Annotated in this window: 44 protein-coding genes and 1 pseudogene (1 of these 45 only partly in view); 30 read left to right on the top strand and 15 right to left on the bottom strand. The window is 40.0% G+C overall.

Annotation, left to right across the window (positions count from 1 at the left end; genetic code table 11):
* The 4 genes from ESV85_RS12010 to ESV85_RS11995 all read right to left on the bottom strand — a co-directional run.
* A protein-coding gene (locus ESV85_RS12010; protein WP_146917904.1) for a CusA/CzcA family heavy metal efflux RND transporter crosses the window boundary here: on the bottom strand, window positions 1–3,350 show its 5' portion. 976 nt of this gene lie to the left of the window's left edge; 3,350 of the gene's 4,326 nt are visible here — the first part of the coding sequence; its start codon is at window positions 3,348–3,350; its stop codon lies off the left edge, out of view.
* Between the two features lie 87 nt (window positions 3,351–3,437).
* Window positions 3,438–4,805, bottom strand: coding sequence for an ATP-binding protein (locus ESV85_RS12005; protein ID WP_146917902.1), 1,368 nt, complete (start codon window positions 4,803–4,805; stop codon window positions 3,438–3,440).
* Entirely contained in the window at window positions 4,802–5,470 is a 669-nt protein-coding gene (locus tag ESV85_RS12000; protein WP_146917900.1) for a response regulator transcription factor, read from the bottom strand. The genes ESV85_RS12005 and ESV85_RS12000 overlap by 4 nt, the downstream gene beginning before the upstream one ends.
* A gap of 327 nt (window positions 5,471–5,797) precedes the next feature.
* On the bottom strand, window positions 5,798–7,051 hold the full coding sequence (locus tag ESV85_RS11995) for a PepSY-associated TM helix domain-containing protein (protein WP_146917898.1): 1,254 nt from the start codon (window positions 7,049–7,051) through the stop codon (window positions 5,798–5,800).
* Between the two features lie 364 nt (window positions 7,052–7,415).
* Between ESV85_RS11995 and ESV85_RS11990 the strand changes: the two genes are divergently transcribed.
* From ESV85_RS11990 to ESV85_RS11955, 8 genes are all read left to right on the top strand, one after another.
* Window positions 7,416–8,036, top strand: a complete 621-nt coding sequence (locus tag ESV85_RS11990) for an RNA polymerase sigma factor (RefSeq protein ID WP_146917897.1) — start codon at window positions 7,416–7,418, stop codon at window positions 8,034–8,036.
* A 204-nt stretch (window positions 8,037–8,240) separates the two neighbouring features.
* Complete coding sequence (locus ESV85_RS11985) at window positions 8,241–9,155, top strand: FecR family protein (protein WP_146917895.1); 915 nt, start codon at window positions 8,241–8,243, stop codon at window positions 9,153–9,155.
* Window positions 9,156–9,358: 203 nt separating this feature from the next.
* Window positions 9,359–12,826 (top strand): SusC/RagA family TonB-linked outer membrane protein, encoded by a 3,468-nt coding sequence (locus tag ESV85_RS11980; protein WP_146917893.1) that lies wholly within the window; start codon window positions 9,359–9,361, stop codon window positions 12,824–12,826.
* A gap of 29 nt (window positions 12,827–12,855) precedes the next feature.
* Window positions 12,856–14,316: a SusD/RagB family nutrient-binding outer membrane lipoprotein gene (locus ESV85_RS11975; RefSeq protein ID WP_146917892.1), complete on the top strand. Its 1,461-nt coding sequence runs from the start codon at window positions 12,856–12,858 to the stop codon at window positions 14,314–14,316.
* Window positions 14,317–14,352: 36 nt separating this feature from the next.
* Window positions 14,353–14,796, top strand: coding sequence for a hypothetical protein (locus ESV85_RS11970; RefSeq protein WP_146917890.1), 444 nt, complete (start codon window positions 14,353–14,355; stop codon window positions 14,794–14,796).
* Window positions 14,797–14,858: 62 nt separating this feature from the next.
* On the top strand, window positions 14,859–16,028 hold the full coding sequence (locus tag ESV85_RS11965; protein WP_146917888.1) for a pyridoxal phosphate-dependent aminotransferase: 1,170 nt from the start codon (window positions 14,859–14,861) through the stop codon (window positions 16,026–16,028).
* A 15-nt stretch (window positions 16,029–16,043) separates the two neighbouring features.
* Window positions 16,044–17,180: an AEC family transporter gene (locus ESV85_RS11960; protein ID WP_146917886.1), complete on the top strand. Its 1,137-nt coding sequence runs from the start codon at window positions 16,044–16,046 to the stop codon at window positions 17,178–17,180.
* 173 nt (window positions 17,181–17,353) lie between these two features.
* The gene (locus tag ESV85_RS11955; protein ID WP_146917884.1) at window positions 17,354–18,127 is read left to right on the top strand and encodes a DUF6503 family protein; all 774 of its coding nucleotides are present in this window, start codon (window positions 17,354–17,356) and stop codon (window positions 18,125–18,127) included.
* A gap of 21 nt (window positions 18,128–18,148) precedes the next feature.
* Here ESV85_RS11955 and ESV85_RS11950 read toward each other — a convergent pair whose 3' ends face one another.
* Both ESV85_RS11950 and ESV85_RS11945 read right to left on the bottom strand, forming a co-directional pair.
* Window positions 18,149–19,135 carry an alpha-E domain-containing protein gene (locus ESV85_RS11950; protein WP_146917882.1) on the bottom strand — a complete coding sequence of 329 codons (987 nt, stop codon included), beginning with the start codon at window positions 19,133–19,135 and terminating at the stop codon, window positions 18,149–18,151.
* Between the two features lie 14 nt (window positions 19,136–19,149).
* Window positions 19,150–20,574: a circularly permuted type 2 ATP-grasp protein gene (locus ESV85_RS11945; RefSeq protein ID WP_146917880.1), complete on the bottom strand. Its 1,425-nt coding sequence runs from the start codon at window positions 20,572–20,574 to the stop codon at window positions 19,150–19,152.
* Window positions 20,575–20,836: 262 nt separating this feature from the next.
* Here ESV85_RS11945 and ESV85_RS11940 point away from each other — a divergent pair, with 262 nt between their 5' ends.
* Window positions 20,837–21,742, top strand: a complete 906-nt coding sequence (locus ESV85_RS11940; RefSeq protein WP_146917878.1) for a YitT family protein — start codon at window positions 20,837–20,839, stop codon at window positions 21,740–21,742.
* Between the two features lie 226 nt (window positions 21,743–21,968).
* Here ESV85_RS11940 and ESV85_RS11935 read toward each other — a convergent pair whose 3' ends face one another.
* The 3 genes from ESV85_RS11935 to ESV85_RS11925 all read right to left on the bottom strand — a co-directional run bounded on the left by ESV85_RS11935 (window position 21,969) and on the right by ESV85_RS11925 (window position 25,893).
* The gene (locus ESV85_RS11935; RefSeq protein ID WP_146917877.1) at window positions 21,969–22,907 is read right to left on the bottom strand and encodes a hypothetical protein; all 939 of its coding nucleotides are present in this window, start codon (window positions 22,905–22,907) and stop codon (window positions 21,969–21,971) included.
* A gap of 197 nt (window positions 22,908–23,104) precedes the next feature.
* Window positions 23,105–25,165, bottom strand: a complete 2,061-nt coding sequence (gene metG, locus ESV85_RS11930; protein WP_146917875.1) for a methionine--tRNA ligase — start codon at window positions 25,163–25,165, stop codon at window positions 23,105–23,107.
* A 95-nt stretch (window positions 25,166–25,260) separates the two neighbouring features.
* Entirely contained in the window at window positions 25,261–25,893 is a 633-nt protein-coding gene (locus ESV85_RS11925; RefSeq protein WP_146917873.1) for a TetR/AcrR family transcriptional regulator, read from the bottom strand.
* Between the two features lie 279 nt (window positions 25,894–26,172).
* On the opposite strand from ESV85_RS11925, the gene ESV85_RS11920 reads away from it, so the two are divergent.
* The 8 genes from ESV85_RS11920 to ESV85_RS11885 all read left to right on the top strand — a co-directional run bounded on the left by ESV85_RS11920 (window position 26,173) and on the right by ESV85_RS11885 (window position 34,107).
* Window positions 26,173–26,496, top strand: a complete 324-nt coding sequence (locus ESV85_RS11920; protein WP_146917871.1) for a type II toxin-antitoxin system RelE/ParE family toxin — start codon at window positions 26,173–26,175, stop codon at window positions 26,494–26,496.
* 4 nt (window positions 26,497–26,500) lie between these two features.
* Entirely contained in the window at window positions 26,501–26,800 is a 300-nt protein-coding gene (locus tag ESV85_RS11915; RefSeq protein WP_146917869.1) for a helix-turn-helix domain-containing protein, read from the top strand.
* Window positions 26,801–27,174: 374 nt separating this feature from the next.
* Entirely contained in the window at window positions 27,175–28,140 is a 966-nt protein-coding gene (locus ESV85_RS11910) for a hypothetical protein (protein WP_146917867.1), read from the top strand.
* Between the two features lie 166 nt (window positions 28,141–28,306).
* Window positions 28,307–30,760 (top strand): NAD-dependent DNA ligase LigA, encoded by a 2,454-nt coding sequence (ligA, locus tag ESV85_RS11905; RefSeq protein ID WP_146917865.1) that lies wholly within the window; start codon window positions 28,307–28,309, stop codon window positions 30,758–30,760.
* 146 nt (window positions 30,761–30,906) lie between these two features.
* Complete coding sequence (dapA, locus tag ESV85_RS11900; protein WP_146917864.1) at window positions 30,907–31,770, top strand: 4-hydroxy-tetrahydrodipicolinate synthase; 864 nt, start codon at window positions 30,907–30,909, stop codon at window positions 31,768–31,770.
* Window positions 31,771–31,772: 2 nt separating this feature from the next.
* Window positions 31,773–33,083, top strand: coding sequence for an exodeoxyribonuclease VII large subunit (gene xseA, locus ESV85_RS11895; RefSeq protein WP_146917862.1), 1,311 nt, complete (start codon window positions 31,773–31,775; stop codon window positions 33,081–33,083).
* Window positions 33,080–33,268, top strand: a complete 189-nt coding sequence (gene xseB / locus ESV85_RS11890) for an exodeoxyribonuclease VII small subunit (RefSeq protein WP_146917860.1) — start codon at window positions 33,080–33,082, stop codon at window positions 33,266–33,268. The genes xseA and xseB overlap by 4 nt, the downstream gene beginning before the upstream one ends.
* Window positions 33,269–33,405: 137 nt before the next feature.
* A complete protein-coding gene (locus ESV85_RS11885) occupies window positions 33,406–34,107 on the top strand; it encodes an outer membrane beta-barrel protein (RefSeq protein WP_146917858.1) in 702 nt (233 codons plus the stop codon).
* Between the two features lie 63 nt (window positions 34,108–34,170).
* Here ESV85_RS11885 and ESV85_RS11880 read toward each other — a convergent pair whose 3' ends face one another.
* From ESV85_RS11880 to ESV85_RS11860, 5 genes are all read right to left on the bottom strand, one after another.
* Entirely contained in the window at window positions 34,171–34,671 is a 501-nt protein-coding gene (locus tag ESV85_RS11880) for a UpxY family transcription antiterminator (RefSeq protein WP_146917857.1), read from the bottom strand.
* A gap of 136 nt (window positions 34,672–34,807) precedes the next feature.
* Window positions 34,808–38,212 (bottom strand): efflux RND transporter permease subunit, encoded by a 3,405-nt coding sequence (locus ESV85_RS11875; protein ID WP_146917855.1) that lies wholly within the window; start codon window positions 38,210–38,212, stop codon window positions 34,808–34,810.
* A 4-nt stretch (window positions 38,213–38,216) separates the two neighbouring features.
* Entirely contained in the window at window positions 38,217–39,350 is a 1,134-nt protein-coding gene (locus ESV85_RS11870; protein WP_146917853.1) for an efflux RND transporter periplasmic adaptor subunit, read from the bottom strand.
* Window positions 39,351–39,505: 155 nt separating this feature from the next.
* Window positions 39,506–40,888 (bottom strand): TolC family protein, encoded by a 1,383-nt coding sequence (locus ESV85_RS11865; RefSeq protein ID WP_146917851.1) that lies wholly within the window; start codon window positions 40,886–40,888, stop codon window positions 39,506–39,508.
* A 63-nt stretch (window positions 40,889–40,951) separates the two neighbouring features.
* Window positions 40,952–41,551 (bottom strand): TetR/AcrR family transcriptional regulator, encoded by a 600-nt coding sequence (locus ESV85_RS11860; protein WP_146917849.1) that lies wholly within the window; start codon window positions 41,549–41,551, stop codon window positions 40,952–40,954.
* Window positions 41,552–42,175: 624 nt separating this feature from the next.
* On the opposite strand from ESV85_RS11860, the gene purL reads away from it, so the two are divergent.
* The 8 genes and pseudogenes from purL (at window position 42,176) to ESV85_RS11820 (ending at window position 51,179) form a co-directional block, all read left to right on the top strand.
* A complete protein-coding gene (gene purL, locus ESV85_RS11855) occupies window positions 42,176–45,859 on the top strand; it encodes a phosphoribosylformylglycinamidine synthase (protein ID WP_146917847.1) in 3,684 nt (1,227 codons plus the stop codon).
* 175 nt (window positions 45,860–46,034) lie between these two features.
* Window positions 46,035–46,226 (top strand): annotated as a pseudogene (locus ESV85_RS11850) (DUF1501 domain-containing protein); the annotation flags it as partial.
* 211 nt (window positions 46,227–46,437) lie between these two features.
* On the top strand, window positions 46,438–47,169 hold the full coding sequence (locus ESV85_RS11845; RefSeq protein ID WP_146917845.1) for a phospholipase D family protein: 732 nt from the start codon (window positions 46,438–46,440) through the stop codon (window positions 47,167–47,169).
* Window positions 47,170–47,390: 221 nt separating this feature from the next.
* The gene (locus ESV85_RS11840) at window positions 47,391–48,815 is read left to right on the top strand and encodes a hypothetical protein (RefSeq protein WP_146917843.1); all 1,425 of its coding nucleotides are present in this window, start codon (window positions 47,391–47,393) and stop codon (window positions 48,813–48,815) included.
* Window positions 48,805–49,143, top strand: coding sequence for an STAS-like domain-containing protein (locus ESV85_RS11835; RefSeq protein ID WP_146917841.1), 339 nt, complete (start codon window positions 48,805–48,807; stop codon window positions 49,141–49,143). The genes ESV85_RS11840 and ESV85_RS11835 overlap by 11 nt, the downstream gene beginning before the upstream one ends.
* A gap of 2 nt (window positions 49,144–49,145) precedes the next feature.
* Complete coding sequence (locus ESV85_RS11830) at window positions 49,146–49,685, top strand: hypothetical protein (protein WP_146917839.1); 540 nt, start codon at window positions 49,146–49,148, stop codon at window positions 49,683–49,685.
* A gap of 189 nt (window positions 49,686–49,874) precedes the next feature.
* Window positions 49,875–50,423, top strand: coding sequence for a hypothetical protein (locus ESV85_RS11825; protein WP_146917837.1), 549 nt, complete (start codon window positions 49,875–49,877; stop codon window positions 50,421–50,423).
* Window positions 50,424–50,546: 123 nt separating this feature from the next.
* On the top strand, window positions 50,547–51,179 hold the full coding sequence (locus tag ESV85_RS11820) for a hypothetical protein (RefSeq protein WP_146917835.1): 633 nt from the start codon (window positions 50,547–50,549) through the stop codon (window positions 51,177–51,179).
* Window positions 51,180–51,317: 138 nt separating this feature from the next.
* Here ESV85_RS11820 and ESV85_RS22655 read toward each other — a convergent pair whose 3' ends face one another.
* Window positions 51,318–51,440, bottom strand: a complete 123-nt coding sequence (locus ESV85_RS22655; protein ID WP_262713337.1) for a hypothetical protein — start codon at window positions 51,438–51,440, stop codon at window positions 51,318–51,320.
* A gap of 404 nt (window positions 51,441–51,844) precedes the next feature.
* Here ESV85_RS22655 and ESV85_RS11815 point away from each other — a divergent pair, with 404 nt between their 5' ends.
* The 5 genes from ESV85_RS11815 to ESV85_RS11795 all read left to right on the top strand — a co-directional run bounded on the left by ESV85_RS11815 (window position 51,845) and on the right by ESV85_RS11795 (window position 57,571).
* On the top strand, window positions 51,845–53,689 hold the full coding sequence (locus ESV85_RS11815) for a tetratricopeptide repeat-containing sensor histidine kinase (RefSeq protein ID WP_191321994.1): 1,845 nt from the start codon (window positions 51,845–51,847) through the stop codon (window positions 53,687–53,689).
* Between the two features lie 88 nt (window positions 53,690–53,777).
* On the top strand, window positions 53,778–54,404 hold the full coding sequence (locus ESV85_RS11810; protein ID WP_146917831.1) for a response regulator: 627 nt from the start codon (window positions 53,778–53,780) through the stop codon (window positions 54,402–54,404).
* 78 nt (window positions 54,405–54,482) lie between these two features.
* Window positions 54,483–55,013 carry a hypothetical protein gene (locus ESV85_RS11805; protein ID WP_146917829.1) on the top strand — a complete coding sequence of 177 codons (531 nt, stop codon included), beginning with the start codon at window positions 54,483–54,485 and terminating at the stop codon, window positions 55,011–55,013.
* A gap of 72 nt (window positions 55,014–55,085) precedes the next feature.
* Window positions 55,086–56,885: a hypothetical protein gene (locus tag ESV85_RS11800; RefSeq protein WP_146917828.1), complete on the top strand. Its 1,800-nt coding sequence runs from the start codon at window positions 55,086–55,088 to the stop codon at window positions 56,883–56,885.
* 353 nt (window positions 56,886–57,238) lie between these two features.
* The gene (locus tag ESV85_RS11795) at window positions 57,239–57,571 is read left to right on the top strand and encodes a DUF3291 domain-containing protein (protein WP_146917826.1); all 333 of its coding nucleotides are present in this window, start codon (window positions 57,239–57,241) and stop codon (window positions 57,569–57,571) included.
* Window positions 57,572–57,671 lie beyond the last annotated feature (100 nt).

The following is a 57,671-nucleotide window of genomic DNA, read 5'->3' as shown; positions in this document are numbered from 1 at the left end:
TCATTTTTATCTTCTGAATAATAAACGTTGGTCTTATCCAGATTCCAGCCTTGACCAATCTTGGTATTAGCCATCTCTAAAGATTTGTCTGCTGCTTTAAGATTGAGATTTCGTTCCATTCCTATTTCTACTGCCTGCTCCAATGTTAATGGAGTTTCTTGTGCTTTTGCAGCAAAAGAAATCATGGAAATAAGCACCAAGGAAGTCAAGACTTTCTTGGAAGAGGAAGAAGATCCTCCTGATTTGGTTTTGAATAATACGTACAAAACAGGAAGTACAATCAGTGTCAGGAAAGTAGCAGAAATCAATCCTCCAACTACCACCGTTGCTAATGGACGCTGAACCTCTGCACCTGCCGAATTAGAGATTGCCATTGGCAAAAAGCCAAGTGCCGCCGCTGCCGCAGTAAGCAGCACCGGTCTTAAGCGCTCTTTTGCCCCTTTAATTACTAAGTCCTTGATATTGGTATAATGTGATTCCATGGATTTGAAATGTTCGATTAGTACGATTCCATTCAGCACTGCAATACCGAAAAGGGCAATGAATCCAACGCCGGCAGAAATACTGAAAGGCATGTCTCTCGCCCATAGTAGGAGAATTCCCCCTATTGCCGAAAGTGGAATCGCTGAATAGATCATCAGTGCATCTTTGGTAGATGAGAATGCAAAATAGAGCAGAATAAAAATCAGGAATAGGGCAACTGGAACGGCAATCATAAGTCTATTTCTAGCTTGTTGAAGGTTTTCAAACTGTCCACCATAATCCACTCTATAACCTGCCGGCAAATCAATTTGATTGTTCACAATAGCCTGAATATCATCCACTACAGACTGAAGATCTCTATTACGCACATTCACCCCGATTACTACTCTTCTCTGGGTATTATCCCGTGAAATTTTCGCTGGTCCTTTCGTATAGCTGATTGTTGCCAATTCCGAAAGCGGCACTGAACCTCCATTTGGAAGCTGAATAGATGCTTGCTCCAGATTTTTGATATCCTTGCGGAAAGGCTCTGCAAATCTCACCACAAGATCAAATTGCTTTTCACCTTCGAAAACAGTTCCTGCAGTCATTCCTGCAAACCCCATGGTAACTATCTGATTCAGGTCAGAAATATTCAATCCAAACTTTGCGATTTTGCCTCTATTGTATTCAATTTTCATTTGAGGCAACCCATCCACTTTTTCTAAAATAATATCTGCGGCACCTTCTACACCTTGGATGGCAGCTTCAATTTCCTGAGCAGTACTAAGCAACACATCTAAATCCTCACCGAATACCTTGATCGCCAAATCGGCTCTAACTCCGGTAATCAGTTCGTTGAACCTCATTTCAATCGGCTGGGTAAATTCAAATGCCATCCCTGGAATAATGGAAAGTGCCTCCTTGAATTTCTCTGCTAACTCATCCTTGGTTTCCACTGTAGTCCATTCAGATCTAGGTATTAAGGTCACGATCACATCACTTTCCTCCATGGACATAGGATCAGTAGGAATCTCAGCGGCACCTATTCGGGTCACAATCTGATTCACCTCAGGGAATTGCTTCAATATTTTCTCAATCTCTGTGATAGTTTCTACTGTGTTGGTCAGCGTGGTTCCAGTTTTCAAAAAAGGTTGAATCACAAAATCCCCTTCATCCAGTGTAGGCACAAATTCAGAACCCATGGTAGTGAAAATCAAGATCGTACCGACTAATAACCCAAAAGCTGTAATCAACACAACTTTGGTATGATCTAATGCCCAGGTGATCGCAGGCTCATAAACCTTGGTGATTCCTTTGATGATTCGTGTGGAAATGTTCTTAGGGCCTGGAGGTGTAGTCTTTAGGAAAAGAGCTGACACTACCGGCACATAAGTCAAACCCAGGATCATTGCGCCAACCAAAGCAAAGGAGAATACTTCTGCCATTGGGCGGAACATCTTGCCTTCCACTCCTGTAAGTGATAAAATCGGAATAAATACGATGATGATGATAATCTGTCCAAAAATCGCTGAATGCATCATTTTGGAAGCTCCTCTGAAAGAGATCTCATCTTTCTTTTCTTGTATTTGATCCTTAGTAAGTCCGACAAGCTGACTATCTGCTTTGGTAAATTGGAAGGCAATGTATTCCACTATAATCACCGCTCCATCGATGATAATCCCGAAGTCAATTGCTCCAAGACTCATCAGGTTGGCATCCACACCAAAGATGTACATCATGGAAAGTGCAAAAAGTAAAGCCAATGGAATTACAGAAGCTACCACCAATCCAGACCTGAAATTTCCAAGAAGTAAAACGACTACAAAAACCACGATCAAACAACCTAAAATCAGGTTTTCTGCAATGGTAAAAGTTGTTTTACCGATCAATTCAGAGCGATCCAGAAATCCGTTGATGACCACACCTTCAGGAAGCGAAGTTTTCATTTCTTCTAAGCGAGTTTTCACCCGATCAATAGTCCCTTTGGAATCTGCACCTTTCAGCATCATCACTTGACCCAAGACTTTTTCGCCTTCGCCATTTGCTGTGACTGCTCCGAATCTATTTGCATGACCAAAGCCAACTTCAGCTATATCCCGAATATAAATAGGAGCGCCGTTTCTTACATCTACAACAATATTTCCTATGTCTTCTAAGCTGGCAACTAGCCCTTCACCCCGAATGAAGAAACTTTCATTCGTTTTTTCAATGTATCCGCCACCAGCGATAGAGTTGTTCATTTCCATTGCCTTAAACACATCAGCAATATCGATTTGCATGCCCTTCAATCGCTCAGGATTGATAGCTACTTCATATTGCTTCAGGAAACCGCCCCAAGTATTCACCTCCACTACACCTTCGATTCCAGAAAGTTGACGTCTCACCACCCAATCTTGGATTGTTCGAAGATCAGTAGTAGTGTATTCACTTTCATAGCCAGGCTCTACATCAATCACATATTGATAAATCTCTCCAAGACCTGTGGAAATAGGCCCCATCGTAGGCGTTCCAAAACCAGCTGGAATACTTTTTTCGGCCATTTTGATCCGCTCTGCGATCAGCTGCCGAGGGAGGTAGGTCCCCATTTTGTCTTCGAAGACGATGGTAACTACCGAAAGTCCGAACTTAGAAATGGAACGAATTTCGACTATACCTGGAAGATTTGCCATCTCCAATTCTACCGGATAGGTCAGGTATTTTTCTACATCTTCAGTAGCGAGATTTCGTGAGGTAGTGATCACCTGCACTTGATTTGTCGTCACATCTGGAACTGCGCCTATTGGGAGGTTACTTAGGGAGTAAACCCCAAAACCTATCCAGGCTGCTATAAAAATGAATATAATGAGCTTATGCCCTATACTCCATTGGATAATTTTATCTAACATGCGGGAGGTAATAATTGAATTACAAAATTGGACTATTACCTTCTTAATGCACTAAAAACTCCCTTAAGATTGCCTTAAACTTAATTACTAAAAAATCAATCGGAACGAACTTCCTTCACCTTTTTCACTTTCTACCTCCACTTGTATGTCGGATTCTAGAGCGAGTTTTTTCACTATCGCCAGCCCTAATCCTGTCCCTTGCACAGGATCTCCAGTTTCATCAATTTCCCTATAAAATGGATCAAAAATCTTAGCTAATGATTCGCTGGCCATCCCCTTCCCTTCGTCTCTAACAAGTATAAATGGAGCTCCTTCATGATTTCCTACCTGCATAATAATTTTAGTAGATGACGCGGAGTATTTGATGGCGTTTTGAAGGAGATTATTCAAAATCATCTGAAGTGATTTCTCATTTACAAGTCTAAAAATCGGTTTAGAAAGGTTTGTTTCAAATTCGATTTCTCTGCCGGACTCCTTTGCTGACAGCTGCGCAAAATTCTTAACAAAGGAGAGAAGTTCAACTTCATCTTTGCTCATTTTACCTTTGCCAACTCTAGCCAGTGAGAGTAATTGATCTATCATTTCTGACATCCGGTCTATACTTCCCAGAGCCATTTTTACTTTTTCCACATATTCCTCAGAAGTTCTAGGCTTACGAATCAAGACTTCAAGTGTTCCCCTCATCACTGCCAATGGAGTTCTCAACTCATGCGATGCATCCGAAGTAAATTGCTTCTCTCGAGTCAGTGCCTGCTCCAATCTAGAAAGCAACTCATTTATCGAGCGTGTAAGCTGGGCAATTTCATCATTCGGCTCGGCTACTGGGACACGTTCATTTAAATTACTCTGGGAGATAAGATTAGTCTTCTGAATAATCTTCTGGATGGGCTGAATACTTTTCCCCGCCAGAAAACGCATAGATAAAAACAAGGAAATAAGTATCCCTGGATAAAGTAAGAGTAAAATATTTCTAAGGTTTGTGAGCAATTCTCTGGCATCCTCAAAGGATTTTGCCACCAACATATATCCCTCTCTCTTGCCAGAATGATTCAGCGGAATCTGCATCTGACGAACTTCCCTGCTCCCAGCTTTCAAGGTCCAAGTTTCATGTTTTTCCCCTCTGTCTGGAGAGAAACTCAAGTGGTTTTCACCAAGATTAGGCGACTTATCCATCGAATTGCCTTGCATATCAACTATCTCTATGAAAATTGGATTAAGCTGTATCTGACTATGCTCCATCTCCTGCCATTCGTCCATGTGCGCAAAACGAATCTCGCCCTCTACCAAAAATATCTGTCCTACATGCTTATTCGTCTCAAGTGTCAACTCACGGTCTATAGTTTGGATTACAGTGAAATCCACCACCAAATAGATAATAGCAAATACGACGAGGACGATCAAAGCCGTGACCAAAGTCAGTCGGCGCGCTATACGTTCCTTGTATGAAATACTCATAAATCCTTAGCTATATAGCCGATACCACGAACCGTATGGATGTAGTCTTCATTGGTGGTGAAGTGTAGCTTTTTTCTGAGCGAATTCATAAACACATCAATGACACCGGTATTATAATCAAAGTGAATATCCCACACCTCCTCGATAATCTGCGTGCGTCGGCAAACTTGATTTTTGTTTTTCATCAGGTATTCCAGCAAAGCAAACTCCTTTTGAGTCAGCTGAATTTCCTCTTCTTTCAGAAAAACCTGATGTCTATTTGTGAAGAGGGTAATGGGACCTAGGGTGTATTTCTCCTCAGAATTAACCTTCGATCTCAATTGCACACGGATTCGCTCTAATAACTCTTCAAAATGAAAAGGTTTCTTGATGTAATCATTTGCGCCGGATTGCAGTCCGATGATCGTTTCGTCAACGGTGTCTTTTGCGGTGAGAAAAATAACAGGGGTATCTGAAAACCGCTTTCGGAATTCCCGACAGACTTCCAACCCACTTTTTAATGGCAACATCCAATCAAGCAACAAAAGATCATAATCGCCACTTAGTGCCAACTGAAGTCCTTTTTCGCCGTTTTCAGCGACATTCACGATATAGGATTCCTCTTCCAAGCCTTGTTTTAAAAAGCTGGAAATACCCGGTTCATCTTCTACGACTAGAATTCGCATGATTATTTTTTTACCCCAGAGATCACGCAAAGTTCGCAACTAGGAAATCTAGTGATTAGTGAACAATGAATTATCCTTAGAAATGTTCTTTCATTCTCTTTAGTGAGAATTTCAATGCAAAAGTTAGCAATTCAATCTCAGTCAAGTAATTCTATTGCTTAAGATTGTCTTAAAGTTTTGGAGATCTAGTCAAAAGTCCCACTAGGGACAAGTTTGACATTAATCACATCACCAGTTCTCTAGTCCAGTTTCCGAAAAAGCAGGGCAACATTAAATCGCGCCCTCTGCGAAACCTCAGTGCTCTCCTGTGGTAAAAACAAAAAGATGTTACGCCATTTCAGCTACACGCTGTTCGGCTGGCTTTTTCTTAGTCGGTTTCTTTTTTCTCTTATTCCACCAGATCAAAGTCCCCGTAATCGGCAATGAAGTCGCGATCAAGCAAGCTACAAACCATAGAAACTTAGAGAATGGCCCAAAAATATCTCCTACATGTAGTGACTTCACTGATCTGCCTATTTGCTGACGGAAAGGTAAATCTGAAAACAAATTAGCCTCAGTCACTGATAAATCCGCAGCCGATAAGGTCAATTGATCAGAACCAGCTCTAGCGAAAAAACCCGTTCTGTATTTACTCACGCTAATGAGATCAGAAGATTTGGATGGAAGAGAAACTCTGATATTTCCACCATAAGGAAGCTCAGCGTTCGTTTTGGCGAAAATATCCTCCAAAGAAAGAACAGCAAGGTTTCCCTCTTCTATAGGAGCAGCAAGTTCTGGCTTGGCTTCAGCTGTTGGCTTAGCAGCAACTTCACTTTTCGGAGCAGGCGCTTGATAGGTATCCCAAGTCTTTTGCCATCCTTCTCTGTACCACCCGTAAGACCAAAAAGGGCCAGTGGCAGACATGATAAAAAGGAAAATAAGGGCGTAGAATGCCAAACTATTATGCAGATCGTGGTTCACTCGCTTCCAATTTCCTGACCATTTGATTTTCAAACCTTGCTTCCAATTCTTCACTTTATTTGGAACCCAGATCACTATACCTGTAATCACTCCCAGAAGAAACAATAGCGTAGCAACTCCATTGATAAACCTGCCAAGGTCACGGTTACTCATGCTCTCCAGAATAGGCGTTTCTATTCTATCCAGAAGTAGCCACCTGTGAAGGCTAAACATATAACCCATAAACTCCACTGTAGAGGTTTTGTCAGAGCTATTTCCCAAAATCTCAGCAGAATACGGGTTGACATAAAAAGTACTTCCTCTCCCCTCCTCTCCATCCCTAATTAAGGTAAACTGCACACTTCGATCAGACTCCTCGTTCCACATTAGGCCTACCACATTCGAATCAGAGCTTTTCTCCAAAGAACTTTTCAGCTCATCTGCTGACATACGCTCTCCCGTTTCTTCCACGAAGTAAAGTTCGGAATCCATTATCTCACGGATCTCAGTATTGTAGACATAAATCGTCCCACTGAAACAAACCGCTATAACCACCAAACCAGAAATCAATCCTGCATACAAGTGTATTTGGTCAAAAATATTTCGAATGCTTTTCCAAGTAGTAGATTTCTTTGGCTGCATAAAGTGGTCAGGTTAAAGAGAATGAGAATAATTACGGGGCAAAAATAAGGAAGTATTTTATTATTTAGATTTAATCTAAGAAAGAATTAAAAAAAATTAGAGAACAACTATTTGATTCAAACGGAGATCAAAAGAGCATGCTTTATGACTAGCTATTTGTCAACAAACTCTTTAAACTCTGAATTTAATGCAATCGATTTTTAGCCCTCTTTTCAGATTTTTGAAACAAATTTTCTAACTTTCTATTTCATTTAAACCCACTTTTTGATAGTTTAACAAAAATTATTCTATCTGATAGAATATTTAAAACCAACTTTTACTGATTTTACAATTTTAGCATACCAATTATTAAGTAAAAGACCCCATGCCCGAAAAAGTGTTAAACGAACAGGAAATCATAGAAAGAATCAAGAATGGTGATGAGGCAGCATTTATTGATGTTTATGACCTTTTCTGGAAGCGCCTGTTCAATTTCGGCTATAAAAAACTTGGTAAAAAGGAGATCGTGGAAGGAATCGTGCAGGAAGTATTTATTGATTTTTGGACTAAACGCGCAAAACTCGATATCCACACATCTCTTTCCTCTTACCTCTTTACCTCGGTAAACTACCGTATCATTAACCAGTACAAGTCACAGACCATACGAGATAAATATTCAGATCAGGAAAAATCCAAAGGCGAACAAAAAAGCTCATCGACAGATGAAAAGGTTCTCTTTAATGACCTGAAATCAAACATCAAAAAAGTAGTACAGGATTTTCCTCCACAGCGGAAAAAAGTCTATCAACTCCGATTCAAAAAAGGGCTGAGCTATATTGAAATTGCTGAAAATCTTGAAATATCAGTTAGCACAGTGGAAAAACACCTGATGCGGGCGCTAAAGGATATACGGATCAGCCTACGAGAACTCACTCTATCAGTACTTACTTATATAGGTTCAGAGTCTCTTTTTGAATCACTTAGTACCATACCCTACCTCAATTAGGGAGCTATACCTCCCCAAGCTTATTCTGAAGCACCAAGTTCCCATCATTGATGCATTTCATTTTTGCACTTATTCTACTTTTAGGGTTCATAAATAGACTTTTTTAGTAAAAAATATATCCAAATTAAAAAAGTTGGTTTTTTTTCTATTCAGTATGGAGGATAATTCTGTTTGAGTTGACATGTATAGTATAAGACAGAAGTCATGACAGAAGAAAGTTCCAATTTATTTCAAAATGATAATGCTGAATTCGAAGAAATTTTCGAAACAGACATTGTAGGTCAAATGAATAAAGAAGATCAGCAGGCCCTGAAGAAAAAAATACTTGGGAATATTAAGACTGGTATTCAAAAGCATGAGAAAAAGAGAAGTAACAGAAGAAGGATTCTCAGCTACACAAAAATCGCAGCTTCAATACTTGTAATACTTGCGATAAACGGGGCGCTTTGGACCACACTTAAACTAGAAAAACATACTTATCAAACGGGCTCCAATGAAACGCTGAAAATAGAATTGCCTGATGGCTCTACAGCCTTACTGAACTCCAACTCATCGTTGTCTTATACCTATAATTTGGCTTTTGGCTTTGAAAGAAAAGTAGAACTGATCGGAGAAGCATACTTTGAAATAGCTAAAGACGCAGAATCCAAACGATTTGTAATCAATGAAGGAGATGTGATGGAAGTGGAGGTTTTTGGAACTGAATTTAATCTCAAAAACCAACACCCAATACACAAACTAACACTAATAGAAGGAAGCGTAAAGCTCGGCTACCAAAGCGAACAAGGAAATACAAATCGTATGGTAGTACCTGGAGAAACCATAAAACTAAATGTAGAAAATCATCAACTAGAAGCCAAAACAGTGGCTGATCCTATAAAACTTCTTGCTTGGCAAGACAGAAAACTTCGAATGCAAAATGAGAGTCTCGAAGAAGTCCTAAGCATAGTCACAGAACTGTATGATTTGGAATTAGTAGATCAGACACCACCAACAAACTATCATCTTATCTCAGGAAGCTTACCACTAACAGACAATCCAAATGAGGTGATCGAAAACATCGAAGTACTATTCGATACCAAGATCCATCTAGAACAGAATCCAATACGAGTACAATAGATTACCGCTTGCCTTTCGGCCGGATCGCAAGCAAGAATATTAATGAAAGTAAGATTAGTTCGAGTAAAAGCTATGGTAAAGACCAGCAGCTAAAAAATTACACTAGTGAGATCTAGGTATTTACCATACCCAGATCTATGAATGATTAGCAATTGGCCCAAAATAAACGCGAGTTATCATTCTAACCACTAACCTGTTAATCTATGCTCATCAAATTTACCCGTTATCTATTGGCAGTCGGGGTGACTGGAGTGCTAGCGCTCCCACTCTCCGCAGAAGGCCAAAATCTCACACAATTTGCCAAAGGCCCAACCCTTACGCAGAAGTTGGATACTAAAAATCTTGCATCTACACTTAAAGAACTAGAGGACTTATATGCCATATCTATAGCATATCCTTCTTCTTTGGTAGATGCTGAAACAAAAATCCCCGCAGCTATTAACTCCAAACTGACTGCCGAGGAGAATCTTCAACGGATTCTAAAAGGAAGTCAGATTCACTTTAGAAAAGGCGCCGGAGACTTTTACATGCTGGAGCAGTCTTCTGCAGCACCTGAAGCTCCTTCCACCTTACCCAATTTCTCTTATCAAATCCCCTCGTCTCAAAAAATAGAAAGAGTAATCTCTGGCGTGATCGTAGACGAAGAACAAATACCCATTCCAGGCGCAAGTATCCTGATCAAGGGAACCATGAATGGAGTGGTAACTGATATAGATGGAAAATTCTCCTTAACCCTACCTGATGAAAGCTCCGACGCAATCTTGACGGTCTCTTTTATAGGATTTACCACTCAAGAGATCAAAGTTGGAAGCACCTCAATGTTCACCATCGAATTAGCTTCGTCTGATTTGGCGTTGAATGAGGTAGTGGTAACTGCTTTTGGACTAGAGCGAGACAAAAAAGCGCTGGGCTATTCCACACAAAGTGTAGATGGGAAATCCCTTACAGAATCCCGACCTACTAACGTGGCGAATAGCCTTTCAGGGCGAGTAGCTGGCGTTCAGGTAACAGGAAACTCCATGCCTGGCAGTGGCGCCCATATCGTAATCCGAGGATCATCTTCAGTAGCTGGAAACAACGAACCTCTAGTGGTAGTAGATGGTGTTCCACTGGAGCAAACCTCTAGTAGACAGTATGGAAACGGCTTATCTGAGATAAGTCCTGACAACATCAAAGAAATGACCATTCTAAAAGGTGCCACAGCAGCAGCATTATATGGCTCTCGGGCGGCAAATGGGGTCATTATGGTCACTACCAAAAATGGATCTGGATCCAAAGGCTTAGGCATTGAATTCAACAGCAATATGACATTTGATAATCCACTTGTAAAGCCAAATTTCCAGAATACATATGGCGGTGGAACTGGCTACAGAACTTGGTATGTGGACGGAAGAAATGGATTTGATGCAGACGGGATTCGTGGAACTGCCGGTGTGGATGAAAGTTGGGGCGCTCCTATGGACGGTAGAATGGTGCCACTTTGGTATTCCGCACCAGAGAAAGTCGCTCTTCTTCCTCAGCCCAACAACTACGATGATTTTTGGGAAACAGGTCAAAGTATCTCAAATACCATCGCACTATCCGGAGGAAATGATCAAGGTAGTTTCCGAGTATCTATGGGAAGACTGGATCAGACCAGTATCATGGCGGACAATGATTATTTCCGTAACAACTTCAAGATAAACACTTCCTACAAATTCATCCCAAAGCTTCAAATGAGCGTGAATGCTGAGTATGTCAAATCAGGCTCAGACAACAGAGGTTTTACAGGAAGTCAGGATTTCATCTGGGCTCACAGACACACGGACTATACCAAGTTAAAAAACTGGGAAGACTATTATGACACCCAAAAACTCACCTTTAGAGCTGGTGATGATTATCCCTATGCCAACTGGCAACATGAATACTTTTCCAATCCATTTTTCAACCAAAAGTATTTACCCAACTCAAATGAAAAAGACCGCTTAGTAGGAAGCATAGCACTGAACTACGACATCAGCGAGCATTTCAGCATCCTGGCCCGATCAGGCACGGACTACTGGAGCGACACCCGTATAAACATCAACAGTGCAGAAAGCTTCAAAAACAATGTCAAAAGGTTTGGCTCCTATTCAGAATCAGTTCTAAACAGTCAAGAAACAAACAGTGACGTTATTTTGACTTTTGACAAGGACTTGCTTCCAAGACTTTCTTTGAAAATACAAGCTGGGGCAAACAACAGGGTCAATAACTACAAAAGCACCTCAGTAAGCGTTGGTCAGCTTACCATTGATGGACTTTACAACCTAGGTAACTACGCCAGCCCAGTTACACCTTCCAGTACGATTAGAAAACAAGTCGTAAATAGTGTATTTGGGTCCGCTCAATTTGGATTCAACAACTACTTGTTTCTAGACGTGACGGGGCGAAATGATTGGTCCAGTACTTTACCTACTTCAAACAATTCCTTCTTCTATCCATCGGTAGCTATGTCTGCTGTGCTGACAGATATTTTCGACGTGCAGTCGGGCTTCCTTTCATTTGCAAAAATCAGAGGAAGTATAGCTCAGGTCGGTAATGATGCAGATCCATATTTACTTAATCAAGTTTATTCCTCTGAAGGACTTTGGGCAGGAACTACGCCTACCTATTCAGAATCAAATGAGATTGCAAATAGAACTCTTAAACCGGAAATCACTACGGGGAAAGAAGTCGGTTTGGATCTTAGGTTTTTTGAAGGAAGAGCAGGAATAGACTTCACCTACTATCACCAGTCTACTGTAAACCAAATTCTTGCGGTATCTATTTCTACAGCTTCAGGATATAGCAGTCAAATCCTAAATGCTGGTAAAATCACCAACCAAGGAATTGAGCTTACGATTAACGCTACTCCTATCAACACCGCATCAGGGTTTAGCTGGTACACTGCATTGAACTTTGCCAGAAACCGAAACAAAGTAGTAGAACTAGCGGAAGGTCTTGAAAACTATATTCTAGGCACTCAAAACTCGCTTACATCTGAAGCTAGAGTAGGTCAGCCTTATGGCTCACTTTACGGAAGAAGATATCTAAGAAGTCCAGAAGGAGAGCTTGTCTACAACAATGGTCTTCCTGTATTAGAAGAAGGCACTTACACACTTGGAAATATTCAGCCTGACTGGATAGGCGGATGGACCAACTCATTAGCATACAAAGGTCTTGAGTTGAATACGCTGATCGATGTAAAAATGGGCGGAGACATATTCGATGTGGGAACTGGCCTTGCCAGAAAAACCGGTCAATATGCTGAAACTGCCATAGGCAGAGAAGAAGGAGTAATAGGTCAAGGTGTAATGAATATAGGTACGTCAGAGGCGCCAGTGTATGTACCAAACGATGTAATCGCTAGTGCAGGGACATTCTGGAATGCGCAGAACCCACGTACCTACCATGAATCAGGGATTTTTGACGGAACCTTCGTGAAGCTTCGTGAAGTGTCTTTGGGCTATGTATTCCCAAAAAATTTCCTAGGCAATAAGTTCATCCAAACCATGAAACTCTCTTTCGTGGGACGTAATCTGGCTATTCTTTACAAGAACCATCCTCACATGGATCCAGAAGTTGATATGAAGGGTGGCAACGGACAAGGATTTGCCTACGGCCAAATGCCCACTACACGTAATCTGGGCTTCAATCTTAACGTGACATTCTGATCTAATCTTTTACCTATTAAGAACTTATCATGAATAGACTATACATATACACTCTCGCAATACTTCTTCTGACTCTTGGTACGATGACTTCCTGTACCAAGGATTTTGAAGAAATCAATACCGATCCAAACAACCCGGTCGCCATCTCCCCTTCCTTGCTTTTGCCAAATGCAATACAAGTAACAGTGGACAGATATTGGGGACACAGCACCAGGTATGAAAGGCTTAATATCGATGCAGCCATGTGCTGGATCCAGCATCTTTCCAGAAATATCTATATCAATGCTGAAGGCGACAGTTATGAGATTCCTCTCACCATCTCTTCCGGCACTTGGAACAATATCTATAAAGAATCCCTGATCAATTTCGAGAAAGTAAAATCCCTATCTGGACCAGGCAAAACATACGAAAATGCCAATTATGTAGGCATTGCAATGGTCATGCAGTCATTTGCTTATGCATATCTCACAGATGTATTCGGACCGATTCCATATTCTGAAGCGCTGAAGGGCACAGCGGAAGAAGCCATCAACTCTCCGAAATACGATTCTATGGAGGAAGTGTACGCAGGCATTCTTGCTGACCTGATGGAAGCAAATGATCTTCTCTCTACTTCTGGACCAGCTGTAGTCGGGGACATCATGTTCAACGGTGACATCATGAAGTGGAAGCGCTTCGCGAATTCACTTGCCTTGAGAATTGCAAATAGACAAGCATCTAAAAAAGCTACAGAATCACGGGCTATAATGAGTCAAATATTGGCTAACCCTACCAAGTATCCTGTTATCGAGAGCAATTCTCAGACAGCTGAGCTAACTCACTTCGATGTAATCGGCAGCAGAAACAAAATGTTTGATGTATTCTCCACTCGATCAGATTGGAATATCAGCACAACATTGATCAATAAACTTCTTGCACTTGACGATGAAAGAATCACAGTCTATGCGCAGCCTTTGGCTGATGGAAGCTACGCTGGCTTGCCAAATGGCCTGACCGATGCAGCTGCCGGAACATACAACGCGTCGAGAATTGGACTTAAATATTTGGACCCAACCGCTCCAAGTGTACTAATGACCTATGCAGAAGTGGAGTTCATCAAAGCCGAAGCAGCATTAGACGGAGATATCACGGGTGATGCAAGTGAATTCCTAGAAAGTGCAATCAAAGCCTCTTTCAAGCAGCAGGGCCTCACTATGCCAGGTGATTACATGTCACGTATAGGCGAAGTCACTAAGGAAAGCATCATGACTCAAAAGTGGATTGCACTTTTCGGACAAGGAGTAGAGGCCTGGAACGAATACCGCAGAACAGGATATCCTGTGATGCCTGCACCGAACCCAAGCGCTGTGTTTTCAAACGATGGAATACTTCCTACTAGAATAGAGTACCCCACTTCCGAATACTCCCTCAACAAAGCAAATCTAGACGAAGGTGTAAGAAAACTAGGAGGCTCTGACAACATGCGAACTCCACTTTGGTGGGTAGACTAATCAAAATCGATCTCTAATCATTCAACTGAAATTCATATGCAAAAGTCATTCAACATATACTTAATTCTGGCAGCGTTTGCCACTATTGTGTTCACCCAATCCTGCGTGGAAGCCGAGGATTTGGCTACGCCAAATGTAGCATCCCCAGTATTGGTTTTACTTGAAGGAAGTTCATTCAGTGCCGCTTCCCCAGTCACGGTGGGATCCAGATTTCTAGAACTCGATAAGACCAACATTCTAGACTACACTAAAGGGATAGACTCCATTCCTGTACCCAACCTAAACATCGCTGTCTTCATCAATAACACCAATGAAGTAGCCAAACTGGTGACAGATACAGGCGGCAGCGCTGAATTGGTTATTTCTTGGGCTGATCTGGGCTTATCAGAAGCAACTATTGGAAGCTCGGTTCGACTTGAATTCTCAGGAACCTACAAAAATGTCGCCTTCAGAAAATACCACACTGTTCGGGTCAAATAACAACGTTCATTCTTTATAAAAATCAATCCTCTAAATCTTTCTACAACCTTATTAAAATTACTATGAACCACTCTATTAACAGAAGAAATTGGATCAAATCCAGCCTTATGGCTGTGGGAACTATGGCGATTGCCCCTGCTTTTGCCATGCCAAAAAACAAAGCACTAGCAGTATATCAGCCTGACTCAATTCTACATGAGCACATTCCAACTTTTCAATACAATGAAGCTAGAATAGTAGCAAAATTAAATGCAAATGAGAATCCTTATGGTCCATCTCCAAAGGTGATCAAAGCCATTTCGGAATCTATTTCTCTAGGCAACAGATATGGTCATGGGGAAGCAAAAATACTTCTTGACATGATCGCCGAGAAAGAAGGAGTATCAGCAGACCACATCATGCTATCTCCTGGTTCTTCAGATATTCTGGAAAAAGTAGCTTTTGTACAGTTTATGAATGGCGGGAATGTAGTTTCTGCAGATCCATCCTACATGTCATTGATGAATACTGCTCAAAACCTTGGCGCCACGTGGAAGCCTACGCTATTGACAGGAGATTATCAGCATGACCTGGATGCAATGGAAAAAGCTGTCGACTCTGAAACGAATCTTGTTTACATCTGTAATCCAAACAACCCTACAGGATCAATTACTGATGCTACCAAACTAAAAGCTTTCTGTTCCAAAGTATCAGCGAAAACTCCGGTGTTCGTAGATGAAGCTTATTTGGAATTCCTTCAGAAACCAGAGGAAAGCTCTATGGTAGGGTTAGTAGCCGAAGGTAAGGATGTAATTGTAGCTAGAACTTTCTCCAAAATCCACGGAATGGCTGGCTTGAGAATTGGCTACATGGTAGCACTTCCTGAGCGTATCGAGAGCATCACTTCTATGGTTAGAAGTACAATGGGACTTTGTGTCACCTCACTAAATGGCGCTATTGCAAGCATGAAGGAAGAAAGCTTCCTCAGCAGCTGTAGAAGCATGAATGCAGAATGTAGAGAATACACCAAAGGTGAAGTAGCTTCTTTAGGTTACGATATCATTCCTACCGAAACCAGCTTTATGATTTTCCCACTTCGAATGGAAGGACAGCCATTTATGAAAGGCATGTACGACAGCGGAGTTGGTATCAGGGTATTCAACATAGACAACAAACCTTGGTGTAGAGTAAGTATGGGCACCATGGAAGAAATGGAAATTTTCGTCGATGCATTCAAAAAAGTGACCGCATAGTAAACAAGGATTCGTATGAGTATTGCACTTCAGAAGACCCTATCGCTGCTCCTTTTGATAGTTATCGGAATATTTCTCCAGAAAAAACTTCAAAATGAGGATCAGAAAAAGGGGTTAAAATCCATAATTCTAAACATCGCCTTGCCGGCAATGATCTTTGTTGCCTTGTTGAAAATCGAAATCAATCCGGATCTGCTGATTCTTCCGGTTTTGGCTTTGGTATTTAATATTGTGATGATCTTCCTTACCAAGTACTCGCTGCCATATTTTGGCGTCAAAGCGGATACACCGGCCATGCGAACACTGATGTTGCTTCTCCCTTCTTTGGCTCCGGGATTGACCTGTTTCCCCTTTATAGTAGAGTATCTGGGTGATGACGCGCTAGCTTGGGCTGCACTGTCAGACATTGGAAATAAGCTTTTTGTATTAGTATTAGCCTATTTACTAGCCATGTCTTGGTATTACAAAAACCAAAACCTCAAATCTAAATCCAATGGCCAAAAGGTAAAAGAACTGCTGATAGCCATGGTAAGTGAACCGATCAACCTGGTTATTCTAATTGCAATTGTTCTGCTCAGCTTTGGATTCAATATGGAAAGTATGCCAGGTTTCCTTAGCGAATCTATCCTGATGATGAAGGATATGATGACTCCGCTAGTCTTGATTTTCATCGGCATAGCCGTGATTTTCAAATGGGACCAACTGCGCATGATTACCTCTATACTCACTTTCAGAGCTGGATTTACATTTCTGCTTAGCGGTCTATTCATCTGGTTAGTGCCAATGCCTTCCGAGGCAGCGATACTACTAGCAGTGGTGTTTCCGCAAAGTGCCGTGAGTTTCTGGCCATTTGCACACATGTCGGCGATACGTAAGTTTGAATATGAAAATGAGGCTCAGAAAGACAATCCAACCTTTGATCTGGAATTGGGAATCAACGTATTAGCGGTATCGATGCCTTTTAGCACCTTACTGATTCTAGGCGTATTCACATCGGGAAGCTATTTCACTTATCCGCTTCATGTCATCACTATCGGTGGGGTATTGATCGGCGCGGCCTTATTGCCAAAAGCCGTTCAATGGGTGAAGAGTGCAGATTTTGGATTTGAAAACCTACGAGAGAAAGAATTAAAAGACAGTTCAGTTGAGTAACACTAGGTAGGTCAATAGAATAACCGATAGGTTTGACCAAATGAAAATGCCTGAGCAATGCTCGGGCTTTTTTTTAATCTAAATACCAGTTTCTATTTAAGAAACTTAGTGAAATCATCAGGTTGGAAGACGCTCAATTTCATGCTAAATTGAAGCCCCAAACACGCTACAAAATGCAAAAAATCACCCTGACATTTGCCTCCTTACTACTTCTAGTCTCTATTGTTTCTTGCCAAACCAACGTAGAAAAAGCACTTCCTGAGCTTTCTCCTGAATTCACTGCGGTTTTAGAGGCACACGGAGAATGGCAAAAATGGTATAATGCCAAAGCAGAGAGCTATGCGATGATCCATGAGGGCATCATGATAGAGGAAAATGCTTTCATCAATCTGGAAAGTAGAAAAATTCGCCTATCTACTACGGATTTTGAGATTGGTTTTGATGGGTATCAGACTTGGATCAGCCCAAACAGAGAAGCTTATAGCGGAGAATCCCTGAAGTTCTATCACAACCTGTATTTCTACTTTTTCAACATTCCCTTTGTATTCACTGATCAGGGAGTGACGGTAGAAAAAGTAGAGGACAAATCATTGAATGGTAAAAAATACTCAACGTTCCAGGCAAAATTTGATACTAACACAGCATCAACAAACCCTAAGAACCGATACTTCATGCTGGTCAACCCTGAAACCAAGAGAGTTGAATACGTTCTTTACTCGGTTCCTTCCAATGACAGTGAAAACCCTCCTCTTAGCGCGTTGAAATACGATGATTACAGAGAATCAAATGGTGTGTTTTTTCCTAGAATTCTTACAGGTTACACTATTGAAAACGACTCTACCAAGATTTTAAAATACCAAGTCACCATAGCAGATGCCTTGCTTTTGGATGAAGAGTTTGACTCAGAAATATTCGAAAAACCAAAAGATGGGGTTTTCGCAGATTAATATCCCGGAGATTTCAGCTGATCAGTTCTGAGTTTGACTTTGAGTTTGATAGGTCTGATTATCTCTGATAGTAAAGAAGTTAGAGTCGACTAAATTAGATATCTCATTAATTTTCAACTGAAGATTATCCAAATACTCGTGCAAGCCAAAACCAATAATCTCTCCTACTTCTGCAAATTCCAGTTTTGATCGCAGCTCGCCCATAGCCTTTTCAGGCGAATTCATATATCCACCCCCCAGATTTCCTGAGATATTATGGAGGCATTTCTCGGCTTCTTTGATACAGAAATAGATGGATCTAGGAAAGTACTTATTCAGTGTTAAAAACTCCACCACATTGGCAGACTCAATATTCCCATACAATCTGCGATAGGTATTGAATGCAGTAACTGACTTCAGTAAAGCCATCCAGTGAAGGAAATCAAGAGGAGTTCCGATCTCCTGGTCTGAAGGCAAGAGAATATGATATTTCACATCTAACATCCTGGAAGTCTTATCGGCTCTCTCTAGGAATTGACCAAGCTGTCTGAAATACCACCCTTCAGTTCGAGCCACACTGCTATCAGCAATACCATAAATCAATAAAATCTGGTTTTTTACTTTCTCAAAAAACGGCCTTGGATCTTCTTTTTTCCAAACCTTTTTTTCCAAGCCTTCCTGCATCATATAATAGAGTTCATTGACTTTCTCCCATGTTTCCTTACTTAGGTTTTCACGGATGATCCTGGCATTTTCTCTAGCATTTTTGATGGTGGAGACCATGGAGTTTGGGTTTTCTGCATCAAACCCCAAAAAGAATAAAACCTGATTTTTCTCGTAACCAGTACAACTCTTCTCATAAAGAGCCAAGTCTCCCGTAGCTGCAATCAAAGGACGCCACTGCTCTTTCAGATCTAGCGGCAGATCTTGCATCAGGTTAAAATTCACGTCTATAAATCGCGCATAATTCTCCGCGCGCTCTAGGTATCTCCCTAGCCAATAAATACTATTTGCTACTCTACTTAGCATATTCTTTCTGTTTATTAATATAAAACCCAGGTATCCTTACTTCCTCCACCTTGGGAGCTGTTCACTACCAGCGAACCTTTTTTCAACGCCACTCGAGTTAATGCGCCGGGAATTACCTCAATTTCTTGTCCATACAAGATATAAGGTCTCAGATCCACATGCCTACCACTTATTCCTTCATTTGTCAAAGTCGGCACTGTAGAAAGTGACAACGTTGGCTGAGCGATGTAGTTTGTCGGATTATTTGCAACAAGCTCTCTGAATTTCGCATGCTCCTCTGGAGTTGCCTTTGGCCCAATCAGCATCCCGTAGCCACCTGCTGCATTCGTTTCCTTCACTACCAACTCTTCTATATGATCAAGCACGTACTGCCTATCCTTCTCTTCTCTACAGAGATAAGTTGGTACATTATTTAATATTGGTTCTTCATTAAGATAGTACTTAATGATTTTTGGAACGTAAGCATAAACTGCCTTATCATCCGCTACGCCAGTTCCAGGTGCATTTGCCAAAGCAATATTCCCAGCTTTGTAAGCTTCAAAAAGGCCAGGAACTCCCAGCATAGAATCTGGATTGAAAGTCTCTGGATCCAAGAATGTGTCATCTATCCTGCGATAAAGCACATCGATTTGCTCTAGGCCTTTCGTGGTCTGCATGTATACCTTTTTGTTCTCCACAATTAAGTCTACTCCGCTTACCAGCTCTACTCCCATTTGCAAGGCGAGATACGAATGTTCATAATACGCCGAGTTATAAACTCCCGGAGTAAGCACTCCTACCACAGGTTTAGGCTTATCCGAAAGATTCTGAAGCATCCGAAGTAGCTTAGTCGGATAGTTAGAAACCGGCATCACTCCTTTTTGATTGAAAATATCCGGGTAAACGCGTTTGATAATTTCACGGCTTTCCAGCATATAGGAAACCCCAGATGGACATCGGAGATTATCTTCTAATATGTAATATTCCCCATCCTTACTTTTCACTAGATCAGTTCCGGTAATATGACACCAGATACCCTTAGGTGGGGTTAGTCCTATACAAGGCTCAAGGTAATCCTTACTCTTAAGGATAAGATCTGAAGGGACTATACCATCCTTTAGAATGTTTCGCTCATTGTAGACATCCTGAAGAAACATGTTCAAAGCTTGGGTTCTTTGCTTTAATCCCGCCTCTAGTTTTTGCCATTCTGAATTGGGAATAATCCTGGGAATGATGTCCAAGTGAAGAATTTTCTCCATCCCCTGATTGTCATGATACACATTAAATGTCATGCCCATCGAGCGCTGCGTCTGATTAGCAGAGTGCTGTAGCTGGTTCATCTTCTTAGAGCTAGTCTTTTTCAGATGATTATAAAATTCATTATAATGCTCTCTAATCTCCCCTTCCCCAGAGATCATCTCATCGTAATGTTCTCCTGCGTTGTATCCTTCGGTCTTCATAAGTTTATCTAAAATATAACAAGCTTCAAAAAGATAGATGAAAAAGGGTAATTGTCAAAAAAATTATGAAAATAGGCTCATATTTTTATCAAAATATATATTCTTGTCACGAATTATCAATAATAAGATTCAATAATTACCATTCCATCAATTGAGATAACGGTCAATTCAACTCTCTCTTCCCAGTTAAGTTAAGTATTTATTCTTGGGTTGGTTGCAATTGCAGACAGAACAGTTGATTAAAATACTCTATTTTCGACCCATGGTGAAGCGACTTTTAAAAATACAGGATAACGCAATTGTAAAGCGAATTACGATTTGGCGGCAAATCAAAGACGGGCTTTTCATTGCAATAGGTGTAGTGATGGCAAGTATTGGCCTGAAAGGGTTTTTATTACCAAATGGATTCTTCGATGGTGGCGCGATGGGTATGTCATTGCTCTTGGACATGCTCACTCCTGTCAATCTTTCGGTATTGATTATACTAGTCAACTTACCATTCATTCTGCTTGGTGCAAAGCAGGTTTCAGTGCCATTCGCCATCAAAAGCACCTTGGCGATTTTTGGGCTGGCATTACTTGTTCATTACATCGAAGTTCCAGCTATCACTGCGGACAAATTACTTATTGCTGTGTTTGGAGGTTTTTTCCTGGGTTCAGGGATTGGCTTCGCGATTCGAGGTGGAGCAGTGATTGATGGCACGGAAGTGCTCGCAATTTCTGTCAGTAGAAAATCCAGCCTGACCGTCGGTGACTTTATTACGGTGTTCAACGTCTGCCTTTTTATAGTTGCGGCTATTTTCGTAGATATAGAAACAGCAATGTACTCCATGTTGACTTACTTTTCGGCTTCCAAAACAGTTGATTTCATCATCAACGGTGTGGAAGAATACCTTGGCGTGATGATCATGTCTTCGTACAATGAAGAAATCAAGCAAATGATTTCCTTTGATCTGGGGCGTGGAGTAACTGTCCTAAAATCTGATGGAGGCTACGGCGACAAAGCCAATCAACTACCCGATAGGAAAGTATTATTCTGCGTGATCACCCGACTGGAAGTAACCAAAATGCTGGTGGAAATTGAAAAAATTGACTCCAAAGCCTTCGTAATCCAATATCCTATCAAGGATACAAAAGGCGGGATGATTAAAAAGAGACCGCTTCATTAGAAAATAGTAGCTAGAGACAAGAAGCAAGACATAAGATTTTAGAACAAAGAAAAAAGAGCCAAGAAAACCGAAATACATTCGAGTTCTTGGCTCTTGGTTATAAACTCTAAACACTCAAGTCTAGATAATTAGATCTTGAAAACTTTATAATTCTCGAACCAATTAACTTAGGTATTTTAAGAAAGCTCCTTTTGAAAAACTTGACCCAAAAGTCAAAAAAAATATTCTAATCGATGAGCTCGAAGGTTAAGGAAATTGATTTAAACAGTTTCAGGTTTTCGTCGAAATCATTAAATGCATTCCCAAGCAGCAGATAATACTTCGGCCCGTCAAATAACATTACGGAATAAACCATTTCTTCTGGTCTATCTAGCTCTTTTGCTCCTCTAAAATCAAATTCAAAACCATCTAGTCCATTTATTTTTACTTCTCGCAATAAATCTTCACTTACCTGAATATTTTTATATGGCAGCTGCTTGATTCGATTTACTGAATAGGTTCTTCTGTTAACTATCTCTAAATTATATAAAGAGGAACCAATAATAAAGGCTGTTTTATCTTCAGCCTCAGTTGGAACTTTACCATCTACAGTATAAAAAATGATACCTGCTTTTTCCCCACCCTGTATCAGCTTGGTGTTTTCTGTTCTAACAGAGAATGATTTTTCTCGCAGTTCAGTCGGATTTGAATCATAAATCACTGAAAGAATGGACTCTTTGATAGATTCATTAATTCCTGGATGATCTGAAGGGCAAACACCTATCACCATATATAAGAACTCGTCACTTCCGAAAAACAAAGTGTGATTGGTTATCGGATCTCCATCTCGAATTTCTTCAAATATAAAAAATTTACCCTTGTTTCCGTTGATTAATACATCCTCAACATGCTTAACTACTTTTTCCTTTCCTATCAATTCATCAAATCCAGACAAAAACTCCTCATAATTACTATTTAGAACCTTCGTAGCCATAACTGCTGCATGAGATGCAGGCTCTAAAAACCCCGGTATACCAGGACTAAAAAAGTTTGGCGGAGGAATCATATAAAGTTCAGTACCTACAACCAATTGATGTGCACCAGACCTCACATTCGTAATCTCCATTTGGCTAAAACATGGAGTAAAGAGAAAAAATGTAATCAGGGTTAAAAGAACTCTATCCATAAAATTTCTTTAAATAATCTTCTAGCAATTATTGATGTTGCTTATTCAGAATTTAAAAGTAAGTTAGAGAATATTAGTACACAAAAGAATCATGATAGAATTCGTTTAATTAAATGAGCATTTGATTTAAAATGAAAAAATCTGTCAAATAAATAATTTGACAGATTTCTAGTTTCTTACTACTTAAATCTTGCTGCTTACGAAATCCCCGATCCACTCGCAGTACTTTCATGAGGCACAAGTAGCTTCAGCTTCCCGTCTTTGTCTTCTGCCATCAGAATCATGCCTTCAGAGTCTATACCCATCATTTTGCGTGGAGCAAGGTTGATCAGCATTGTTACTTGCTTACCGATCAGATATTCTGGTTCGAAGTGTTCAGCCACACCGCTGAGCACTGTTCTATGTCCCAAGCCAATATCCACTTTGAGCTTGAGAAGTTTCTTGGATTTTGGCATTCTCTCCGCTTCCAAAATGGTAACTACACGCATATCAAGCTTAGCGAAATCATCATAAGCAATGATCTCTTTCATCGCTGGAACTTGTGCACTTTCAGCTTCATTCATCTTCTTGGCATCTAATAGTTTTTGTACTTGTTTTTCTACAGTTTCATCTTCGATTTTCTCGAATAGCAATCCCATCTCTCCCAGTGAAGTTCCTGCTTTCAGCAGTTCACCCTGACCAGCTTCAGACCAATCTATTTTTTCCATTCCGAAAAGACCCACTAGTTTCCCAGCAGTAAATGGCAAGAATGGCTCTGATACAATCGCAAGGTTCGCTGCGATATTCAACGCGATATTCAGGATAGTCCCAGTACGGGCTTCATCGGTTTTAATGACCTTCCAAGGCTCTGTATCCGCTAGGTATTTATTTCCCAATCGAGCCAATTCCATCACTATGCTCAGTGCCTCACGGAATCTGTAGCGCTCGATAGAGGAAGCAATTTTCTCAGGAAACTCTGCCAAAGCATCCAAAATCTCCTGATCATAACCAGTCAATTCACCTCGCTGAGGGATGATTCCCTGATAGTATTTATGAGTCAAAACGACTGCACGATTCACGAAATTTCCGTAAATGGCAACCAGCTCTGAGTTATTTCTAGTCTGAAAATCCTTCCAAGTAAAGTCATTGTCCTTGGTCTCCGGTGCATTTGCTGTAAGCACATAGCGAAGTACATCCTGCTTGCCAGGAAACTCCTCCAAATACTCATGAAGCCAAACCGCCCAGTTTCTGGAAGTTGAGATCTTGTCTCCTTCTAGGTTCAAAAACTCATTTGCCGGCACATTTTCAGGAAGTATGTAATCGCCGTGAGTTTTCAGGATTGCAGGGAAAATAATGCAGTGGAATACAATGTTATCTTTTCCGATAAAGTGTACCAGTTTGGTATCTTGATCCTTCCAATACGGCTGCCAATCAATTCCTTTTTCTGCAGCCCATTCTTTAGTCGAAGAGATGTAACCAATCGGCGCATCAAACCAAACATAAAGCACTTTGCCCTCTGCGTCCTGCAAAGGCACTTTTATTCCCCAATCCAAATCTCTGGTCATCGATCTAGCTTGCAGTCCTTCGCCTGCTTCTAGCCAAGAACGACATTGGCCTAGTACGTTATTTTTCCAATCATTCGCATGATCTTCGAGTATCCATTTTTTCAGGAAATCCTGATACCTCGCCAAGTCAAGAAACCAATGTTTCGTCGCTTTCAAAACAGGAGTTCTACCGCTGAGTTTTGATTTTGGATTGATGAGTTCTGTAGGGCTAAGCGAGCTACCACATTTCTCGCACTGATCTCCATAGGCGTGCTCATTGCCACATTTCGGGCAAGTACCTTCTATGTATCTATCCGCCAAAAACTGATCGGCTTCCTCATCATAATATTGCTCGGTAGTCTCTTCTAGGAATTCGCCTTTTTCATACAAATCCTTGAAAAAACCTTGCGCAGTCTCATGATGTATAGGCGCTGAAGTACGGGAATAATGATCAAAACTGATCCCAAATTCCTGAAAACTCGTCTTCATGATCTGATGGTAGTGATCCACCACCTCCTGAGGAGTCTTACCTTCTTTTTTTGCCTTGATGGTAATCGCCACACCGTGCTCATCAGAACCGCATATGTAGGCTACGTCCCTTCTCAGGCTTCGCAAATAGCGAACATAAATATCTGAGGGAATGTAGCATCCAGCCAAATGACCTATATGAAGCGGGCCATTGGCATAAGGAAGTGCGGAAGTGACTGTATATCTTTTGAAATTCTTATTGCTCATGATCAATCTAAGATTCTAACTAGTAAACCCCGCTTTGAAAACAAATTCCTGACAGGATCAAGGCGCAAAGATAGGAAAATCAGGCAAAGCGAGTCTTAGGCATTTGCAAATTCATTGCGTGCCTCATCTGTCAAAATACCATTGTATATAATAGTGATTGCCTGATCGTATATATCGGCAGGAGGATTCTTCATGCCTTGTTGGATGGGCTCGGGAAACTGGCTAATGAATTTTGGATCCATAAGCGATTGTACCGCAGTCGCATAAAGCATAACTACAAGATTGATATTGATGGAGGGATTGACCAAGCCCTCGCTTACCCCCTGCTCCAACAACTTCTTAAAACGGGTGTAGGCAGACTCATTGATATATTGGGTGAGATCTTCCCATATTTCGGGTGCATGCTCTCTAAGATCTTCGAAAAGATCAGGATTAATAGGCCCAAGAAGTGAAGCCATCACAGTCAAAGTGGACTTCAATTTAAGCGGAAATGAAATGTATCTATTGTCCACAATCGCCTCCACCTTGGCTGTAAGCTTGGTTTTGGTTACTTCAAAAGACGCTCCGAGTAATTCCATCTTACCGGGATAATATTTATAGAGTGTCTTTTTGCTCATGCCCAGAATTTGGGCGATATCATCCATGGTAGTTTGGCGGTAGCCTTTCTCCAGAAAAAGTTTGTAGGCGGCATCCAGAATCTTACTTTCAAGATTGGCTTTCTTAGACATAGGTGATTGGGGAGAATTAGGATAACAAAGATTTAAAATAAAGGGAGGATATGCAATGTAAAATTCTTTCGGCAGCTCAAAGATCCTGATTTTGCTCGCAACGGCGCGGTGGCGCAACGTATTGATATGCTTTGAAGTCTTTTTTGAACCTCGAAGATTCTGTGTTGAAAAGCTATCGCGCTTTAGATTGCTCTAAAGGAGACTTTAAATCATCACCAAAAATTCAAATTAAAAAATTGCTAATGTTACCTTTTAAGATAACTTTGATAAAAAAAAAGAATAATCTTTTACGAAAATTACTTCATAGAATTCTACCGAGAGCAAGATCAAAAAGTGAAAGGTAAAATCCAGTATGTTTTCGAATTGATTAAACAAGTTGACCGTGTTCCTGAAAAATTCTTGAAGCATTTATCTGGAACGAACGGACTCTACGAAATCCGCATCGAATACCAGTCTAGCATTTATAGGATTTTCTGCTGTTTTGATGAGGGGCAGCTAGTTGTTCTGTTTAATGGTTTCCAAAAAAAATCACAAAAGACACCTCGAAAAGAATTAGAAAAAGCGGAGAGGATTATGAAAGAATATTTTGATGGTAAAAACTAAAACTATGAAAGATTATAAAAACATAAAGACATTTGATGAATTGATCGAACTCGAACATGGAAAAATCGGCACAGAGAATCGCAACAAATACGAGGAAGGTGCCCAAATGTTCATTGTAAGTGAAATGCTAAAATCAGCACGTAAGGAAGCAAAACTGACTCAAGAACAATTGGCTGAGAAAGCTGGTACAAAAAAAAGCTACATCTCTAAACTCGAAAACGGAAAAGGAAACATCCAACTTTCTACTCTAATCAGAATTTTTGAACAAGGATTGAACAAGAAAATTGGATTGACATTTTTATAGATTCATCAGGCCATCATTTCAGTATTTTATTCCGAATTCAACAACTTTAGTTCTTATTTACAGCATTTTCTATCTTTTAACACAGAATCACATTCCCCAGGTGGGCGATTGTACCTCAGGGAAAAAGTGTCTTACAAATTCGGGGAACGTTCTTACTTTTTAGAGGAAAGTTCATAGAATTTTGACCAAAGTTCCTACATTCTAGTAGAATGATCTATCTGAGGAAAGGACGTTGTTATATTTTTGACGAACCTTGGTGCAAATTGCATGAACGATGGTTTGTGAAGAAAAATCACAATGTCGTTCAATTATCTCAAAGAAAAAGTTATAAGACGGGTAGATTAGGTGAAGAAAATCAGATTCCAACTCTCCAAATGACAATAACAAGTAGGTTGAACATTCTGAACTCAATAATAGCTCCCGTATTACTTATTTTTTGGCTGGGCGCAATAGCCAGCTTCTTAATATTCCTTTCTTTCGAAGATGTAAACAATGGGAAAGTAGATTCAATCTTCAAAACCCCCATTTACGGAAGTCTTATTCTATTTGCAGTGATTATTGGGACTTCCATTCACTACATAAAAATGAGTAAATCTATCCAGATTGATAGCAAAGGAATAAAAGTCAGCAACCTATTTAATAAGGAATTCATATCCTGGAGCGAGATTAAGATGATTGAATTGATCGGCAAAAGTCAAATCGCAAATTCACCCTTGGATGCAACAATCCTTAAACTCAAAAATGGCAGGAAAATAGACCTTATAGCTTCCCGCTATGAAAATATGCCCACCATTAGAAAAACACTCCAGCAAGTAATTGAGTGCATAGATGCCAAAAAGCCAATCGAACTAAACCCAATATTAGAAACTTCGAAAGTTGATCCAATTGGTTTTGTAAACCTCAGTGGAATGACAAAATATAGTGGTAACCATATTCTATCATTTAACGGACTTGTGATTTACGGATTGAACGCCTTTACCATATTTATGGTAATAAATTCACCCAACCATTTTGGACTCTTATTTTTAGTATGGATCGTTATTTTTGGCTTCACTTATGGATTCTTGGGGTCTCAACTTCATTATTTTCACCTAGACAATAATTACCTAGTGGTCAAGAATCATGTATGGCCATGGGTGAATGATAAATACAGAGTAGACAATATTAAACAAGTCAGCATCGAAACTCCTTACAAAAGATCTACTTCATTAATGGTGATCACAAAGGATTTCAAATCAAATCTTTATCAAGGAGGAAGCTTAAGAAATAGCACTTGGAAGGATCTCTTAAATAACTTTCAGAACTTGAATGTAGATATAGGGAATGAAGCTATTGATTGATGATTCTTTAAATACGCCTCAAAAATCCCTTGCGACTTTCTTTGCGCACTCGGTGACTTTGCGGTAAAAAAAACATACCCTCGCTTCAAGGTTAAAAAACCCGTACAGATTGCTCCTTCCCTATCGAAATCCTATTTTTACGAGCCCGAATTTTTCTATACAAGCCATGAACCCACAGGAAGCCGAAAAGCGAATTGCACAGCTGAGCCAAGAAATCAACCATCACAACAACCGCTATTATCAGGAAAGCAGCCCTGAGATCTCTGACTTTGAGTTCGATAAGCTTTTGGAAGAACTGATTCAATTGGAAAGCAGCTTCCCTGATTTGCTAGATCCAGACAGCCCAAGCCAACGTGTGGGTGGCACAATCACGAAGGATTTTCAGACGGTGGAACACAGCACTAAAATGCTTTCGCTGGGAAACACGTATTCTGTAGAAGAACTTATCTCCTTTGATGAGCGTGTAGTGAAGGGACTCGGCCACCCCAACTTTGAATATTTCTGCGAGATGAAATTTGATGGGGTTGCTATCAGTATTGTGTATGAAAATGGGCGAATGGTTCGGGCTGTCACCCGTGGCGATGGATACAAAGGAGATGATGTCACGGCCAATGTGCGCACGATCCGAAATATTCCTTTGGAAGTAAAAGGCGAGAACATTCCAGCAAAATTTGAAGTGCGCGGAGAAATATTTTTGCCTTTGAAGGAATTCTTGAAAATCAACGCTGCCCGTGAAGAAGCTGGAGATGCTATGCTCGCTAACCCACGAAATGCAGCTTCTGGAACGCTGAAAATGCAAGATTCATCCGTAGTAGCGAAGCGTAGATTGAATTGCTATTTCTATCAGTTGCTCGGCGATGAACTCAGTGTAAACACTCATTCTGAGGCGATTTCCCTGATAGAGAAATGGGGATTCAACGTATCCCAAACCTATAGAAAAGTTGGAAACATTCAAGCGGTAGTCCAATACATAGAAGACTGGAAAGAAAAGCGTTTTTCACTTCCTGTGGATACCGACGGAGTGGTTTTAAAAGTTAACAATTACGATCAGCGCGAGGAACTGGGCTTCACTGCCAAAAATCCCCGCTGGGCGATTGCATACAAATACAAAGCAGAAAGCGCTGAGACGGAACTGCTGTCTGTGACATATCAAGTTGGGCGAACTGGCGCGATCACTCCCGTGGCAAATCTGTCTCCGGTGAGTTTGGCTGGCACGACCGTGAAGCGAGCTTCCCTTCACAATGCCAATGAAATTGAGCGATTGGATCTGCATGAGGGCGATTTTGTCTTTGTGGAAAAAGGCGGAGAAATCATCCCAAAAATCACAGCTGTAAATCCCGAAAGAAGAAATTCTGAGGCGAAACCAATCGCCTATATCACGCAATGCCCGGAATGCGGCACTGAGCTGGAGCGAAAGGAAAGCGAAGCCAAACATTATTGCCCAAATGCTGAATCCTGTCCCCCGCAAGTACTGGGAAGAATAGAGCATTTTGTATCCAAGCGCGCCATGGATATAGACTCCATGGGAACTGAGCGAATCAGAGCTTTGATCGATCAGGGATTCATCACCGATCCAGCGGATATTTATGAGTTGGAGGCAAAAAAGGAGGAACTGCTAGGACTGGAAATGTCGCAAGACCAGTATGAAACTGAAGGTGATGGCTTGCTTTATATCACCCTGGAAAAAGCCCTCTACGCCTTAACTGAAGGTCTGACATTCAAACAAGTTCATGATTTCCTAACCGAGAATACTGAATTACCTCTAGCTCAAATGCTTAAGGCATTTCAAGAATATATCCGGAAATTGAAGAAAAAAGTCCCTTCCAATACTGGGATGATCGATTACCTGATTTCAAATCTAAAGGATCACAACCTGCCAAAACTCGAAGATTATGTGCCAGTGGCAGTGGTTTTGGATCTTTTCCTAAGCAGAAAGGTTGAATTTCAGCAAGTACTTGAAGTCAGCAAAAAGGAAGGAACCGTTCACGGCATTTTGTTGAAACTCAACCTTGATCTCAATCAGCAATTAACTGACCGCATCAAAAAACTAAAAGCCAACACTTTTCAGGACGGGGTCATCAAAAACATGATGGAGGGAATCGCTGTATCGAAAAATCAGCCTTTCGAAAAAGTACTTTTCGCCTTGGGAATTAGAAATATCGGAGAAAACACAGCTCAATTGCTAGCCAGACATTTTGGGACAATTGAGAAATTGGAAGCTGCTACTTCAGAACAATTACTGGATATCAATGGCGTAGGTGAAACGCTTGTGCTTAGCCTTCAGGACTTTTTTGCGCAGCCAAAAAACCAAGAGATCATCGCAAGACTGAAAGGTTTCGGGTTGAAATTCGAAGTAGATGAATCTGAATCAAAACAACTGGGGAATTCACTGGAAGGAAAACGCATTTTGGCCAGCGGGAAATTGATACATTTCAAACGCGATGAAATCAAAGATGCCGTCATCGCACATGGCGGTCAGTACATTTCCTCCGTTTCCAAAAATTTGGATTTCATCATCGAGGGTGAGGACATGGGCCCAAGCAAAAAAGAAAAAGCGCAGAAACTCGGTGTTCCGATGATTTCTGAAGAAGAATTTTTGAAGATGATAGGTGACGTGTAGGGGCGAAAAATCTTTCGCCCATGCACAATAATAGGAATAAGAATAAAGAGCGAATATTCATTCGCCCCTACAGAGGCGTTTTTTTCCAAAAACAGAATGTCAATTCCTAGCATCCCCTTATCTTTAGCCTCCCAAACCTTATATACATGAATCAACTTAAAGGAACCGGCGTAGCCCTTGTCACCCCATTTCACGATGATTACTCTATTGATTTCGATGGTCTAAAACGACTTATCGATCATGTAATCGACGGTGGAGTGGATTATTTGGTGGTTTTGGGCACAACTGGGGAGACAGTTACTCTTTCATCTTCTGAGAAAAAACAGGTGCTCAATGCCTGTCTCGAATATAATGCTGGACGCGTGCCTGTAGTCTATGGAATGGGTGGAAATAATACCATGTCTGTATTGAGTGATATAGCGGCTACAGATTTCACTGGCATCACCGCCATCCTTTCTGTAAGTCCCTATTATAACAAGCCAACTCAGGCAGGAATTATCGCGCATTATAAAGCGATCGCTGATGCTTGTCCTGTACCTGTGATATTATACAATATCCCAGGCAGAACCATGTCGAACATCACTGCCGAAACTACCCTTAGCCTTGCAGAGCATTCTAATATTATAGGGATGAAAGAGGCGAGTGGGAACTTGGAGCAATGCATGCAAATCGCTGCGAAAATGCCAAAAGATTTCTTGTTGGTTTCTGGTGATGATCTCATGACCAAAGCTTTGTATAGCATTGGCGGATCTGGGATTATTTCAGTGATGGCAAATGCGCTTCCTGCTACTTTTAATGCCATGTGCCATGGTGCAGAAGCAGAAAGTCTTAAAGCTGCTTTCTCCCTTTTACCCCTGAATCATCTTATGTATGAGGAAAGCAATCCTGTAGGCATCAAAAACTTGCTTTGTCACATGGGAATCTGTGATGATCAGGTGAGACTTCCTATGCTTCGTGCAAGCTTAGGATTGAACCAAAAGATCAAAGCGGAATTTCAAAAACTTAAGTAAGTATGCAAAATGCCCGATCGATATCTGAACTCAATAGGCTAATCCAACAAGCCCTAGAGACGGAACTTGATCCGGTAATTTGGGTAATCGGAGAAATTGCAGACTTCCGTCAGGCTCCTCAGGGACATGCCTATTTTGAATTGGTAGAAAAGGAAGGAAACACCGTCCAAGCAAAGATAAAGGCCAATCTTTGGTCCTTTGCCTATAGAGCTGTGGCGGCGAGATTTGAATCCATTACTGGATCCAGCATCAAGAATGGTATGAAAGTGCTTGCCCAAGTGGCAGTCAACTTCCATCCTGTATATGGTCTGAGCATTAATGTTAAAGATATTGACCCTTCTTTTTCCTTGGGAGAAAGAGCAAGAGTTCGTCAAGAAACCATCGATAGACTGACTAGAGAGGGTTTACTTCGCCTTAACGCCAGGCATCTACTTCCTGCAGTTATCCAGAAAATCGCCATCATAAGCAGCCCAACTGCGGCAGGCTATGGTGACTTTGTCAATCAATTAGAAAATAACGGGTACGGTTATCAAGTTTACCATAAACTGTTCCCTTCTATGATGCAGGGAAATGAAGCCGTAGCCTCCTTGACCAGAAGTCTGGAGCAGATAGAAGCTGTAAAAGATGATTTGGGAATTGAGGCGGTGGTCATGATACGTGGCGGTGGAGCCCAGTTGGATTTGGATTGCTTTGATGATTATAGGCTTGCAGCCAAAATCGCAAATTTCTCCTTGCCCGTTCTTACAGGAATTGGACATGAGCGTGATGAAAGCATAGCCGATTTGGTGGCGCATACCAAACTGAAGACACCTACAGCGGTGGCAGAATTTCTACTTTCTGGTTTTAGAGAATTCGAAGAAAATCTAGGATTAGCAATGCTAAGATTAGATCGCGCTACTCGCCAGAAAATCAGCGAGGAACAAACCAGAATTCAGCAAATCGCTCATCAGGTAAAAGCATTTTCAGAAAGCCGTTTGAAGCTTGAAGCTGAGAAATTGAATTCCTCAATCAGTAGAATTCGAATTTCGAGCAAAAACATCCTACAGATTCAGGAGAATAGTTTGGCTTCCTTCGAGAAAAATATGATTCGGGGATTAGATAGCTTTTTGCAGAAACAAAAACAGAGTCTAGACTCCAAGGAAATACTTCTGCGACAGTTGAATCCTGAGACTATATTAGCAAGAGGCTATACCCGAACGGAAATGAACGGTAAGCCTATCAATGATGCAAAAATCCAACTTGGAGATGAATTGCAGACGCATACTTCCAAGCAAAAAATCAGTAGCACTATTACACAAATTGAGGAAAAATGAGTGAATTAAAGTACAACGAAGCAATGAGCCGATTGGAGACAATTCTGGCAGAACTTGAAGAAGGAAAGAAAAGTGTAGACGAACTTTCTGAGTTGGTAAAAGAAGCCGCAGAGCTGGTAAAAGCCTGCAGAAGTAAGCTAAAAATCACCGAAGAAGATATTAAAAAGGCTTTTGAGGGCGCTTGATTTTTTAACTCAATTATACTAATTCTCGTATTTTTCTGTTTTAAATATAATTCCAAGCAGGCGATTGGCATATTTGTTGCAAAATTTGCAAACAAGTCTTACCCTGAGGTTAATTTTCCTTTTTAGGCTCTACCGTTATGTCAAGAAAATCCCAACTTCTCATCTTAGTTTGCTTACTTTTTGGAAGCATGAATTTGTCTGCTCAGAGTTTCTATAAAGAGAAACAATCCCGAGACAATATCTTCAGCATTGGTGTAGGACCTGCTATGGCTTACATGGATAATGGAGGGCAATACAGCACCTTCCATTTTGAAGTCAAACCTTCAGTTACCGCCTCATTAATTAAGAGACTTAATGATAGATTTGATTTGAGAGCCTCTGCTGGTATGCAGTGGATATCGAGTGGCGGCAATCCAACTCCCAACATTACAGGTTTATGGTTTGAGAAACACTCAGCCTTCACCGTATCTGGACCTGTCTATTATTTTGACTTGATGCCCAGTATGTATGTAGTTCCCTTCGGCAACCATATGAACAGAAGTCTATTCAATTTTTACGGAGGCGTAGGACTAGGAGTAATGCACGCCAGCACAGAACAAACAAAAACCTTTGATAGAGATGAGATACCTACTCATCATACCATTACAACGGGCTATGTTCCAATCCGAGCAGGCTTAAGCTATTCCATTGGTCCATTTTCAGATATCGCACTGGAAGGCTCCTTAATGATGACCTTTACTGATAATTTAGATGGAAATGTTGACTTCAACAGATTTGGAGATCACCTAGGCCAGGCACAAGTTGTTTACAGAAGGTATTTCTTTAGCAATAAAGATTAAGATTCATACCTAATATCAATAAAACAAAGAGCCATCCCGAGAGTCGGGATGGCTCTTTGTTTTTCAATTGGTAACCTCCAGAAATTTCCTTGGTATGTTGATCAATAGGTTTTGGTAAATACCGGGAATTCGAATCATGAAATAATCCTTATTGCCTTTCTCAATGACTTCACCGCTCATATTCTGAAGTGGTCCGCCTATTACGTTCACCTTCTCCCCAGGGTCTATAGTGGATCCGTCGGATTCTACTCCTACACCTGTCTCAATCACTCGCTTGATGATATCCAGATCTTCTTCTCTGATAGTGGCGTGCTGTCCTGAAAAATGGACGAATTTCACTGCTCCCGGCACCTGTAGGCACTCCCAAAGTTGATTCCGATGAGTCTTCACAAAAACATAGCCGTTGAACATGGCTCGTTGTACTTTCTTCTTACGATCTGACCATTGGCGCAATTCTTCGATCATAGGCAAGTACACATCCAAGCCTCTTTCTTTCAATCGATCAGCCACTTTTTTCTCAGATCGAGAAGCTGTGTACATCACATACCACTTTAATTCTTCCATTTTACTCGAATAATTTCGGGATGGCGAACTTACAAATTCCATGCTTGAAAGGAAAAAGCGCCCTTATATAAAGTAAAAAACCTCTGAGACATTGCCCCAGAGGTTTTAACAAAAAAAACCACCAACCTTAATCCAATCAAGATTTAAGTTTGCTGATTCTCATGTTGAGTTTATCTGCCAACAAATACATGACTGGTACGATAACTAACGTAAGGAAGGTTGCAAAGGTTAACCCAAATATTACCGTCCAAGCCATCGGTCCCCAGAAAGCTGCATTGTCTCCTCCCACGTAGAATTGAGGGTCAAAAGAAGTAAGCAATGTTCCAAAATTGATGTTCATACCAATAGCTAAAGGGATCAATCCAAGTACAGTAGTAATCGCTGTAAGCAATACTGGTCTTAATCTGGTTTTTCCTGCTTCTACTATACTTGCAATCATAAGTGGGAACGGCAAATGATCCTTTGGCCCCATGTCCAGCTCATCTCTTTTGCGCTCACGAACTAGATCGGTGTAATCAATCAGTACAATCGCATTGTTTACCACTACACCAGCAAGGGAGATAATACCAATACCCGTCATAATGATGACGAAATCCATATTGAAAATCACAAGCCCTAAGAATACTCCAATGGTACTCAGGACTACGGAAGCCATGATGATAAATGGAGTTGTAACTGAGTTAAACTGAGCTACGATAATTAGGAAAATCAAGGAAACTGCGATACCCAAAGCACCAACGAGAAATTCCATAGATTTCTGCTGCTCTTCTTGCTCGCCGGTGTATTTCACAGAGATACCATCCGGCACTTCGTAATACTCAAGAGCTGCCTGTATTTGAGTATTTACTTCAGTTGCATTGAAGCCATCCAGCACATTGGAATAGATAGTAACTGCCTTTTCCAAATCCTTTCTCTTCACAGAGCCATAGGTGGAACCATATTTCACATCAGCCACAGCTGAGATAGGTACTTCTCGCTTATCTCCAAACTTATCTCTGAAACCGATTTTCTTATTGACCAAGGTATTGATATCATATCTAAAACCTTCTTTTAACCTCAATTGTATAGGATAATCATCCTCACCCTCTTTGTATTTGGAAACTTCCAAACCAAAAAGCGCAGTACGAAGATCAGTTGCTATTTCTGAGGTAGAAAGCCCAAATCTTCTGGCCTTATCCCTATCAATATTCAAGATCACCTCAGGGTTACCCAGTGATAAATCGGACTTCAATTCTTCTACTCCAGGTACATTTTGATCATTCAAGTACTCCTTTGTTTTATTTACAAATGCAATCAACTGATCGTAGTCCTCACCAGCAAATTCCAAATTGATAGCCATGCCTACCGGAGGTCCATTTCTTTGCTTATCTACAGTCACCAACACTCCTGGATATTTCTCTGCCAAGTCACGAATTACTTCCATCGCTCCATTGGTATTGACACCCTGTCTGTCAATATAATCGACAAATCCGATTGTGATTTTAGCTTTATGTGGAGTAGGCTGATTACTCGGTCCTTCCATAGGATCACCAGTACCTTCACCCACTAGAGAGATTACTGACTCTAAAACACCGGTGTAATCTTCCAAAGCGACCATGAGCTCATCTTCCATACCATCGACAAATTCGTTTGTCGCTTCTATATCTGTTCCGATTGGAAACTCAATGAATACATTAATCAACTGCGGTTGGTTGTCCGGAAAGAACAGTACCTGTGGGGCTCTTACATACAAAAGAAGTAGGGATAGCACAAGCAAAATCACCGTACCACCAAGAAATCCATAAGGCTTTTTCCCATTCAGAGCGTAGGTCAAAGTAGACTCATACATGTTCTCCATATTGACCAAAAACACGCTCTGGAACCAACGAATAGCTTTTCTGAGGACGAAAATATTGAAAACAGTTAATACGCAAGCAATTAACATCAGTGAACCAAAAGCTGTCCATCCAATCAGATAAAATAACGCCGATAGAATCAACAATACACCCGCTACAATAATAGATTTCTGCTTTGGTTTGTCCTTACTTATATCTTCTACCTTCATGAAAAGGGCAGTCAACACTGGATTGATCACCAAGGCTACAAAGAGCGAAGAAGAAAGCACGATAATCAACGTGATTGGGAGGAATTTCATAAACTCCCCAACTGTACCTTGCCAGAAAGCCAGAGGTAGGAAAGCTGCAAGTGTAGTAGCAGTAGATGTAATAATTGGCCAAGCCACTTCTCCTACACCTTCTTTTGCTGCCTGCACAGCACTCTTACCTTCGGACATCAATCGATAGATATTCTCTACCACCACGATACCGTTATCCACGAGCATTCCCAGTGCTAGAATCAAAGAGAAAAGCACCATTAGGTTCAGTGTAATCCCAAAGGCATTCAAAATCAGGAATGAAATGAACATGGAAAGCGGAATTGCAATCCCCACAAAAAGTGCATTTCTAAACCCTAGGAAAAACATCAATACCAACACCACTAGAATCACCCCAAAAATGATAGAGTTTTCAAGGTCACTTACTTGAAGTCTGGTTGCCTTAGACTGGTCATTGGTGATGCTAATTTCAAGGTCCGGAGGAAATCTGTTTGCTTTGGTTTTTTCGATTATCTCCTTGATTTTATCCGCAGCATAGAGCAAATTCTCTCCACTTCGCTTCACTACACTAATGGTTACTACTGGTAGATTTTTATTTCTTGCGTAACTACTTCTCTCCTTATAGGTGTCCTTTACCTCTGCTACATCTCGCACATAAACGATTTTCTGATTATCCGTCTTGACGATGATATCCAGAATCTCCATAGGGTCTGTGAATTCGCCGTCCACACGAAGTGTACGCTGGAAATCTCCAGACCGAATATTACCCCCTGAAATTGTTACGTTTTCCGATTGAATTGCTGATGCGATATCGTTGAAACTCACACCTACAGATTCCATTTTGTATGGATCTGCATTGATCTGAATCTCTCTTTCTACTGTTCCGGCTAGGTCTGCTTTTGATATTTCAGGAAGTTTCTCTATCTCGTCCTCCAGATATTCTCCGAACTTCTTCAGTTCTGCCTCAGAATAGTCGCCCGAGATATTAACATTCATAATCGGGAAATCAGATGTATTCACTTCCAATACATTGGGATCCTGATCCAGATCAGAAGGCAATTCACTTTTCGATTTATCTACCGCATCCTTTACATCCTGAATAGCTTTGGAAATTTCCACACCAGGATTAAATTCTACGACAATAGAAGAGAAATCCTGAACAGATGTAGAAGTAATATCCTTCACGTCGTTCAGAGACTTCAGCTCTTTCTCTATAGGTCTTGTGATCAAATTCTCCATATCCACTGGTGAGTTACCAGGATAGGGAGTTCCTACATACACCGTAGGGATTACAATCTCAGGAAAGCTCTCCTTAGGCATATTGCGATAAGCGCTCAAACCAAGGAAAGTAATTATCAGCGTAAGAATCACCACTGAGGTGGAATTATCCACCGACATGCTGGATAATCCGAACTCGCGTGTTTTTATTGGTTTTTTATTTTCCGCCATCTTATTACTGCTGAGCTATATTCACGTTGAAATTATCTCCTACTTCACGGAAGCCTTTGTCCACCAAAACTTCGTTTCCTTCCAAACCTTTCAAAATTTCAGTTTCCTGATCAAAGGTCTTTCCTCTTTCCACATATTTTTTCTTGGCGATGCCATCCACTACTACAAATAGGTAGTCACCCCTGTTATCACTAAGAACCAAGTGGCTTGGTACAGTGACCGCATCATTTTGCTCGTAATCCTGAATCTTCAGAACAGAAATCATATTCGGCTTCACCATAGGGATCTTTGGAAGATACACCTCTACTTTGAAGGTCCTGTTGTTTGGATTGATGATCGCACCCACAGCAGATACCTTAGTCTGTATATCCTGATTGATGGAAGGGAATCTCACATCTACTGAATCCCCTTTTCCTAGAACTCCTACATAGGACTCAGAAATATCTGCTTCAATAAACAAATCACTTTCTCCAACAAACTGAAACATAAGTGCACCTGGCTGAACTAACTCTCCCAATCTCACCTGCACAGTTTCTATTGTTCCAGCGAAAGGCGCACGAATCACTCCTTTTGCAAGCTCAGTTTTGGCAGTAGCAAGATTTCTCTCTAAGCCTTCTTTTCTGTTTTTGGCTTCCAGATACTGCACCTCGGTACCGATCTGCTGCTTCCAAAGACGCTCCTGCTTTTCAAATAAAGTATTCGCTAGATCCATGGTGTTCTCTAGCTCTTCGATAGCGCGTTGGATAGATTCAGTGTCAATTTTCGCCAATACCTGCCCTTTGGCTACTCTCATGCCTTCGATTGCTGGCACTTCCAGAATTCTTCCTGAAGTCTCGGCACTGATGCTCACATTTTTCTTCGAAAGTACAGATCCAGTCACCTCTACATAGTGCTCAAATCTTCCTCTCTTAGCCTTAGCTGTGGTTATCAGGATTGACTTGTGGTTTTGCTTGGCAAACTCAGGATCAAGTTTGACCAACTGAGCTTCCAATTCCTTAATCTGACTATTGATTTCGTTGGATGTGGTTTTGAGTTCTTCCAACTCGGCTTTTTTCGCCTCCACTCCATCTTCAGTAGCACAGGAAATAGCGACCAAGGAAAGTGCAATCAGGGGTAAAAATTTATATAGTGCTCTCATATGATTATAATTTTACTTTTAAAGGCCATCCCGATAGCTATCGGGAGAAATCTCGCATATTATCCCGATGTGGGACGGTTTGGTGTTGCTCGATTTCATGATTTATTGATATTGTCGTTTTTAAATACTTCCCTTTTTGAAAAGGAAATGTTGGATTAGTCGTTGATACCTTCTTTCAAGATCCCTAGCGCCTTTTCTAGATCCACTTTGGAAATTAGGCCATCATAAAGAGCCCCCAGGTAATTGATTTCTGATTCTATCAAAGCGGCATCAGCGTCTACAACCTCCAAGTTGGAGCCCACACCTTCATTGTATTTGATTTTGGAAATATCGTACACCTCTTTTGCTAGCGCCATACTCTCTTTTTGCACTTCCAAAACTTCCATATCATTTGCCAGATTTTGTCGGGCCTGAAAAATCTCCAATTGAATATTGCCATCCAAATAGAACTTTTGGTTTTCCATCTGTTGCAATTGTATTCTGTTTCGCTGTATTCTAGCACTCTTGGCTAGCCCATCGAAAATCGGGATGTTCATAGAAACACCAATCATAGAAGAACTAAACCAATTTGATGATTTGAAAAGCGTGTTAAACGAATCTCCAGCTCCTGATCTAATGAAATTAGCATTGAGATCAAGAGTGGGCATGTATTGGGAAGTGTTATACTTCAAATCCAGCTGAGTTAATTCCATGTTAGTATTCAACTGATCCATTTCTACACGGTTGCTGCGTTCCATATTCTGAAGTCTTAGGAGATCTTCTTCAGGATTCAATTCAGCAAGAGTTTCCGTGATTACGATATCGTAATTTTTGGGTAGTCCCAGTTGAATTTTCAAAAGTTGCTTCGAGATTTCATAAGCTGTTATACTTCTTTTCAATTGCGAAAAGGTATTGTTGCGCTGAACCTGAATTCTGGAAACTTCTATTTTCTCCAAAAATCCCGCCTCATTCATGGCTTTGGTTTCTTCCAAAAGTGAGTCAATTCTGGTCAGGTTAGCCTGAGAAAGTTTGATTCTTTCAGCATTTACCAAAACCCCAAAATATGCCTTCTTGACGTTCTCGATCACATCATTTTCCACTTTAACTTTGTTCAGCTCGGTCAGAGCCTTGTAAGTTTTAGCAGCTCGTAACCCCACGAAAAATGAACCGTCAAAAATCATTTGAGTCATATTCACTCCAGCATTTGCGGAGTAATTCACGCCGAATCTAGCAGGAATCACATCAGAAGGGTTGCTAGGATCACCGAACGGTGGCGCATTTGGCAAAAACACCACCTGAACCAGTGGATTATAATTAACCCCAACCGTACCATTCACCTGGGGCAGACCAGCGGCGGTTTCTTCCTTTATGGTAGTCTGCGAAACCATCACTTCCAGTCTGGAATTCTTCGCATCCACATTATTTTCCAAGGCATACTCCAAAGTCTCCTTGAGATTGAGTTGTAGTGTCTCCAAAGGCGGAGCTTCTTGGGCTGCAGCCTCCAGCCTGAATAAATTCAAGGCAAGGAAAACCACAAAATAAATCTTTGTTTTATGCATGATTAAATCTAAAAAGAGTCTGATTTTAAGTAATCGCCAGCAAAGGGCAGTTATAGAAGTTGATTAGTAAGAATTATGCTTTTGCAAATATGCCTGCCTACCTTTTTCGGTAAATATACCATGTAAGAAATGATCTAACATTTCCATATGCAGTGTTAATAAACTAAAATCTCTTCGGTCATAGTTGGATGGATTCATAGCAGCGCTGATTTGATCTATTCTCATATTCGCCAAGATCTTCGCATTGATTTCAGGACGAAAATAGCCAAGTGCCTTTCCCTTTTCAATGACATTGACGAGATCTGTCACAATAATTTCTTCTTTGAATTGATTGAACATCTCCCAAACTTCCGGGAAGTACTTTTGGATCTCAAGTAAAGCCATGGGATTTAACGCAGACAAACGCTCTCGCACCATTTTGGATGTGCATACCAAGTGCTCAATTACTCCATCCTCAGCCTCCATGATTTTGTTGAGCCTATTTTGATCTTCTTTCAAAGCCATTGAAAATGCCTCTTTAACCAGGTGTTTCTTGTCTTTGAACTCTTGATAGATGGTCTTTTTGGAAATCCCTGCCAAACGAGCAATATCCTCCATCGTAATGGCTCTAACACCATACTGGCTAAACTGTTCACTGGCTATTAGTAAAATCTTTTCTTTCATTTATGCTAATCAACTCAAATTATAAGCTTCAAAACTACAGAAACTTTCATCAAAGCAAAAGTTTCCACCGTATCAAAAACGAACAATATTCGGCTTAGTTAAAAAAATAAGAGAGAAAAGTGGGTGTAGCTGAACACTGGGTCAATTTTTTGAAATTTAAAACTGCCAGAAATATAGTGTCAGATTTTAAAAGACAATAGATGTTAGACATTAGATACAAGAAGTAAGACGGTAGATTTAAGAACCTACGATAATGAAGTCTCTTGACTTCTATTTCAATTTCACAACATAGCAGTCTGAAGACTGCATTGGAATAGGCACAAGTCATGAGACTCGCCAATCGCGGTCGAAGTCATAAAACATAGTCCTCGACTCCGCTCGGACTGACACAAAAAACATTTGAATCAAGGGGGAGTCGCTCAATGACAAAGCTCAACTAACCAGAAAGTACCCCAACTCTTCGGTAATCTCGTAAATCGTAATTCGTACCTCCTAAATAATAACAGATTGCTTCAAGCTCCTCCGTCTCTTTCGCAATGACGAATATTCACGACTGAAATCTGAACACTAATTTTTCAATCTCCCTCTCAATTCCGTACCTTTGCATCTTACCAGCCAAAGGACATGATTTTCTTCTTTGAATCCCCTCTCAAAACCGTTTACGCTGTACAATCTCCACAACCTTTCGCATCCGAAGACTTAGAAAAGCTGACTTGGCTTTTTGGTGGAGCTACAGCGATCAGCAACCCATCGCTCACCGGAAACTATTCAGGACCTCGCAAGGAAATGATTACTCCATGGTCAACCAATGCAGTGGAAATCACTGCAAACATGGGTGTCCCTGGCGTCATTCGTATCGAGGAGTTCTTCCCGCTAACAGAAGGTGACAGTATCGATCCTATGCTTCAGCATAAGTTTGATGGACTTGATCAGGAGATTTTTGATATACACTTGCAGCCGGAAGCAATTGTTGAGATCACTGACATAGCTGCATATAGTAAGGCAAATGGATTGGCACTTAGCCAAGAAGAGGTAGATTATTTGGACAATGTCTCCAAGCAATTGGAGAGACCATTGACGGATTCTGAGGTTTTCGGTTTTTCTCAGGTGAACTCTGAGCATTGCCGTCACAAGATTTTCAACGGTACTTTTATAATAGATGGAGTAGAAAAGCCACAGACGCTTTTCCAACTCATCAAAGAAACTGCAAAAGCGCATCCTAACCGTATCGCTTCTGCTTACAAAGACAACGTTGCATTTGTCGGTGGACCAAAAGCACAGCAATTCGCACCGAAAACAGCTCATCAGGCTGACTTCTTCGAAACCCGCGAGATTGACACAGTAATTTCCCTTAAAGCTGAAACCCACAATTTCCCAACTACCGTGGAGCCTTTCAACGGCGCGGCCACAGGAGCTGGTGGAGAAATCAGAGATCGTATGGCAGGCGGAACTGCCTCTATTCCTTTGGCGGGAACGGCGGTTTACATGACTTCTTATCCTCGTTCCGAGAAAGGAAGATCTTGGGAAAGCAAACTCGCTGAGCGTCCTTGGCTTTACCAAACTCCTATGGATATCCTGATCAAAGCTTCCAACGGAGCTTCTGATTTCGGAAATAAATTCGGTCAACCACTGATCTGTGGATCTCTATTGACTTTTGAGCATGAGGAAGACGGCAAGCATCACGGTTTTGACAAAGTAATCATGCTGGCTGGTGGCGTGGGCTTCACCAATGCCAAATACACTAAAAAAGACGAGCCAAAAGCCGGTGATCAGATTGTGATCATGGGCGGCGACAACTATAGAATCGGAATGGGCGGTTCGGCTGTTTCTTCCCTGAATACCGGAGAACTTTCAAACGCGATTGAGCTAAATGCAATTCAGCGATCCAATCCTGAGATGCAAAAGCGTGTTTCCAATGTGATCCGCGCCATGGCTGAAAGCGAAAACAACCCAATCATTTCCATCCACGATCACGGAGCTGGCGGACATTTGAACTGCCTTTCTGAATTGGTGGAAGATGCCGGAGGAACGATACACATCGACAAATTGCCGGTGGGTGACCCTACCCTTTCCGCTAAGGAAATCATCGGAAACGAATCTCAGGAACGTATGGGATTGGTGATTGGCAAAAAAGACGTAGATACCTTACATCAGATTTCTGACCGTGAGCGCGCGCCATTCTATGTCGTGGGCGAGACGACTGGAGATATGCATTTCAAATTCGAAAATGGCAAAACTGGCGAGAAGCCGGTGGACTGGAACCTGAGCTACATGTTCGGTTCTTCTCCTAAGACCATTTTGGAAGATGATACCACCAACGCTTCTTTTGCGGAAGCAAGGTATGAAGCTGATCTGATCCAGGGATATATCCGCGAGGTATTGCAACTGGAAGCGGTAGCTTGTAAGGATTGGTTAACAAATAAAGTAGATAGATCCGTGACGGGTCGTGTGGCAACACAGCAGACCGTCGGTGAGATCCAACTTCCACTGAATGACGTGGCTGTAATGGCTTTGGACTTCACTGGAAACAAAGGAATCGCCACTTCCATCGGTCATGCACCAGTGGCAGCATTGGCAGATCCGGAAGCAGGTAGCCGATTGGCGATAGCTGAGGCGATGACAAACTTGATTTTTGCACATATTCAGGACGGTCTGCAAGGGATTTCCCTTTCTGCCAACTGGATGTGGCCAGCCAAAAACAAAGGCGAAAACGACAGACTATATAGAGCGGTAGAAGCCGTTTCTGAGTTCGCGATTGATCTGGGTGTGAATATCCCTACGGGAAAAGACTCCCTTTCCATGACTCAGAAATATCCTGACGGAAAAACGGTTTATTCTCCGGGAACAGTGATTATCTCCACTGTAGGTGAATGTAGCAACGTTCAGAAAACAGTGAAAACTGCCCTGAAACCTATCAAAGGAAGTAGAATCCTGTACATAGATTTCTCTAAAGACGAATTCAAACTGGCTGGATCAAGCTTCTATCAGGCCTTGAATAAGGTCGGAACAGAAACTCCAGACGTCAAAAACCCTAGGTATTTTGCGAAAGCATTTACTGCCGTTCAGGACCTGATCGATCAGACTTGGATCCTTGCAGGACACGACATCTCTTCCGGTGGTTTGGTAACAGCCCTTTTGGAAATGTGTTTCCCAGTTCAAAATGTAGGCTTGAAAGTGAAACTGGATCGCTTGCACGAAGCAGATCTAGTGAAAGCTTTATTTGCCGAAAATCCAGGAATCTTAATTCAAGTTGAAGACACTCATGCGGTGGAAGCCTTATTGGTGGAAGCTGATATTGATTATGTAGAACTGGCAAAAGTGACTGATTCCGGAAACATTGAATTTGCAGGAAAAGACCTGACGCTGGACATCGCTGAGCTTCGTGATGTATGGTTTAGATCTTCTTACTTATTAGACAGAAAGCAAAGCGGAGAGAAACTTGCCAAAGACCGCTTTGACAATTATAAAAATCAGCCGCTTGCATTTGAGTTTGCAGAAGGCTGGAAAGGCAGTTTCGAAACTGCTGGGTTAAATCCATTCAGAACTGAGAAAGGCAAGGCGAAAGCAGCGATCATCCGTGAAAAAGGTGTGAATGGCGATCGTGAAATGGCTTATTCCCTTTGGTTGGCAGGATTCGAAGTGAAGGACATTCACATGACCGACCTGATCGCAGGTCTTGAAAACCTGGAAGATGTACAGATGATCGTCTTCGTGGGTGGATTCTCCAACTCCGATGTACTGGGTTCGGCCAAAGGCTGGGCGGGTGCATTCCTTTACAATCCCAAGGCTAAACAAGCGCTGGACAACTTCTACGCTAGACCTGACACCTTGAGTTTGGGCGTATGTAACGGTTGCCAACTGATGGTAGAACTTGGCTTAGTCACTCCTGATCATGCAGACAAACCAAAGATGCTGCACAATGCATCCCATAAGTTTGAATCTACTTTCGTGAACGTAACCATCCCACAAAACGAATCTGTAATGCTAGGCTCACTTAGCGGACAGAGACTAGGCGTATGGGTAGCGCACGGAGAAGGTAAATTCTCACTTCCTCAGGCAGAAAGCAACTATAACTTCGCGATGAAATACAGCTACGAGGCTTACCCAGGCAATCCAAACGGTTCCGATCATGCTACGGCAGGTATCGCATCCGCCGACGGTCGCCACCTAGCCATCATGCCACACATCGAGCGAAGCCTGAAGCCATGGAACTGGGCGCACTACCCTGCTGACAGAAGCGATGACTTTACACCTTGGATGGAGGCTTTTGTGAACGCACGCCTTTGGGTTGAAAATCACACTTCTTAAACTTCGACATTCGATGTTCGGCGTTCATCATTCGATATTCTTCTGATTGAAAAATTCAGAACTTCAAAACACCAAAAAATCCCTTAGAGCAATCCGAGGGATTTTTTTTTTGGTTAAAGATTAAGTGATATCTTAACCTAGGTTTTTAGAAAGAAGAAATTAGCCACTTATCAAAAAAAGCCTGGTTAGCTATGGGGAGACCGATGATTTCGGCTACAATGTGGTCAAAGACCCCGTATCTGTCCACGACTTGCAAGCAATCCTACTTCACCTATTCAGCATAGACCACGAGAGACTCACCTTCAAGCATCTGGGCAGAAGATACCGACTAACGGATGTGGAAGGAGAAGTAGTCAAAGGAATTTTAACTAAGAGGGAAAACAGGTTTCCACAAAATTTTTTAGAGAATTTACCATATAAAGAGTATTGTGTCAAATGAATTTAGTTGGCATATTCGTGAGCTAAAAAAGCGCTCAAACGGCTATATTAACTACTTTTCTAAGCAAACAATTGACTATAAAGATGTTAGAGTCACTTTTTCGAAATGACAACTTTTCTAAAAATTAAGTAAATAAACAATGGCAAAATTTCTAAACACTACAGGCATTTCATATCATCTTGAAGAGCTTATCAAAAACACAAAAGATAGACTGATTTTAATAAGTCCATATCTCCAATTCCATAAGAGAGTCAAAGACCATTTAGAAAACCTAAATATTCAAAAAAGGGACATTAGAATTATTTACCGAGAAAATAAACTTCAGGTAGAAGAAAGCAACTGGCTTGAAAAACAAATAGGAATTAGGACAAGTCTCTGCAATTCTCTTCATGCAAAATGCTACTTGAATGAAAATGAAGCAATTGTAACCTCAATGAATTTGTATTCTTTTTCTCAGCAAAATAATGACGAGATGGGGATTTATGTCACAAAAGACACAGATCCAGAATTGTATAAAGATATTTCTGAGGAAGCCCAGAGACTATTAACAATAAGTGAGGAAATAAGAGTTTCAGTAAAAAAAGTTGATAAAGAAATTGAAAAAGAAACGGAGAAAACAATTTCAAATTTTGAAAAAACAAAAGACCTATCGAAATCGAAACTTTTAACGACAAAGGAATTATCTGAAATAACAGGGATTAGCAGTAGGAAAGTAAATAGTTGGTTTACCGACAAAAAGTTGATGTATAAAAAAGATGAAGATTGGATAACTACAAAACAAGGAAAGGAAGTTGGTGGTGTTGAAAAAGAAGGCCAATACGGGAAGTTTGTGATTTGGCCAGAAGATATTGCAAAACATATAAAGGAATAAAAATATCAGGGCACACTTTCTAAAAACCAGCGTCGATTCTAATAAACGCTGGTTTTTTTTAAGGAATATACCCTGTACTGGGTATTGTGAGGAAAGGAGATAGTTGGGATATTGTGAGATAAAAAAAGGTTTAATATCATCTATCTTTCTAAAATAAATACGGTTTCACCATATCATCAAAAAAGTTATAGCCATTAGGCCACTTCATTAAAAAATAATACTTGAATCAAGAATATCACCTATCGATCAATAGGGCAAAAAAGAAGCACCAAAGAAGGTTAAAGAGTCGTATTAAGCAAAAAAAACGTAGAATTCGTGAGCAAAAACGCGCACAGCAAAATAATAGGTTTAGCCGTAAAGCTGAAAGTGAACTGGATGGAGATTTTTCATTAGAAAATGCCATTCAGCAATGGATGCCACAAAATATTATCAATATCATAAGCAATGAAAATTCTCAGTTTAGCGCAGATAATTTGTTTGAATCTTCACAAAATGCTGATGGTAATTTTCTTGTACCAAAGATTTTTTCAATTGTCGAAAATCCAGAACCTAGTTACAAGTTTATAAGAGAAGTATTTGGAGCTTTGCTTTTTCAAACTCATGACGAAATTCTAATGGATTATTCTTTATGTCAAAGAGTTGATTTAGGTGCCCAAGTTCTGTTGGATATAATTCAACTTGACATCATTTCATTTTATAGGAACTGTCGCAGACACAAGAAGACAAGGCCAAAAGTAAGGAGAATTGGAGGTCTAAACTTGAATAATGAAGATGTATCTAAAATGCTTTTCTCAGTAGGTTCACCTGCTATTCACAATGATGACAAGAGGGATTTCCCTGATATTATCCCATATAATTTGTGCGTATATGAAAGACCTGCAAGTTTAGACTCAACTGATGCATCAATGCAAAAAGACATTGATACAACTACGTTGGTTGACTACGTCTTAGATTGTTTGAGCAGAATGGATAAATTTTTAACTCCTGAGAAATTAGATGATTTATGCACCGTTATCAGTGAGATATTAATTAACGCTGAAGAACATTCGTCTAATCAAAAGAGATTTTCAATTGGATATTTTCAGGAAACAAATGGTACAGAGGAACATTATGGCATCTTTAGGCTTGCAATTTTAAATTTTGGAGACAATATCTATTCTAAATTTAAAGATCCCGATTGCCCTAATAAGGATATAGTTAAAAAGATGCAACAACTTTCAAAAGACTATACTTCTAGAGGGCTTTTTAAATGGAAAAAATTTGAAGAAGAAACACTGTGGACATTATATTCTTTGCAAGAAGGAGTTACCACTATTTCGAAACAACTTTACAAAAAAAGAGGAAATGGATCTATTCGATTTATTGAAAGTTTTTTTAATATAAGAGGTTCTCAAGCGGTCGATGACATTTCAAAAATGGCCATTTTATCTGGTAATACGAGTATAATTTTTGATGGCAAATATGGAATAATGGATAAATTAAATGACAAAGGCGAAAAATTTCAAGTTATGACCTTTAATGATTCAGGAAACATCGCTGAATTACCTGATAAGAATTATGTTAAATTCGTAAAGGAAGATTTTCCTGGCACATTAATAAGTGCACGAATATTGTTCAACGAAGATGATTTTGATAATGAAATTTAGTCATGATAACGTAATAAACTTGGAGGATCATCGAACTCCAAAAGCTAAAGTTTTTACTGGTAGAGATTTGGGCAGAAAGGCACGTGTTAAAAGTGAAATAAATCGAATAGAAAATGAATTTGAATCTGTTTCAATTATTATACCTGACAATGTATACTCCATTATCCCCTCTTTCTTTGAAGAACTTTTTATGGATGTAGTTCTAAAATTAGGCAAGGAGAATTTTTTGAAAAAATTCAATTTCGTCTCAGAGGGAAGTTACAAGTATGAAAAACCCCTAAATGAAGCAATTGAACGTATTCTAAGAGATAATACTGCAATAGGATGATTATGTGTTGTAATTATATTCTATCAGTCGGAGGTGCGACAACTCTTGAGACAGTTGGAGATATTTCTACAATTGTTATTGCTTTAGTAAATACTTTTTTAGTCTGGTTTATTTTCATTAAAACTAGGAATAAAGGTAACGAGGATAAAGAACAATCTAGAAAATTGGATTTGCTAAAATCTCTTATTCTTGATCATAATCTAAAACACTTTTATAGCTTTTTTGAAAAAGTAGAATCTGTGCTAAAAGGATTAAAAAGTACTGGCCTTTCAGATGATCAAAAGTCAACTATAGTTGAGTTAGGTAATGATGAATTCATTAAATTAAGAAAAAAATTCACGGATTCTTTGCTAGCAGTCGATCAGAATTTGTACGATAAGGTACTTGAGTGCTCTGATCAACTTCAGAGTAATATAAGTAATAATGCTTTTGATCCAGGCAATAACTTAAGTCATTTACCAAAATATGAAGAGTGCATAGAAAATCCTTTACAGTTGACTAGGACAGAAATTCTTAAGATTTTGTTCCAATATAAAGGCTAGATTTTGCAGACGTTCTTAATACGCCCCCCGTCTGGGTGTAGGCAGATCGTTCGTCTAAGCGCAGTTTTTAACTACACTTTAATATCCTTACCGATTATTAATTGATGATAAAAATAAATTGATCCCTATACTGATTTAAAATTTTTAGTCTAAAAAAATTTTTTTATTAAATCATTAAAACATATACTTATGAAAGAAAAAGTATTTGATTTTTATATGTTTATTGTATATCTGGTTTTTTTACCTCTGTTTCTGATATTTTCAGCGCTATACCTTTTCGTTTTAAATATAGAGGAAGTTGATGATATCTTTTTAAAATTTGGAATTATTGGGCTATCAGCTTCAATTCTAATTGGTGCAATTATTTTTATTTACCTTTTTAAGTTTATTAGCTTTAAAAGTCAATACTTGGATTTCATTAAAATTTTCGTCGCCTCGTTATTTTTTTTACCTGGATTTTTAATATTTTCTATTGCTTATACAAATGTTGTTTTTGATAATTCAACACCTGTTTTCCGTAATGTTGAAATTATATATAAAAAGAAAAGCGTGAGGGTTAGAAAAGGCAGATCTAGGAATTCGTTTTATTTAGATGTTAAATCATGGAAACCTAATTTAGATAAGGTCTCGATAAGAGTAAATAAGAATTCTTTCGAGAATCTTGAGGTTGGCGACCAAATATCTATAGAAACAAAATCAGGGTTTTGGGGAATTGAGTATATGGACTTTAGCGAATGACGAGTTGTCAGATCGTTCTTGCCCCCTTCTGGGTGTAGTCAGATACCATTGAGGCATAACATAATTGCCGATATGGTCACTTGAATGGCAAGTAATAAATTGGTGGTAATTAACTAAATAAATATGCATGAACGCTGGAATGAAATCTATCAATTAGTGGAAACTTATCTTGCTTTATTAACCTCAATCGCATCAATTGGAAGTCTGGTTTTCGTATGGCTTGGATACAAACTTGCAAAGGGCTTTCTTGATCAGCACCGAGAAAAAGTAAAACATGAGCAAAAACAAAAAATAATTATTGATTGTATTCAACTAACTTACAAACTAAAGTCCAACTTTTTGCAATACTATGGGATACCCAATTATGATGTTTTTGATGATTCTAATTCCGATGAAATTGGAATTACCTTAGATTGGATTATTAATCAACACATAAAAAGATCGGATTATTTTATTTCAATAGATAACCAGATACATGAATTAAGAGCCTATTTTTTAATTCTAAACAATGATAAACTAAATTCCCAAATAGAACGATTTCCAAAAATCATTAATAAGCTAAACTCTATTTACTATGAAATTACATTTTATCGTAGTGAGCATTTAAATAAAAAAGCATGGGAAATTGTAGTAGATCTTGAAGAATTAGATGCTGAAAAAAATCCGAAAAATGTTTTACTTCTTAGCTTCAAAGCATTAAACATCCTCGCTAATGATTTAGTATCCTTATACCAATCAGATCGAATAATTTTTTAAAAAAAATTAATACTATTTCCTCGTCTGGGTGTGGTCAAGTCGTCGTCTGAGCCCCGTCTGAGTGTAGTCAGATCGTTCTTGGGACTGGGTGTAGTTTGTAACTACACCCTAATATCTTTTTGATAGCAATTTCACTCGTCACCAATAATCAACCTCAATCAAACCTTTCATTCCTGCATAATTCCTAGCACTGGAATAAAGGTAATCTTCCGGCTTTTCTACAATTCCAGCTCTGACAGGATTTTCATGAATATAATTCATTCTACTCTCGATCATCCCTGTCTCGGTGCAGTCAGATCGTTAACCCCGCATTAGAAAATCTTCCTGAGATTAGAATAGGGCGTAAAGATGGCGGATTTTGAAGGGAAAGAGTAAAATTGTAAAGAATAGAATTTTATCATTCAATATCAAAACATCCAAAAATCAAGATTGACTAGGAATCATATCCCTAATCATCCTACCTGCCAACTGCCTGAAAAAATATGGAAAGGCGTATTTTTAATTCCTAATTTAATTTCCAATTTTCATCATACCTAGCTCTTATCTGAAATTCACTTTGGGCTTTTAAAATAACCGCCATGCGTAGCCTATTCGCCGCCTTTCTTTTCATATTCTACCTTCCCTCTTTTGCCCAAAACAATGCCATCGACAGCTTACAAGTCCTATTGTCAAGTGCAAAAGGCCAAGATAAAATCCAGATTCTAATTGACCTGTGTTGGGAATATCGATTCTCTAATGCAGACAGTGCTAGAATATATGGACTTGAAGCACTCGAGCTAGCACGAAATGGAAAACTGAAAGAACTAGAAGGAGATGCCTTGCACAATCTCGGAATCACACATGAAGCCCAAGGAAATTATCAAGAGGCTTTAAAATATGAACTTCCGGCCCTAGAAATTCGAAAAATCATTGGAAACGATTTGAAAACAGCAAACACCTTAAATAATCTAGGAATCATTCATGACGAGTTAGGAAATCAAAATAAAGCCTTGGAATACTATTTTGAGGCAAGAAAAATATATGAACACCTTGGCGATAAATCCAAAATTGCTATGGTGATTAGTAACATTGGTATTGTGCTCAAAGCTCAAGGGGAATATGTTAAAGTTATTGGATACTATCACGAAGCATTGAGTTTATACAAGGAATTAAAAAATGAATTTGGTATAGCAGCATGTCATGCTAACCTAAGCTCAGTCTTCTATTTTACTCAATCTTATGATAGTGCTTTATACTATGCACTTTTGAGTACTGATGAATTTAGATCACAAAATGTCCGGCAGTTTTTACCGACTACCTTGAGTAATTCTGCTCAGGCATACTATAAACTTGGCAAGACTCAAGAAGCCAGAAAAAGTTTACTGGAAGCAATCAAACTCAATGAGGAATTTGACAATAAGTTTGATTTATCTGAGGTGCTTCTAATTTTAGCTTCTGTGTATCGAACTGAAAATGAGACAAAAGATGCTAAAGAAACTGCTTTGCGTGGATTGTCAATCGCCGAATCGATACAAGCCAAGAAACTAGTAATGGATGCTCATTTGGAACTATCCTCCATTGAGGAAGCGAATGGGAACTATTTCGCATCCTTAAAAGAATTAAAACTTTATAACATGCAGAAGGACTCGATTTTCGAGCAGGATAAAATTAGGCAAATGGCAGAATTGCAAACCCAATACGAAACCGAAAAAAAAGAGAAGGAAATCAGTCTTCAAAAATTTAAATTAAGTGAGCAAGCACTTAAGATCGAACGAAATCAAGCGATGATATTTGGAATGATCATATTGTTCGTTTTACTATTAATTGTCTTCATATTAGAACGAAGCCGAGGAAAATTAAAAGAACAAAAATCAAAGGCCCTGCAACAGCAGGCATTTCAAAAAGAACTAACAAGGTCTGTAATTGACCTTCAAGAACGAGAACGCAGCCGTTTTTCTCAAGATCTTCACGATGGCTTTGGGTCCCTAATTACAGCTCTTAAGTTTAATCTGGAAAATCCAAATCCAGAAAAACCAAATACTGAATCCCTGTTTAACCAGATCTACGATGAAATCAGAAATGTCTCTTTTGCCTTATGGCCACAGGTACTTAAGAGAGATGGAATAGTCCAGGCATTTCGAGAACTTGGAGAGAGGCTGAACAAATCAGGAAAAATAAAAATTGAGGTCATCACTCATGGATTTATCGATTTAGGGGAATCAGAAATAATCGTTTATCGAATCTGTCAGGAGTGGCTTACAAATATTCTTAAATATGGTAGTGCTTCGAAAATTACAATTCAAATGATTTCACACCCAGAAGAATTAATTTTTATGATTGAGGATGACGGCAATGGCTTTGATACCGAGAGCTTATCCCTAGGAAAGGGCAATGGCTGGAAAAACATTCAATCGCGAGCTCATATTCTAAAGGCAACATTAGACATCGATTCACAAAGATTTAACAAAGGAACAACTCTTACCCTTACTATTCCCAAAATCATAGAAGATACCAATCGTGAAGTTGCCTGATGAAAAAAAACTCAAAAATCATTCAGTTTTTTAAATCATGGAATCATGGAATTATTCAATAAATTGAATGAATTGAAAACCTTGATTTATGCCGCCAATTCGAATAGTTCTACTGGATGACCATCATATTGTTCTTGAAGGATTAAGGTTCCTTTTGGATCAGGATCCAGCATTCAGTGTTTTAGCTTCATTTACCCAGCCTGAAAAGGTAATTCCATTTCTTCAAACTCACGAAACTGACATTTTACTAACCGATTATTCCATGTCTGGGATGAATGGATTGGAATTAATAAAAAAAGTGAAAGCGAATTATCCATCTGTTAAATGTGTCTTACTGAGTATGCATGATGAGCCAGCAGTGGTTCGCGATGCGATGAAGAGCCAAATCAGCGGTTTCCTTTTTAAGAATATTTCCAAAGCAGAACTAAAAAATGCGCTTCAAAAAATCAACAGTGGATTGGTTTATATCAGCCCTGAGATTTCCACTCAATTGCTAAACGTTCGACAAAATCAACTAGACATCTCACTCACTGAACGAGAAATGGATATTTTGGAGCTTATTATCAAAGAATTTTCCAATAAGCAAATCGCTGATACACTACAAATAAGCGAGCGGACGGTGGAAACCCATCGAAAAAACGTCTTCCGAAAAACTTCTACAACCAATCTCGTGGGCTTGATGAAGTACGTCTTTGAAAACAAATTAATGAGCTAGCATCCGTACCAGTACGCAATAAACTTGCGGGAAAACGGCATTGCTAGGCTTGGTATGGGGCCATAGTTTTACAGAACTATGGAAATACGAAAAATTTTAATGGCACTAGCAATCCCTTCACTATTCCTATCCGCATCTGCATGTGATCTAATAGACGAATTGAAGGATGAAAATGACATCGACAAAGAAGTAGCGAGAATCACTAATGAGTGGACGGTGGACAGCGTACGCGTAATCGAATATGGTTTCGTGCCAGGTCCGGGATTGACCAATGAACAGCAAAATCCGATTGTTAGCAATAAGCTATTGCCTATTGTGAAAATGAAATTTATAAGGGATCCTAATTCAATCGCTTACGTGGGTAAAGTAATCGAAACTAGCTCAGAGAATGGTGTGCAAACGACAAAAGAATATCGATGGAGGTACGATCAGCCTTATATAATATTACTCTATCCATCGCCATTCAGCCCAAATGACACAGAGGTCATTTATAATATAGAGGAGATTTCTGATAAGAACTTTTATTTCTCTCGCATTGAAAACCTGGTCTCAAATTCAAATGGAGGCAAATATGGTTCGCTGAAACGTTCCTGGAAAATGCGGAAGTAATCCAAATCTTGGCCTTTTTAAAATTACGCTAATCGAGTCGATAAATAGTAACTACCAAAAGACATACTACCTATGAAAAAGCAAATTTTTCTTCTTTTCCTATTCATGACCTACATGACTTTTCTTTCACATGCCCAACTGCCTAAACTCAAAATAGGCGGCAAGAAGGATAGCACTGAAGTCGTAAGTGAGCCAAAGGCCCCAAAAGTTAAGAGTGCTGGAGGCAGTAATTTGATGGGAAAAATCCTCACCAAAACAGCCATGCTTGCGGGCTCCATTGGAGGATCTGCTTTTGGAATGGTCAGTTCTACAGACAACCTGGAAGAAGTGGTAATGACAGGAGGCGTTTGGCATAATTTGCGAAATAAATCTGTTGGTACCGTAGACATGACATTTTTTGGGGATTGGTCTTCAGGAGGCAACATGACGATGCTTTCATTTACTCAAAAATCAAGAACTGGATGGACAAAAATTGAGGGTGACATCACTGTGAATGGCAAAATAATTGAAGGTGATAATTTTGGGATTTATTCAAGTTTTGAACCAGCAAATCTTTCAGCACCGAAGGAGGTAGCAATAAAAACCAGCAGTGGACAAGAAGCGTCTTTCACCATCCCAGCTGCTAGTCAAACTTTTGAATTACTTTCCATTAACGGACAAAATGAAAATCCTTCGGTTGATTTTTCTCAAGATGTCACGCTAGAGCTTTCTTTAGGTGAAAATTTCGACAAAAACATCCCTATGTTCGTTCAAATGACAGCTAGGGTACTTGGTATTAGTACTTTTTATCCGGTAGGTTACTTTGAACCATCCACCACACTGGTGATTCCAGCAGCAGCTTTTAGGAATATTGGCATCGATCCAACCAACGATAAACTTGCCAATTACAGTAGTATCTATTTAGAAATCGCACGCGCAGAAATCCTCAAACCAACCGATCTTGTTGGGGAGATTTCAATCCCGCAACTCGTAGTCAATTATGCAGATGGAAGGTCCTTGAATATAGTAAAGGGTCCGGAAATGAATAATGGAATTAAATACAAGGGCACAGAAAAATTTCAAAATGGTGGAATGGATTACGACTTTTTGAAGCCAAATGCATTCTACAGCCGCCCTATATCCCAAATCAAAAAAGCAGGTGTTTTATCACTTAGTATTACGGGGACAACTTATGTACAAGGAAAAACTACCTCCTCATCTTCTTCATTCAGCGCCGGGGGCACTACCTATACGAGTACTACGACTACTACCACCTCGGCCTCATTTCCACAAATAGCGGATGAACTCTGGGAAGATGTCTTAGAAAGTTTTTACAACGACTTCACCAAAATCATTGAATCCGAATACAATACCACGTTTGTCCCAATAGATATGATCACAGATAGTGATGCCTATCAAAATCTAATACCTTACTCAAGTGATGATGAAAATACCACCACAGAATTTCAATATTCCTATAAAAATACAGTAGCACTCCAAAAAGTATTACCCTTTGTACCATTGACTGGAGGGCCAAATGATGTCATGAAGGAAACTGGTGTAAATGCGCTTTTCAAAATAATGCTTGAGCTAAAAATCGCCTTCGATCGAGGAAATCCTGTAATGATTCCTACACTAAACGTTGAACTTTTAGGAGTATCCAATGGTGATCCAAATGATGTGTTAGCTAGTCCTACGAAATATTTTCAAGGCGAAATTGTGGGCGATGGAGTTCGATATCCCGCCGCAAATCTTTCGAAAGAGGATCTTGATAAAGTCATTCGAAAATCAAATTTGCTAGATCTTTTTCAACGTAGCATCCAAGAATTAAAAACCAAAGAATTGGCAAACCCAGATTACCAAACTGTTTGGGACAATTCCTTCAACAGATAAAAAAAGGATAACTACTCTGTAATCAACTAAAGCTAATCGGGAATTTCGTTTACCCGATTAGCTTTATCTCTTTTTTTAAGATTAACAACGACTCTTTAAAGAGTACTTTTTCTTAGAAATTTGCTCAGATCCCTTGGTACCATCTGAGGGATTTTTTTTGAGCGTTAATGCTGGTCAGGAGACTGGTTTCCCCTTTCTATTTCCAATAAAAATATTTCAAACCCACTGGAAGGGATCGATAGATTTCTTAATTTGAACACAGCACACCCCCGAAGTCTTGTGGACAATAGCAATATTGACCCGATAAGGTCGAGAAAGTTTCGTATATACAAACCTTTAGCAACAACAAAAAAATGAAAGCAACAATTACCTCTATCGAATTAAAAGGACCTCTCACGTTCTTTGCACTGTCCTCTAAAGCATTTAGAATCATTAAACAACTGAAAGCTACGAACTGTAAAGATTTTAAGAAAAAAGGTATTTGGACGAAACATTATACTATGACCTTATGGAATAATGAAGCCGAACTAAAAGAATTCGCCAAAAGTGGAGCACACTTAGAAGCCATGAAGGTAAGTAGTCAAATTGCTAAGGAGATTAAGACGATAAATATTGACACAACAGCACTTCCCAATTGGGAAGAACCAATAATACTTTTAGAAAGTGGTAAGGTTTTCAAATATTAAATCTGTTGCTTGTCGAGTCGCCATCCCCCGTCTGGGTGTAGTCAGATCGTTCTTGGGACTGGGTGTCGTTTGTAACTACACCTTACTATCAAATAGAATT

This window comes from Algoriphagus aquimarinus, from assembly GCF_007997215.1.
Taxonomy (GTDB): Bacteria; Bacteroidota; Bacteroidia; order Cytophagales; family Cyclobacteriaceae; genus Algoriphagus; species Algoriphagus aquimarinus_A.
This window is presented reverse-complemented; position numbering and strand designations above follow the sequence as displayed.

Bases quoted from the DNA above. Each gene is read 5' to 3' on its own strand.
- ESV85_RS12005 (WP_146917902.1), bottom strand. From the start codon at position 4,805: ATGAGTATTTCATACAAGGAACGTATAGCGCGCCGACTGACTTTGGTC.
- ESV85_RS12000 (WP_146917900.1), bottom strand. From the start codon at position 5,470: ATGCGAATTCTAGTCGTAGAAGATGAACCGGGTATTTCCAGCTTTTTA.
- ESV85_RS11995 (WP_146917898.1), bottom strand. From the start codon at position 7,051: ATGCAGCCAAAGAAATCTACTACTTGGAAAAGCATTCGAAATATTTTT.
- ESV85_RS11990 (WP_146917897.1), top strand. From the start codon at position 7,416: ATGCCCGAAAAAGTGTTAAACGAACAGGAAATCATAGAAAGAATCAAG.
- ESV85_RS11985 (WP_146917895.1), top strand. From the start codon at position 8,241: ATGACAGAAGAAAGTTCCAATTTATTTCAAAATGATAATGCTGAATTC.
- ESV85_RS11980 (WP_146917893.1), top strand. From the start codon at position 9,359: ATGCTCATCAAATTTACCCGTTATCTATTGGCAGTCGGGGTGACTGGA.
- ESV85_RS11975 (WP_146917892.1), top strand. From the start codon at position 12,856: ATGAATAGACTATACATATACACTCTCGCAATACTTCTTCTGACTCTT.
- ESV85_RS11970 (WP_146917890.1), top strand. From the start codon at position 14,353: ATGCAAAAGTCATTCAACATATACTTAATTCTGGCAGCGTTTGCCACT.
- ESV85_RS11965 (WP_146917888.1), top strand. From the start codon at position 14,859: ATGAACCACTCTATTAACAGAAGAAATTGGATCAAATCCAGCCTTATG.
- ESV85_RS11960 (WP_146917886.1), top strand. From the start codon at position 16,044: ATGAGTATTGCACTTCAGAAGACCCTATCGCTGCTCCTTTTGATAGTT.
- ESV85_RS11955 (WP_146917884.1), top strand. From the start codon at position 17,354: ATGCAAAAAATCACCCTGACATTTGCCTCCTTACTACTTCTAGTCTCT.
- ESV85_RS11950 (WP_146917882.1), bottom strand. From the start codon at position 19,135: ATGCTAAGTAGAGTAGCAAATAGTATTTATTGGCTAGGGAGATACCTA.
- ESV85_RS11945 (WP_146917880.1), bottom strand. From the start codon at position 20,574: ATGAAGACCGAAGGATACAACGCAGGAGAACATTACGATGAGATGATC.
- ESV85_RS11940 (WP_146917878.1), top strand. From the start codon at position 20,837: ATGGTGAAGCGACTTTTAAAAATACAGGATAACGCAATTGTAAAGCGA.
- ESV85_RS11935 (WP_146917877.1), bottom strand. From the start codon at position 22,907: ATGGATAGAGTTCTTTTAACCCTGATTACATTTTTTCTCTTTACTCCA.
- metG (WP_146917875.1), bottom strand. From the start codon at position 25,165: ATGAGCAATAAGAATTTCAAAAGATATACAGTCACTTCCGCACTTCCT.
- ESV85_RS11925 (WP_146917873.1), bottom strand. From the start codon at position 25,893: ATGTCTAAGAAAGCCAATCTTGAAAGTAAGATTCTGGATGCCGCCTAC.
- ESV85_RS11915 (WP_146917869.1), top strand. From the start codon at position 26,501: ATGAAAGATTATAAAAACATAAAGACATTTGATGAATTGATCGAACTC.
- ESV85_RS11910 (WP_146917867.1), top strand. From the start codon at position 27,175: ATGACAATAACAAGTAGGTTGAACATTCTGAACTCAATAATAGCTCCC.
- ligA (WP_146917865.1), top strand. From the start codon at position 28,307: ATGAACCCACAGGAAGCCGAAAAGCGAATTGCACAGCTGAGCCAAGAA.
- dapA (WP_146917864.1), top strand. From the start codon at position 30,907: ATGAATCAACTTAAAGGAACCGGCGTAGCCCTTGTCACCCCATTTCAC.
- xseA (WP_146917862.1), top strand. From the start codon at position 31,773: ATGCAAAATGCCCGATCGATATCTGAACTCAATAGGCTAATCCAACAA.
- xseB (WP_146917860.1), top strand. From the start codon at position 33,080: ATGAGTGAATTAAAGTACAACGAAGCAATGAGCCGATTGGAGACAATT.
- ESV85_RS11885 (WP_146917858.1), top strand. From the start codon at position 33,406: ATGTCAAGAAAATCCCAACTTCTCATCTTAGTTTGCTTACTTTTTGGA.
- ESV85_RS11880 (WP_146917857.1), bottom strand. From the start codon at position 34,671: ATGGAAGAATTAAAGTGGTATGTGATGTACACAGCTTCTCGATCTGAG.
- ESV85_RS11875 (WP_146917855.1), bottom strand. From the start codon at position 38,212: ATGGCGGAAAATAAAAAACCAATAAAAACACGCGAGTTCGGATTATCC.
- ESV85_RS11870 (WP_146917853.1), bottom strand. From the start codon at position 39,350: ATGAGAGCACTATATAAATTTTTACCCCTGATTGCACTTTCCTTGGTC.
- ESV85_RS11865 (WP_146917851.1), bottom strand. From the start codon at position 40,888: ATGCATAAAACAAAGATTTATTTTGTGGTTTTCCTTGCCTTGAATTTA.
- ESV85_RS11860 (WP_146917849.1), bottom strand. From the start codon at position 41,551: ATGAAAGAAAAGATTTTACTAATAGCCAGTGAACAGTTTAGCCAGTAT.
- purL (WP_146917847.1), top strand. From the start codon at position 42,176: ATGATTTTCTTCTTTGAATCCCCTCTCAAAACCGTTTACGCTGTACAA.
- ESV85_RS11845 (WP_146917845.1), top strand. From the start codon at position 46,438: ATGGCAAAATTTCTAAACACTACAGGCATTTCATATCATCTTGAAGAG.
- ESV85_RS11835 (WP_146917841.1), top strand. From the start codon at position 48,805: ATGAAATTTAGTCATGATAACGTAATAAACTTGGAGGATCATCGAACT.
- ESV85_RS11830 (WP_146917839.1), top strand. From the start codon at position 49,146: ATGTGTTGTAATTATATTCTATCAGTCGGAGGTGCGACAACTCTTGAG.
- ESV85_RS11825 (WP_146917837.1), top strand. From the start codon at position 49,875: ATGAAAGAAAAAGTATTTGATTTTTATATGTTTATTGTATATCTGGTT.
- ESV85_RS11820 (WP_146917835.1), top strand. From the start codon at position 50,547: ATGCATGAACGCTGGAATGAAATCTATCAATTAGTGGAAACTTATCTT.
- ESV85_RS22655 (WP_262713337.1), bottom strand. From the start codon at position 51,440: ATGAATTATATTCATGAAAATCCTGTCAGAGCTGGAATTGTAGAAAAG.
- ESV85_RS11810 (WP_146917831.1), top strand. From the start codon at position 53,778: ATGCCGCCAATTCGAATAGTTCTACTGGATGACCATCATATTGTTCTT.
- ESV85_RS11805 (WP_146917829.1), top strand. From the start codon at position 54,483: ATGGAAATACGAAAAATTTTAATGGCACTAGCAATCCCTTCACTATTC.
- ESV85_RS11800 (WP_146917828.1), top strand. From the start codon at position 55,086: ATGAAAAAGCAAATTTTTCTTCTTTTCCTATTCATGACCTACATGACT.
- ESV85_RS11795 (WP_146917826.1), top strand. From the start codon at position 57,239: ATGAAAGCAACAATTACCTCTATCGAATTAAAAGGACCTCTCACGTTC.